The organism is Cupriavidus taiwanensis, from assembly GCF_900249755.1.
Taxonomy (GTDB): Bacteria; Pseudomonadota; Gammaproteobacteria; order Burkholderiales; family Burkholderiaceae; genus Cupriavidus; species Cupriavidus taiwanensis_D.
Window position 1 is genome coordinate 1,889,362 of sequence record NZ_LT976853.1, and the last position, 56,266, is coordinate 1,945,627.

At 67.0% G+C, this 56,266-nt stretch carries 50 protein-coding genes and 1 pseudogene; 24 read left to right on the forward strand and 27 right to left on the reverse strand.

Annotated features, from left to right (window positions below; all coding sequences use genetic code 11):
- Nucleotides 1-211 precede the first annotated feature (211 nt).
- Both CBM2594_RS08640 and CBM2594_RS08645 read left to right on the forward strand, forming a co-directional pair.
- Nucleotides 212-1,231 carry a hypothetical protein gene (locus CBM2594_RS08640; RefSeq protein ID WP_116356472.1) on the forward strand — a complete coding sequence of 340 codons (1,020 nt, stop codon included), beginning with the start codon at nt 212-214 and terminating at the stop codon, nt 1,229-1,231.
- Between the two features lie 221 nt (nt 1,232-1,452).
- Entirely contained in the window at nt 1,453-1,707 is a 255-nt protein-coding gene (locus tag CBM2594_RS08645; protein WP_116356473.1) for an RNA recognition motif domain-containing protein, read from the forward strand.
- 5 nt (nt 1,708-1,712) lie between these two features.
- Here the strand turns inward: CBM2594_RS08645 and CBM2594_RS08650 are convergent, their stop codons facing one another.
- The 3 genes from CBM2594_RS08650 to CBM2594_RS08660 form a co-directional block, all read right to left on the reverse strand.
- Nucleotides 1,713-2,390: an SOS response-associated peptidase family protein gene (locus CBM2594_RS08650; protein WP_116357743.1), complete on the reverse strand. Its 678-nt coding sequence runs from the start codon at nt 2,388-2,390 to the stop codon at nt 1,713-1,715.
- Between the two features lie 124 nt (nt 2,391-2,514).
- Entirely contained in the window at nt 2,515-3,054 is a 540-nt protein-coding gene (locus CBM2594_RS08655; RefSeq protein WP_116356474.1) for a DUF4142 domain-containing protein, read from the reverse strand.
- Nucleotides 3,055-3,126: 72 nt separating this feature from the next.
- Nucleotides 3,127-4,956 (reverse strand): galactose oxidase-like domain-containing protein, encoded by a 1,830-nt coding sequence (locus tag CBM2594_RS08660; protein WP_232346585.1) that lies wholly within the window; start codon nt 4,954-4,956, stop codon nt 3,127-3,129.
- 332 nt (nt 4,957-5,288) lie between these two features.
- Between CBM2594_RS08660 and CBM2594_RS08665 the strand changes: the two are divergent.
- Nucleotides 5,289-5,993: pseudogene (locus CBM2594_RS08665) on the forward strand (ISNCY family transposase); the annotation flags it as partial.
- Between the two features lie 108 nt (nt 5,994-6,101).
- Here CBM2594_RS08665 and CBM2594_RS08670 read toward each other — a convergent pair.
- The 3 genes from CBM2594_RS08670 to CBM2594_RS08680 all read right to left on the reverse strand — a co-directional run bounded on the left by CBM2594_RS08670 (nt 6,102) and on the right by CBM2594_RS08680 (nt 10,421).
- Nucleotides 6,102-7,505, reverse strand: coding sequence for a DUF1254 domain-containing protein (locus CBM2594_RS08670; RefSeq protein ID WP_174077254.1), 1,404 nt, complete (start codon nt 7,503-7,505; stop codon nt 6,102-6,104).
- 179 nt (nt 7,506-7,684) lie between these two features.
- Nucleotides 7,685-9,109: a DUF1254 domain-containing protein gene (locus CBM2594_RS08675; RefSeq protein WP_116356476.1), complete on the reverse strand. Its 1,425-nt coding sequence runs from the start codon at nt 9,107-9,109 to the stop codon at nt 7,685-7,687.
- A gap of 343 nt (nt 9,110-9,452) precedes the next feature.
- Complete coding sequence (locus CBM2594_RS08680) at nt 9,453-10,421, reverse strand: LysR family transcriptional regulator (RefSeq protein ID WP_174077255.1); 969 nt, start codon at nt 10,419-10,421, stop codon at nt 9,453-9,455.
- A 115-nt stretch (nt 10,422-10,536) separates the two neighbouring features.
- On the opposite strand from CBM2594_RS08680, the gene CBM2594_RS08685 reads away from it, so the two are divergent.
- Genes CBM2594_RS08685 through CBM2594_RS08700 form a run of 4 tightly spaced genes read left to right on the forward strand, consistent with a single transcriptional unit; the run spans nt 10,537 to nt 14,295 of the window.
- On the forward strand, nt 10,537-11,064 hold the full coding sequence (locus CBM2594_RS08685) for a thiamine pyrophosphate-binding protein (RefSeq protein ID WP_116356478.1): 528 nt from the start codon (nt 10,537-10,539) through the stop codon (nt 11,062-11,064).
- 2 nt (nt 11,065-11,066) lie between these two features.
- A complete protein-coding gene (locus CBM2594_RS08690; protein WP_232346586.1) occupies nt 11,067-11,672 on the forward strand; it encodes a thiamine pyrophosphate-dependent enzyme in 606 nt (201 codons plus the stop codon).
- Complete coding sequence (locus CBM2594_RS08695) at nt 11,669-13,294, forward strand: GMC family oxidoreductase (RefSeq protein WP_116356480.1); 1,626 nt, start codon at nt 11,669-11,671, stop codon at nt 13,292-13,294. Before CBM2594_RS08690 ends, CBM2594_RS08695 begins: the two co-directional genes overlap by 4 nt.
- A 23-nt stretch (nt 13,295-13,317) precedes the next feature.
- On the forward strand, nt 13,318-14,295 hold the full coding sequence (locus CBM2594_RS08700) for a tripartite tricarboxylate transporter substrate-binding protein (protein WP_116357745.1): 978 nt from the start codon (nt 13,318-13,320) through the stop codon (nt 14,293-14,295).
- A gap of 64 nt (nt 14,296-14,359) precedes the next feature.
- On the opposite strand, the gene CBM2594_RS08705 is transcribed toward CBM2594_RS08700, so the two are convergent.
- From CBM2594_RS08705 to CBM2594_RS08730, 6 genes are all read right to left on the reverse strand, one after another.
- On the reverse strand, nt 14,360-16,111 hold the full coding sequence (locus CBM2594_RS08705; RefSeq protein ID WP_116356481.1) for an alkyl sulfatase dimerization domain-containing protein: 1,752 nt from the start codon (nt 16,109-16,111) through the stop codon (nt 14,360-14,362).
- Nucleotides 16,108-17,844 (reverse strand): alkyl sulfatase dimerization domain-containing protein, encoded by a 1,737-nt coding sequence (locus CBM2594_RS08710; protein ID WP_198048115.1) that lies wholly within the window; start codon nt 17,842-17,844, stop codon nt 16,108-16,110. Before CBM2594_RS08710 ends, CBM2594_RS08705 begins: the two co-directional genes overlap by 4 nt.
- Before the next feature lie 43 nt (nt 17,845-17,887).
- Nucleotides 17,888-19,198, reverse strand: a complete 1,311-nt coding sequence (locus tag CBM2594_RS08715) for an MFS transporter (RefSeq protein ID WP_116356483.1) — start codon at nt 19,196-19,198, stop codon at nt 17,888-17,890.
- Between the two features lie 113 nt (nt 19,199-19,311).
- Nucleotides 19,312-20,943, reverse strand: coding sequence for a GMC family oxidoreductase (locus CBM2594_RS08720; protein ID WP_116356484.1), 1,632 nt, complete (start codon nt 20,941-20,943; stop codon nt 19,312-19,314).
- A gap of 12 nt (nt 20,944-20,955) precedes the next feature.
- A complete protein-coding gene (locus tag CBM2594_RS08725) occupies nt 20,956-21,549 on the reverse strand; it encodes a thiamine pyrophosphate-dependent enzyme (protein ID WP_116356485.1) in 594 nt (197 codons plus the stop codon).
- Nucleotides 21,550-21,560: 11 nt separating this feature from the next.
- Complete coding sequence (locus tag CBM2594_RS08730) at nt 21,561-22,088, reverse strand: thiamine pyrophosphate-binding protein (protein WP_116356486.1); 528 nt, start codon at nt 22,086-22,088, stop codon at nt 21,561-21,563.
- Nucleotides 22,089-22,155: 67 nt separating this feature from the next.
- Between CBM2594_RS08730 and CBM2594_RS08735 the strand changes: the two genes are divergently transcribed.
- From CBM2594_RS08735 to CBM2594_RS08760, 6 genes are all read left to right on the forward strand, one after another.
- Nucleotides 22,156-22,872 carry a Crp/Fnr family transcriptional regulator gene (locus tag CBM2594_RS08735; protein WP_116356487.1) on the forward strand — a complete coding sequence of 239 codons (717 nt, stop codon included), beginning with the start codon at nt 22,156-22,158 and terminating at the stop codon, nt 22,870-22,872.
- 252 nt (nt 22,873-23,124) lie between these two features.
- On the forward strand, nt 23,125-23,385 hold the full coding sequence (locus tag CBM2594_RS08740) for a YtcA family lipoprotein (protein WP_116356488.1): 261 nt from the start codon (nt 23,125-23,127) through the stop codon (nt 23,383-23,385).
- A complete protein-coding gene (gene mdtN, locus CBM2594_RS08745) occupies nt 23,382-24,431 on the forward strand; it encodes a multidrug transporter subunit MdtN (RefSeq protein WP_116356489.1) in 1,050 nt (349 codons plus the stop codon). Before CBM2594_RS08740 ends, mdtN begins: the two co-directional genes overlap by 4 nt.
- Nucleotides 24,412-26,427 (forward strand): FUSC family protein, encoded by a 2,016-nt coding sequence (locus tag CBM2594_RS08750; protein ID WP_116356490.1) that lies wholly within the window; start codon nt 24,412-24,414, stop codon nt 26,425-26,427. Before mdtN ends, CBM2594_RS08750 begins: the two co-directional genes overlap by 20 nt.
- A complete protein-coding gene (locus tag CBM2594_RS08755) occupies nt 26,414-27,955 on the forward strand; it encodes a TolC family protein (RefSeq protein WP_116356491.1) in 1,542 nt (513 codons plus the stop codon). Before CBM2594_RS08750 ends, CBM2594_RS08755 begins: the two co-directional genes overlap by 14 nt.
- 176 nt (nt 27,956-28,131) lie before the next feature.
- Nucleotides 28,132-29,184: a glycosyltransferase family 4 protein gene (locus CBM2594_RS08760; protein ID WP_116356492.1), complete on the forward strand. Its 1,053-nt coding sequence runs from the start codon at nt 28,132-28,134 to the stop codon at nt 29,182-29,184.
- Nucleotides 29,185-29,213: 29 nt separating this feature from the next.
- On the opposite strand, the gene CBM2594_RS08765 is transcribed toward CBM2594_RS08760, so the two are convergent.
- From CBM2594_RS08765 to CBM2594_RS08780, 4 genes are all read right to left on the reverse strand, one after another.
- Nucleotides 29,214-29,465: a hypothetical protein gene (locus CBM2594_RS08765; protein ID WP_116356493.1), complete on the reverse strand. Its 252-nt coding sequence runs from the start codon at nt 29,463-29,465 to the stop codon at nt 29,214-29,216.
- A 239-nt stretch (nt 29,466-29,704) separates the two neighbouring features.
- Nucleotides 29,705-30,952, reverse strand: coding sequence for an MgtC/SapB family protein (locus CBM2594_RS08770; RefSeq protein ID WP_116356494.1), 1,248 nt, complete (start codon nt 30,950-30,952; stop codon nt 29,705-29,707).
- A 123-nt stretch (nt 30,953-31,075) separates the two neighbouring features.
- Nucleotides 31,076-31,897 carry a class I SAM-dependent methyltransferase gene (locus tag CBM2594_RS08775; RefSeq protein ID WP_116356495.1) on the reverse strand — a complete coding sequence of 274 codons (822 nt, stop codon included), beginning with the start codon at nt 31,895-31,897 and terminating at the stop codon, nt 31,076-31,078.
- A gap of 94 nt (nt 31,898-31,991) precedes the next feature.
- Nucleotides 31,992-32,786 (reverse strand): TorF family putative porin, encoded by a 795-nt coding sequence (locus CBM2594_RS08780; protein ID WP_116356496.1) that lies wholly within the window; start codon nt 32,784-32,786, stop codon nt 31,992-31,994.
- A gap of 242 nt (nt 32,787-33,028) precedes the next feature.
- Here CBM2594_RS08780 and CBM2594_RS08785 point away from each other — a divergent pair, with 242 nt between their 5' ends.
- Nucleotides 33,029-33,898 carry a DUF72 domain-containing protein gene (locus CBM2594_RS08785; RefSeq protein WP_116356497.1) on the forward strand — a complete coding sequence of 290 codons (870 nt, stop codon included), beginning with the start codon at nt 33,029-33,031 and terminating at the stop codon, nt 33,896-33,898.
- Between the two features lie 31 nt (nt 33,899-33,929).
- Here CBM2594_RS08785 and CBM2594_RS08790 read toward each other — a convergent pair whose 3' ends face one another.
- The 7 genes from CBM2594_RS08790 to CBM2594_RS08820 all read right to left on the reverse strand — a co-directional run bounded on the left by CBM2594_RS08790 (nt 33,930) and on the right by CBM2594_RS08820 (nt 42,316).
- Nucleotides 33,930-34,274 (reverse strand): Na+/H+ antiporter subunit G, encoded by a 345-nt coding sequence (locus CBM2594_RS08790; RefSeq protein ID WP_116356498.1) that lies wholly within the window; start codon nt 34,272-34,274, stop codon nt 33,930-33,932.
- A gap of 11 nt (nt 34,275-34,285) precedes the next feature.
- Complete coding sequence (locus CBM2594_RS08795; protein ID WP_116356499.1) at nt 34,286-34,558, reverse strand: K+/H+ antiporter subunit F; 273 nt, start codon at nt 34,556-34,558, stop codon at nt 34,286-34,288.
- Nucleotides 34,543-35,046: a Na+/H+ antiporter subunit E gene (locus tag CBM2594_RS08800; RefSeq protein WP_116356500.1), complete on the reverse strand. Its 504-nt coding sequence runs from the start codon at nt 35,044-35,046 to the stop codon at nt 34,543-34,545. The genes CBM2594_RS08795 and CBM2594_RS08800 overlap by 16 nt, the downstream gene beginning before the upstream one ends.
- Nucleotides 35,047-35,049: 3 nt before the next feature.
- A complete protein-coding gene (locus tag CBM2594_RS08805) occupies nt 35,050-36,591 on the reverse strand; it encodes a monovalent cation/H+ antiporter subunit D (RefSeq protein ID WP_116356501.1) in 1,542 nt (513 codons plus the stop codon).
- Entirely contained in the window at nt 36,588-36,974 is a 387-nt protein-coding gene (locus tag CBM2594_RS08810) for a Na+/H+ antiporter subunit C (protein WP_116356502.1), read from the reverse strand. Before CBM2594_RS08810 ends, CBM2594_RS08805 begins: the two co-directional genes overlap by 4 nt.
- Complete coding sequence (locus tag CBM2594_RS08815) at nt 36,974-39,778, reverse strand: monovalent cation/H+ antiporter subunit A (RefSeq protein ID WP_116357746.1); 2,805 nt, start codon at nt 39,776-39,778, stop codon at nt 36,974-36,976. Before CBM2594_RS08815 ends, CBM2594_RS08810 begins: the two co-directional genes overlap by 1 nt.
- Before the next feature lie 345 nt (nt 39,779-40,123).
- Nucleotides 40,124-42,316: a PQQ-dependent dehydrogenase, methanol/ethanol family gene (locus CBM2594_RS08820; protein ID WP_198048116.1), complete on the reverse strand. Its 2,193-nt coding sequence runs from the start codon at nt 42,314-42,316 to the stop codon at nt 40,124-40,126.
- A gap of 293 nt (nt 42,317-42,609) precedes the next feature.
- Between CBM2594_RS08820 and CBM2594_RS08825 the strand changes: the two genes are divergently transcribed.
- On the forward strand, nt 42,610-43,407 hold the full coding sequence (locus tag CBM2594_RS08825) for a crotonase/enoyl-CoA hydratase family protein (protein WP_116356503.1): 798 nt from the start codon (nt 42,610-42,612) through the stop codon (nt 43,405-43,407).
- A 15-nt stretch (nt 43,408-43,422) separates the two neighbouring features.
- On the opposite strand, the gene CBM2594_RS08830 is transcribed toward CBM2594_RS08825, so the two are convergent.
- Nucleotides 43,423-44,238 (reverse strand): IclR family transcriptional regulator, encoded by an 816-nt coding sequence (locus CBM2594_RS08830; RefSeq protein WP_116356504.1) that lies wholly within the window; start codon nt 44,236-44,238, stop codon nt 43,423-43,425.
- 214 nt (nt 44,239-44,452) lie between these two features.
- On the opposite strand from CBM2594_RS08830, the gene CBM2594_RS08835 reads away from it, so the two are divergent.
- The 7 genes from CBM2594_RS08835 (at nt 44,453) to purT (ending at nt 51,675) form a co-directional block, all read left to right on the forward strand.
- Nucleotides 44,453-45,631 (forward strand): thiolase family protein, encoded by a 1,179-nt coding sequence (locus CBM2594_RS08835; RefSeq protein ID WP_116356505.1) that lies wholly within the window; start codon nt 44,453-44,455, stop codon nt 45,629-45,631.
- A 49-nt stretch (nt 45,632-45,680) separates the two neighbouring features.
- Nucleotides 45,681-46,445 (forward strand): SDR family NAD(P)-dependent oxidoreductase, encoded by a 765-nt coding sequence (locus CBM2594_RS08840; RefSeq protein WP_116356506.1) that lies wholly within the window; start codon nt 45,681-45,683, stop codon nt 46,443-46,445.
- Nucleotides 46,446-46,473: 28 nt separating this feature from the next.
- Nucleotides 46,474-47,238: a crotonase/enoyl-CoA hydratase family protein gene (locus tag CBM2594_RS08845; protein WP_116356507.1), complete on the forward strand. Its 765-nt coding sequence runs from the start codon at nt 46,474-46,476 to the stop codon at nt 47,236-47,238.
- Between the two features lie 91 nt (nt 47,239-47,329).
- Nucleotides 47,330-48,319, forward strand: a complete 990-nt coding sequence (locus CBM2594_RS08850) for a Bug family tripartite tricarboxylate transporter substrate binding protein (RefSeq protein WP_116356508.1) — start codon at nt 47,330-47,332, stop codon at nt 48,317-48,319.
- 288 nt (nt 48,320-48,607) lie between these two features.
- Entirely contained in the window at nt 48,608-49,777 is a 1,170-nt protein-coding gene (locus tag CBM2594_RS08855; protein WP_232346632.1) for an MFS transporter, read from the forward strand.
- Between the two features lie 141 nt (nt 49,778-49,918).
- Nucleotides 49,919-50,398 (forward strand): hypothetical protein, encoded by a 480-nt coding sequence (locus CBM2594_RS08860; protein WP_116356510.1) that lies wholly within the window; start codon nt 49,919-49,921, stop codon nt 50,396-50,398.
- A 71-nt stretch (nt 50,399-50,469) separates the two neighbouring features.
- Entirely contained in the window at nt 50,470-51,675 is a 1,206-nt protein-coding gene (gene purT, locus CBM2594_RS08865; RefSeq protein WP_116356511.1) for a formate-dependent phosphoribosylglycinamide formyltransferase, read from the forward strand.
- 51 nt (nt 51,676-51,726) lie between these two features.
- Here purT and CBM2594_RS08870 read toward each other — a convergent pair whose 3' ends face one another.
- Together CBM2594_RS08870 and CBM2594_RS08875 are read right to left on the reverse strand one after the other, a co-directional pair.
- Complete coding sequence (locus tag CBM2594_RS08870; RefSeq protein ID WP_116356512.1) at nt 51,727-53,055, reverse strand: mechanosensitive ion channel family protein; 1,329 nt, start codon at nt 53,053-53,055, stop codon at nt 51,727-51,729.
- 82 nt (nt 53,056-53,137) lie between these two features.
- Nucleotides 53,138-53,455: a DMT family transporter gene (locus tag CBM2594_RS08875; RefSeq protein WP_116357748.1), complete on the reverse strand. Its 318-nt coding sequence runs from the start codon at nt 53,453-53,455 to the stop codon at nt 53,138-53,140.
- A gap of 118 nt (nt 53,456-53,573) precedes the next feature.
- Here CBM2594_RS08875 and CBM2594_RS08880 point away from each other — a divergent pair, with 118 nt between their 5' ends.
- Nucleotides 53,574-54,482 carry a LysR family transcriptional regulator gene (locus CBM2594_RS08880; protein WP_116356513.1) on the forward strand — a complete coding sequence of 303 codons (909 nt, stop codon included), beginning with the start codon at nt 53,574-53,576 and terminating at the stop codon, nt 54,480-54,482.
- Nucleotides 54,483-54,501: 19 nt separating this feature from the next.
- Here CBM2594_RS08880 and CBM2594_RS08885 read toward each other — a convergent pair whose 3' ends face one another.
- Nucleotides 54,502-55,728, reverse strand: a complete 1,227-nt coding sequence (locus CBM2594_RS08885) for an HD-GYP domain-containing protein (protein ID WP_116356514.1) — start codon at nt 55,726-55,728, stop codon at nt 54,502-54,504.
- 226 nt (nt 55,729-55,954) lie between these two features.
- On the opposite strand from CBM2594_RS08885, the gene CBM2594_RS08890 reads away from it, so the two are divergent.
- Nucleotides 55,955-56,248 carry a putative quinol monooxygenase gene (locus CBM2594_RS08890; protein WP_062799507.1) on the forward strand — a complete coding sequence of 98 codons (294 nt, stop codon included), beginning with the start codon at nt 55,955-55,957 and terminating at the stop codon, nt 56,246-56,248.
- The last annotated feature ends 18 nt before the right edge of the window (nt 56,249-56,266 follow it).

Consider the following 56,266-nt stretch of genomic DNA (forward strand, 5'->3'; position numbering starts at 1 on the left):
ATTCGCTGCGAGGGGTTTTTGCTTTGGCGGGCCGCAAATCGGCGGTGTTGCACGGCGCTGACAACCCCACTTGTTGCCGGCTTGCCCGCCTTTGCCGCAATGCTAAGCTGACCCGCCGCGGATTCCTTCCAGCGCCATTGCGTCGCTGCAAGGGCACCGCGGGCTGGCGTCCGCCGGACGCAGGCATCATCCCATACGTAAAAAAACAAAAATGCCAAGGGTCGCTATTTCCAGATATATCCCCGCCATCGCCTGCATTGCCACGCTGGCGGGCTGTGCCACCTTCCACAATGCCGAGCCGTTCCCGAAGGAGCAGAAACAGGTTTCGGTCGACATCACCAAGGAGTTGCCTTCCACCTGGTCGGAAATGCCGACCGGCGTCCACGTCGTGCCCAATACACGCCTGTTTGTCAGCGGCCATCAGGCCGGGCAGGGCGCATCGATCCTGTTTGGCCCGCTCGGCGTGCTGGTCGGCAGCGCGATCAATGCGGAGCGCGGCAAGTCGTTGCTGGGCGACGACAAGGCGTTGGCCAATCACGACCTGCTTACCGCCACGGAGCAATTGGTCAAGGAAGGCATCGCCGATAGCGCCGGCAAGCTGAAGTACGGCCCCGCCGCCCCTGGTACGCCGCAGCTGACGCTGATGCCGTTCGGCGTACTGAGCTTTATCAACGATACCGACGTGCGGCCCTATGTGGTGGTACGCGCCACGCTGAAGGATGCCTCGGGCGCGCAGGTATGGAGCACCCGCTATATCTCGGCCAGTGCCGAGGCCAAGCCGTTCACCGGCGACAACGGCTGGTTCAAGGACGACGCCCGGCCGCTCAGGCTTGCCCTGGAGCAATCGCTGAAGCGAAGCATCGACGTGATGCTGCGCGATATTGCTGGCAAGACCCAGCGCGATACCGCCAAATGGACCTATGTCGGCGGGCAGTATGCCTTTGTCAAGCAGCCGCTGAAGGTCAAGGGCAACCTGGTCGTCGACGAACCCGACTATATTGCCTTCACTCCGCGCCTGGGCGACGTGATCGTATTCACGGGCGTCAACATCTTCGACCGCAGGATCGTGTCGATCACAGATGCTGCCGAGCAGGATCCGAACATGGCGCAGTTTGAACTGCCACCACCGGCCGCAAAGGATGATCCGGTCAAGGCCACCGATGTCCCTGCGGCACCGGCGGGCGTTGCCGCAACGACCGCTGCGGTGGCGGCCGCATCGCCGAACCGGTAAGCAGCCTACTGTATGGACAGTCCAGCCCTGGACTGACCGCAGGGATTGCCAGGGATTATTTGCAAAGCCGGCCGCTGTTGGCACGGGAATTCGTGCAATCGTGGCCGGCGGCCTGCTGCCCAGGCTTTGGGGCCGGTCCTGCAGCAACGGTGCCGAGGTGCTAACCTCAAAAGCGCACCCCCGCCTGCGTGCCGTCATCCTTTGCTAGATTGGGAGAGAATATGAGCCGCCTGCTGCTCACCAATATCGACCCCGACACCTCGGACGAAGAAATCCGGGCGTTCCTGGAAAAGTACGGTTTCCCGCCTTTCGACAGTCTTGAGCATGAGGACGGCGACGGCTCGCACCCGGCCGTGCTGCTGACTTATGGCGGCCTGGACCCTGCGGTGCTGGGCAAGCTGCAGCAGCGCATCGACCATATGTACTGGAAGAAGCGCCAGCTGAGCGCTTCCATCCTGCATGACCGCTTTGCGTAGGCGGCTTACCGTGATGGCGCGCCCAGGCTTGCCGCGCCGGCCTCCTCGGCCGGTTGAGGCGTAAGCGGGTCAGGGACAGCCATCATTTTCTCGGCCGGGTAGAGCGCCATGAAGCTTCGCGCCAGTTCAGGATCCCGGCACGCCAGCCACGCGCCCCATTGCAGGTGCGGAATCATGACGACCGACCGTTTTTCCTTGCCCGGGGCGTGCATCCGTTTCATCACCGCATGGCCCGGCGCGCTCACCGTGAACATGGCGAAAGAACAGGATCCGTCCGGCCATTGCTTCCACAGTCCGGCAATGCCGAGCGCCGGCTCGTCCGGCAGCCAGATCCGGTACCGGATCCAACCCTGGCCGGCGATATAGCACGGCTCGTAGATAGCCATCGCAGGCACCAGGCACAGCTGGGTGCGGTGCCACGCGCTGCATGAACCTCGCTTGTCGCCGACGCACTCGGCACGGACGTTCATGGTTTCGAAATCCCGGGCGCCGTGGACATGACGCGAGCGTGGCACCAGTCCGAAGGTTGCCAACAGGCACTCGCTTCGGCTGCTGGCATCCGCACGGACGATCGGCGCGGCATCGCCGGGCCAGACCTCCGGCTTCCATGTGCCGGGCGGTGGCTCGGCACCGAAAACATCGCGCAGCACCGGCGCTGGTACCGGGGCGTAATTGGTACACACGATCATGCCTCCCTGACGTCAAGCGCATTGCCGCAGGTACGGTCAGCCGCGATCCGCAATGCCTGTCCAGGCGGGGGCGAAGGGAAGGGTAGGCGTCGCGCCAGTTGACCGGAATGCCCGACGGCTATCGCGATACCTCCGAAGCCATTTTCCTGGCCGATTCCAGATGATGCTCAAGCGTCTGCAAGGTCTTCTTGGCGAAGTCCCTTACGTCGCTGTCGCGCGCGTCGCTTGCGGCCTTGCGGAACAGCGCCACGGCATCGTTGTGCGCCTTGACGCCGACTTCATTGGCGTACTGCTTGTCGAAGCTGGCGCCTTGCAGCGCGCCCAGGGCTTCCAGCTTCTTCTGATCATCGGGACCTGGCGTGGTTGGCAATTGCACGCCCTTGGTGTTGGCCAGCCGCTTGAGGTCTTCCGCCGCGGCGCGGTGATCCTGCAGCATCTGCCCGGCAAAGCGCTTGACCGTAGCGCTGGCGGCCTTGGTCTCGGCCAGCTTGCTGGCCTCGATCTCCATCTGGCCCGCCTGTGCGGCCTTGTTCATGAAGTCGACATCGCCGGCGGGCGGCGCGGCGTACAGGCCTGTTGTCAGGCAAAGCAGCATTGCCGCGAGGGCGGTTCTGGCGTGAAGCCGAGGGCGGCCGGGCTGGCGTGCGTTGAATGGCATGACTGTCTCCTGAACGGGCAACCATACCCCGCCTTGCAACAATCATGCCTCCATGCAAATGTGCCGATGGCCTCAGGAGACGCGGACGAATTTGGCGACGGACGGCACGCCCTGTCCATCGATGATGAACAGCATGTAGTAGCCCGGAGGCACCAGCGCGCTGGAGGCGGGCAGGGTGACCCGCAGGTTCTTGGAGCCCTGCTTGGTATGCCGCAACTTGATATAGCGCTGGTGCATGTCGTTGGCGTGGGTCACGGCCCCCGGTGCGACCAGCGCCACGCTGGAAACACTGGCCGTGCTGGAGCCGACGGTAAAAGTCTGCCCCAGGCTCACGGCACCGGGTGCACTGGTAATCCTGGGACGCCCGCCCTTGAACAGGTAGGGTGGCGAATACACCTGTGCCTGGTGCGTGCTGGCGGCGAGTGGGTTCATATCGTCCTGGGACAGCAGGACGGTGGCGTCGGGCAGAAGGATGGCACTCGAGTGGTAGCCCGCCTGAATCGTGTTCGGACTCATCGGAATCCAGCTGCCGGTCGGATCGCCGGCCGGCTTGTTGTAAAGCTCGCTGTCAAAATGCGGGTTGTCATAGCCGTTGCTTGCCGCATTGCCGCCTACCGTAAGCAGCGTGCCATCCGGCAGGATTACGGTATTGGCGTTATGCCGGGGCTGCAGCCATTGCGGAAACTGCCGCCACCCGGCGTTGGGGTTGCCGACATCAAACCACTCGTTGTTGCGGAAGGCGCTGTCGCCTTCGGCGCCGCCCGCAATCATCACGACCTGCTTGACCGGCGTGACCGAGGCATCGGTATAGAGAACGCCGTTGGCCCATTCATAGTGCGAGCTCAGCATGTTCGGAATGCTGCTCCATGACCAGGTGCCAGGCGTCAGCAGCGCGGTATTCCAGAAGGCTGGCCCGGCCTGCATCATCTGGCCCGAACCAAGCAGGTATTGGAACGGATACATGCCGGACGGGTTGCGGAAAGAAATCGTGCTCATCGTGCCGACGCTGTCCATGCCTGCGGCAGGGGTGAACAACTCGACCACCCCGGTGGTATTTCCCGATCCCGTTTCGTCGAGACCGCTGGTGATGACTACGCGGTTGTCTGCCAGCTTGGTAACGGTTGGATACCAGCGGCCGACCGACATATCCGGCTGCGCGGTCCAGGTCTCGGTAAGGGGATTGAAGGTATAGCTGCTCAGCGCGCCCTGGAAGTTTTGCTGTCCTTCCGGTGCGTTCCCGTCCGGGTAGCGCAGGTTGCCTCCGGCAATGAAAACCCTGCCGTCGCTCAATATCGTCTGCCCGGCACACCAGATATTCTCCGGCGGCGTAATGGCGTGTCCGGTGCGTGTCGCCGGATCCCACACATAGGCAACGCCGGTATTGGACGCAGCCGGATTATGGTATTGCGTCGGCTCGTACGACCAGAACAGCACCTTGCCAGTGTGCAGCAATACCGCCGTGATGCCGACCACGGGAATGACGAACGGCTCGCTCCATTGGCCGGCCGTATTGGTCGCCTGGGCCCTGGCCGCTGCCAGCACCTGTTCATCCGGCGCGGAAGGCTGTTCCAGTCCTCTTGCCACGCGGCACTGCTTGCCGCGTGCCCTGGCATGCGCCTCCGCATGGCTGGGTCCGAGCACAGCGGTTTCCCGCTGCTTCAGCCTGGCCTCGGCGGAAGGGTTGGTGCAGGCGTCATTATCAAAGCTGACGGGCGGGGCTGCGTGAATCGGCAGCGCCACCAGCGAAAAGCCCACCACGGATGCCCACACGGTTTTCCGGAAGATCGTGAGTCGACGCATTTGCATCACCTCCTGCGGTGACAGCGTTGCCATGGAATCGACGTGACGGCCATTCCCGGCAATCTCGGAAAGCCCGCGAGCAAGCATCGAGGCAAAGGTCATCCTTGCCGGCTGGACAGGCAAAGGCCTCGCCGCAAAAAATCCGCGCGGGGGAACTCGCGGTGGCATGCCGCGAGGGCATTCGCACCGGACTTTTCTAGCTTAGGGGGGCAAGCCGAGAGGCAATGTGGGCTTGCGCACAGAAGGCATGCGATTGCGGGCTTGTGTTTTGTTCGTGGGGCGTGGGGTGCGCTGGGCGGGTCGGAAGGCGGTGTCTATCCATCACTTAACATAAGATACATTATGCGAAACGTTGGTGTTGTATGTACGTTGGCCGTTTTTTTCTAATGCCGTACTTGAGATGAATTCAAATGTCGTACCCCGTCCCGGATCGCAAGCCGATGGCGTTCTATTCGGACAAGGCCGGCATCTTCCGCGTCAACGCCAGGGAGTTCGGGCGCGCACTGTTCGAACTCAACATCGACATCCTGTGCGCCAATTCGAGCCCGGCCAAGGGCCGCGTGGAGCGGATGAACGACACGCTGCAAGACCGGCTGGTCAAGGAGCTGCGGCTGCGCCGGATGAGCTCGATGGAAGCCGACAACGCCTTTGCCCCGCTGTTCATCGCGGACTTCAACGCGCGCTTTGCCAAGGTGCCCAAGCGCGATTTCGATGCGCACCGGCCGCTGCGTGGCGACGAAGACCTGGCGCGCATTTTCAGCTGGCGCGAATGGCGCAAGGTGTCGCAGAGCCTCACGCTGCAGTACGACAAAGTGATGTATCTGCTTGAGGACCGGCTCGAGCACTGGTGCCTGATCCATCGGTATATCGAGGTCGCCGAGTATCCGGACGGCCGGATCGAGTTGTGGGCCGATGGCGCTGCCCTGCCCTACACCACCTATGACCGGCTGGGCGAGATCGAGCAGGGCGCGGGGGTCGAGAACAAGCGGCTGGGAGCGGTGCTGGCGCTGGCTGCCAAGGTGCAGGCACGGCGCTACAGTCGCCAGCAAGCCGGGCCGTCGCGCACGCTGGTGGGCGCGACGCCGTGCCCGCGTCAGCCGGCGCCGAACACCAAAACCGGCTGGACAGCACAGGTATAAAAGCGGGCTGACAGCGCGCCAACGCTAGCCAGCCCCTAACCACAATGAAACTTTCAAGGAGTTTCACCAGTTCTTCGGAGCGGATGGCTTCATCTTCGCGCCACGCGGTCAGTCCACGCGCGTGACCTGCGGAAGTCTATAGGTTCCGTTCAGGATTTGCTCGGCAGGTTCGTAGAGACGCATCTGCAAAAAGAAGTCACCGTTGGGTGAGGGAAGCCAATTCGATTCCTTGTCAGGTCCAGGTGATTTGGCCTGGATGTACAGGGTTAGACTTCCATCTGAATCGGTTTTTAGACCCTTAGTCCGATCCCCGATTGAATAGCGCTTAATTGGATTCTCTACCATGAATAGCTCTTTGGCGTCATACATGGTCAAGGACCAGAACGCCTTGACAGGAACGTTGCCATCAAATCGGATCCTGTAGGCGTGCTTCCCGTTTAGTTGCTTTCCTTCAGCGTCGATGTACCGATTGGGGTAAAGTGCACGCAACGCCTTGTTCAATCCCAGTTGCTTATAAGCAATAGCCGAACGAAGCAGGTAATCGGTGCCATACTCACCCCCTTTGAACTCCATATTCCAGCCGTTGACGCGCGAACCAGAATCCATCGCGACGCGCTTCACCGCGGCTATTCCATCCTGCAGGGCTCGAACCAATCCACGCTTTGTCGGCTCCGGCAGCAACGCCGCGTCGAAGGGTTTATCGAGGCCAATGCCGATCCGCTTGAACTGGCCGGTAATCGGCGCGTCTTCTTGCAACGGATTCAGACGTATCGCGCGGTCAAGGACTGCGAAGAAATCCAGCCCTTCGGGAAAGCCCATTTTGGCACTGGCGCCTTTGTGACCCGACTCCAGCTTTTTGAACGGTTTTTTATAGTTGCTCAGCAGTGTCAGTCGATACTGATCCTGCTGAGTCCGCGCGGCGGGCAAGTCTTCCGTGCCATCTACCCCGGTTCTTCCAATCACGTAAACCTGCGGCGTTGGCGAAGTAATTCGTACCATCTCTGGAGGCAACGTTCCTTTCCAGTCGGAGCCCACGATGGCGAACGTTCCACCCTTGGCGCCGAGCGTACCGATACCGATGTCCTCGATCGAACGAGAATAGGCGTCAAGGAGTTGCATGATGTAGTAACGCCCTTTGGTATCGGGGACTGTTAATACCACTGGTTCTTTCGACAGGTCCAAGCCAGCAAAAGAATAGAGCGTGTCATTGTTGGCTGTAACGACGAACTTGTCGTTAGGCCCATAGAGGCGTCGGGCATGCCCCATCTGGTTCACGGGCGCTTGCCCATTGTCATACGGCTTGTCAGCCTCAGTCTGGCTTTGCAGACCAAGTTGCATCATGACAGGGGCAAAGCCGTAAAAAATTGCCTCCATGCCAATTGCATAGGCAATTTTCTCATCGGTCTGCGCGTTCGTCGCCGATTCTTCAGCGAATGTCGTTGTCGAGGCACCAGCCAAAAAAAGGATAGCGACAAAGGCCCATGAGACTGGCTTAAGAATAGAACGATTCATACTCCATCTCCGATTATTAATGAGCGCCCCGGAAAACCATTTTTGCTGCGGACATGAATTACGCGACATCCCACATCTGCTTATGACTTCGCCAAGCATGGCAATAGCGAGGGACCGTGCGGGTCGGAACGGATGTGTCGCCGCGACCGTTTCCCCTTGCGCGGACGCGGTTCGATACTCTAGGGAACCCTGGTCAATTGAGGCAACTTCCACTTGTTATCCAGGACTTCCTGCTTCGGCTGGTACATCCGGAGGATCACGTAAAACCCGCCCTTCGGCGCCGGCAGCCAGTTGGCGGCATTTTCGCCCTCGGGCTTGTTCGCCTGGATTGGAATCGTGATGGAACCATCCGACGCCACCTTCAGCCCTTGCGTATCCGAACCGACCTTGTAGCGGTTCAGTTCGTTAGGTACGAGCATCTTGTCGTCGGCGTTGTACATCGTCAGGGACCAGAAGGCATCCACGGGCGGCGCCGAATCGAGCTTCACCACATAGCGATTGGCGCCGCTCAGTGGCTTGCCCTCGCTGTCGGTGTATCGAAGCGGGTACATTGCCTCGCGCTCGCCCTGTCCGCCCAAGTACGGGCCGGATACCAGGGCTCTCAGGGGATAGTCGTAGCCGAAACTGTCAAGGCCTGTCACCCAGCTCCAACCGTTGCGCACACTGGAGGAGCCGACCATGGATGCCGCTGCGACGGCCGGACCGTCCTTCAACCCGCGTGACATGCCCTTGCGTGTGGCTTCGCTGAGCTTGCTTGGGTCAAATCCCTTCTTTGTGAGGCCGATGCGCTCGTATTGCGCGAACAGCGCCTCGTCCGCTGGCTTCACGCTGGTGGATTGCAATGCGAAGGCAAGGTGCTTGAAGAAACCGAATTCATCGTTGCCGATATCGGGCAGCGGGGGTAAAGCGGTGATGTTGCTGGTCTTGCCGCTCAAGGGCTTGACACTGAACTGCTTCTGCAGGGCGAGCACCGGCGCCGTATCTTCCCCCTGTTTGACCTGAAGTCGCCCCCACAGCCAGACTTTGTTGGTGCTGATATCGAGTCGCTTCATCCCCGCCGGGACCTTGCCCTTCCAGCCCGGCGGAGCGATCAGGAACTTGCCGGCTTTGGTGCCGGTCACGCGGCGGCCCACGTAGTGCTCCAGCTCCTGCCACATGTTGAACAGATCAACGACGTAGTAGCGGTCACGTGTATCGGGCACTGTCAGCACATACGGCTCGGTCAGGTTTAAAACCGCGCTCATGTAGTAGGTGTCGTTGTTCGCCGTTGGCATATCCTTGGCGTCGGGATTCGCCAACTTGGTCGCCCAGCCCATCTCGTTGAGCGGCGCGCGGTAGCTGGTTGGCGGCTTCGGCGACGGAACATCGACGTACTCGCGCATCACCCGCTCCATGCGGACCAGCGGGTAGCCCCATGTATACGCCGAGACGGCCAAGGCATAGCCATCAGCTTCCTGGCCCTTCGCGATTACCTCTGGTGTGCCCGCCGTGGTCAGCAATTCGTCGGGAAAGTCTCGCGTGGCGGCGGTGGACGGCAAGGGAGCCATTGCCGTTAGACCGGTTATCACGACGATACCTAGCAGGCGTGCGATTCGACTATTCATGCAGTTTCTCCTTGGGAAGCTCGGGCCAGCAAGCGGTGCGCAAGCACCGCTCGATGACAACTTTGCATTGCCGCCTTACCGATGGTCTGCGCGTTCTGCCCACCGGCGTTTGCAAAACCCTACTTGTTGGGGAACAGCAGAGTGACCGTAAAGCGTCCGCCGCGCCCTCTGGGCCCATTCTCGGGGGATTCCGGCCAATAACGCAAACCAATCCGAATATCGACGCCGAAGCCGAGCAAACTACTATCGGCAGTTTAAGAAGCCTGCCTCCGAACCGCAATTAACTTAAAACAACCAGCCTCCACGGTTTCCGGCGCGGCTCAGCTGGCGACTCAGTTCGCAATTACCCTGAAATGGTCGGCTTCGTTGCGTTGCCGCCGACTGAATCGACGAGGCAACTCTTTAGCGCTGTGACGAGCTCGCGCATACCGGTTGCAGCTCGCGTGATCATGGTCAGAGGGGGGATTGCGGCGCAGCGTTGCACATCCAGGATGACCAGACTCCTGTTGATCCTGACCTCCTCCTCTGCCTGCTGCACGCGCATCGGCCCGATGCAGCGCGGATCCATGCGGATGAGCGTCAGCACCGTGAGGGGTGACAGGCATTCGATGCACGGTTGCGGCGGTGTGATGCCCTCGGTCAGGCAGGCGGCGATGACGGCACGGCGCAGCAGAGAGCCGCGGGGTGGCAGGATCCATTGCTGCCCGGCAAGCTGAGTCCAGTTGATTTTTTTCCGCCTGGCCAGCGGATGGGTTCGAGACGCGACCACGCACATGCGGTCTTCGGCCAGCACCTCGACACGCAGCTGGTCCAGCCGCTCGTTGTTGAGTTCATCGGGCGCCAGCGCACCGACGATGCAGTCAATCTCGCCCTGCAGCAGGTCGGCGATAAGCTGGCTCACCTGCCCTTCGCGGATCTGCACGAACACGTTCGGCATGCGCCGTCGCAGCTCGACCACCCCCTGCGGCAACGAGGTCGAGCCGGAAAAGGTGCCAATGCGCAGCAGCCCGCTTGCGCCCGCACGCATCACGGTGGCTTCCTGCTGGGCAGCCGCCAGTTCCGCCACCAGCATGCCGCACCGACGCATCAACGCGAGTCCGATGTGGTTGGGAGAAATCCCGCGCGCGGTGCGGTCGAACAGGGGGCCGCCAAAGATCTCCTCGATCTCCTGGATCATGCGCGACACGGCTGGCTGGGTAAGGTGCATGCGCTTGGCGGCCGCGTGCACGGTACCCACTTCCCCCAAGTGGCCCAGCAGCTCGAAATGCCGCAGCCGCAGCTTGCGCAGCAGGTGGTGGTAGAGGTCGTCCATGGTGCCGGCGCCAAGTTTCATCGATACGTTTTTGGCATCAATGTATCAGATTATATGAATAGTCGATTATGGCCGCGCTTCGTAGACTACCTCCATCATTTTGAGAAGCGAGCCCATGACAGCCATACCTTCATCAGTTGCCGCCAGTGCCATCGTCGACCGGCTCGACGTCTGCGGCGTGCACCACATCGTCACCGTGCCTGACTTCGTACAGCTCTCGGTCCACGCCCTGCTCGACCGTCGGCCGGAGTTCAAAGTCATTCATTGCTCGGATGAGAACCAGGCCATCCATGTGGCTGGCGGTTTGCATATCGGTGGCAAGCGGGCGGCCGTATTGATTCAAAACCAGGGCCTGCTCAACTGCATCAACAGCTTGCGCGCCGTCGGCCTGGACGCTGGCCTGCCGATGCTGCTGCTGGTCGGCCAGTTCGGGCGCGAGTTCGACAACGTCGGACGCAACCCGGTCGAGTCACGTCGGCGCGTGGTGAACCTCGTAGAACCGATGCTGGACGTGATGGGCATTGCGCACTGGCGCCTGGATGGACCGCGCGACATCGGCTGTATCGAGGAAGCAACGCGCAGCAGCGCTGCGCGCCAGATGCCCGCTGCTGTGCTGGTGGGTCACTACACCGGATGGAACTGAGCATGACGCTGAATACACAAGAAGCCTGCGAGATCATTCGCGACGCGCGGTCAGAAGCCATCGTGGTCAGCACGATGTCCGCCATGACCTGCATGGATCAGATCGATCCTGACTATGCGCTGGGCCTGTCCTCCGTGCCGTTGATGGGCGGAGCAGCCGGCCTCGCGTTGGGACTGTCCCTCGCGTTGCCGCAACGCAAGGTTATCGTGCTGGACGGCGATGCCAGCCTCTTGATGGAGCTTGGCGTGCTGGCGACGGTCGCGGGCGCACGCCCGGCGAATCTCTACCACTTCGTGTTTGCCAATGGGGTTCAGTTCAACGGCGGCGCCAACCTGCCGGTCGCGGGTTCGGCGCCGGTCGACTTCTGTGCCATGGCAAAAGCCGCAGGCTATGCCAGCGCGACCCGTTTTGACCGGGCCGAGACCTTGCGGGAAGGCATTGCTTCCTGCCTGGCCCTGCCAGCTCCGGCACTCATCGAGCTGGCCATTGCACCGACGGCGCCGCGCTTCGGCCCGGATCTGCTGCAGCCGGAACAGCCGGACGCTCGCTTCGCGCGCATGGGCATGGAGGCGCGGCGCCTGATGCGTAACCTGGGAACCTCCGCATGAAAGCGACGCAGACAACAGCGGACTATGTCGTGGTCGGGGCGGGGTCGGCCGGGTGCGCCCTGGCCGCGGGCCTGGCACGCTCTGGCCGGTACAGCGTGACACTACTCGAGGCAGGCACGGACTCGCGCCAGGTGTGGATCCGGGTACCGGCCGGCGTCGCGTACCTGATCCGCGATGAGCGGGTCGTCCGGCGCTTCTTCACGCAGCCCGAAGCGCAGTTGAACCACCGGGAAATCTATTGGCCGCGCGGCCGCGTGCTCGGTGGCTCATCGGCGGTCAACGGCATGATCTGGGTCCATGGCGACCCACAGGAATACAACCGCTGGCGCGACGAGCATGGACTGGCCGGCTGGGACAGTGACGGGTTCAAGCCCTACCTGAAGCGGGCCGAGTGCTACCCGCCGGGCGACCCGGAAGTACGCGGGCACGCAGGCCCGGTACGGGTGAGCGAGTACGGTCCGCGTCAGCCGCTGATGGATGGCTTTGTGCAGGCTTGCGTGCAGGCCGGCATACCAGCCAATCCGGATTACAACGGCGCCAGCTATGAAGGGGTCGGTTACCTCCAGCTCAACACCCGGCGTGGCCTGCGTGTCAGTGCACGGGATGCGTACCTGAAGTCGCTGCCTGCGCGCAGCACGCTGCGCGTGCAGACGGGCGCCATGGCGCAACGCATCCTGTTCGATGGCACGCGTGCGTGCGGTGTCGAATACCGGGTCGACGGTGAACTGCGCCAGGTCCTCGCCGCCAAGGAGGTCATCCTCTCGGCCGGCGCACTGCAGTCCCCGCAACTGCTGGAACTTTCCGGGATTGGCGATGCGGAACGCCTGCGTGGCTTCGGTATCGACGTGCGGCATCACGCACCGGCCGTTGGCGAAGGCCTGCGCGACCATCTGCACGTGCGCCTGACCTTTGAATCCCGCGACGCCGTGACGCTGAATCAGATCATGCCGAACCTGTGGCGCAAGGCGCAGATGGCCGCACGCCTGGCCGTGCATGGCAACGGCCTCATGAGCAGCGGCAGCGCGATCGCCCATGCCCTGGTGCGCACCGCGCCGCACTTGAGGCAGGCGGACGCAAAGCTGCAGCTGCATTACCTCTCGAGCGCCGATGCGCGCACGGCCGGCAAGCTGGTCCTCGACGAGTTCTCGGGTTTCTCCATCGGCACCTTTGCGCTCACGCCGAAGTCGCAGGGGTCGGTGCACATCGTATCGCCGGATCCGGCGCAGGCACCCGCGATGAACGCCAACTACCTGCAACACCCCGATGACGTCGCATCCATGCTGGGCGCGTTGCGGCTGGCGCGCAAGGTATCCCGGCAGCCGGCCCTGGCGCGTTTCGTGGTGCGGGAAACCCGGCCCGGTCCTGCCGGAAACTCTGACGAGGCGCTGCTGGACTATGCGCGCGCCGTTGGACAGACCTCTTACCACCCTATCGGCTCCTGCCGCATGGGCAGCGATGCGGGGTCGGTGGTGGACGAGCGCCTGCGCGTGCGCGGCGTGTCGTGCCTGCGCGTCGCCGATGCCTCCATCATGCCGACGATGCCTTCCGCCAACACCAACGCCCCCTCGATTGCCATCGGTGAAAAGGCAGTCGACCTGATCCTTGAAGACGCCAGCCGCTGATCCACATCCCGCAGATGACCATCATGAAAAAGCACGTTGCCCGTTTGATCTCCCTTGCGGCGCTTTGCTGCGTCTCCCTGAGTCCCGCGGCACACGCGGAACCTGGTTTTCCCGCCCATCCCATCAAGCTCGTGGTACCCGCCAGCCCCGGCGGCGAGCCTGACATCCTGGCGCGCCTCGTGGCCCGCCACATGAGCGCGGACCTGCGCCAGCCGATCGTCGTCGAGAACAAGGTCGGCGCCAGTGGATTGATCGGCGTGGCCTCTGTCGCAAGCGCCAAAGCTGACGGCTACACCATCGGCATCGTCTACCAGGCAGTGCTCGCCCTGTCGCCTCACCTCATCGCCAGGAAGCTCTTTGATCCGCTGACCGACATCGCTCCGATCGGTCTGATTTCTGTTTCAGGGAATGCGCTGATGGTACCGGCAAATTCGCCGATCACCTCATACGCCGACCTGGTCGCCCGCGCCAGATCCAGTCCGGGCAAGCTTAGCTTTGGCTCATGGGGCGAAGGCAGCGCAGGCCATATCAGCGGCGAGGTCATGAAGAAGGCCGCCGGTGTCGATATCGTGCACATCCCTTACAAGGGCTCCAACGAATCCGTGTTGGCCATGCTTGGTGGCGAAATCGACGCGGTCTTTGGCGGATGGGGCCTGACGTCGACCCAGGTCAACGCTGGTAAGGTGCGTGTTCTGGCCGTTACGTCGCCGCAGCGCTCTCCGATGCTCCCCACGGTGCCGACATTCAGAGAACTGGGGATTCCGTTCGGCCTCAACTCCTGGTACGGCTTGGTGGCGCCTTCGGGGGTCGCGCCAGACACCATGAAGCGGCTGGAGGAATCCTTGCGCAAAGCTGTCGGCCAGCCCGAGATCGCCAATCGGCTCCGCAACATGGGCATGCAGCCACAAAGCTCGACGTCGGCCGAGTTGCGCGACCGTATCCGCAGCGACTACGACATCTGGGGAAAGAAGATTGCCGAGACAGGCGTGCAGAAGCGCTGAGAGCAACATCTGGAATCAACGCCGATGCCGCATGGCGCGTCGGCGTTGCTCCAAGTCAACTTGCTCACTTGCCTTGTGCCGCGTCGAGGACTGCCCGGCCTAGCCTCGCGTCACCGGTCAGCCGAACGGCCTCGCTTCCGGCGGCCTCGTGCGCCGTGGCTTCGCCGCCCACCAGGCTTGCCCACAAGGAAAACGACATATCGATCCCGGCATCAGGCGATGCATCATCGACCGGTGCCAGCACTACGACGCCATTGCGCAGCAGCAGGCGACAGGCGAAGCCGACATCGGTGAAGCGCAGGTCCACACTAGATGCGCCCGCGCCGCTCAGCGCCGGATCGAGCCGGAAGCGCAGCGCGTTGACATAGGTCTGTGGCGGAAATTGCGCCACCAGGGCCGCGTTGACGAAGTTGACCGGAATCCGGCTTGTGTCGGCGCTACCTTCAAGCTCACGCGCCTGTGTCAGATACCAGGCCCTGGAGTTCGCCGCTGACGTGGCCTGCCCCATCGCCCGCAGCCCCCTGGCCTTGAGCTGGCGGTAGTGTGCGCATTCGGGATAAGCACGCACCAGATAGCCTGCCAGTTCTGCCGCCCAGGCGTATTCCTGCCGCTCCAGCGCCTGCTCGACACTGGCTTGCATGCATTGCGGCCCTCCGGCCAACGCCACCATCCGCACCGCCCTATCGTCCGACGGCACGCGGTGCAGTTCGACCGTATCGTTGCCGAACCACCCCATCAGGCCGTTGTAGATCTGGCGCACATGGAACGAGGCCTCGCCGTAAAATTCGCGCGTCAGCCGGCTCTGCGCCAACGCCTCGGGAAGCCGGACGTAATCCACCAGCTCGTCCGCCGACATGCCCAGATTGATGCCGCGCACCGTCTGGTCGTAGAGGTACTGGATGGCGTCGCGATAGTCCGTGACGCAACGGCGGATCTCTTTCTCCCCGTTGATGGGCAGGCCATGCACGCCCACCAGATGCCTGGGCCGCATTGCGAGCAACTGGTCCAGGCCGCGCAGCAGATCCGCTGGATTGCGGAAAGTCTCCCCACGCAGGGTATAGATGTTGAACAGCGCCGGCCATGCGACGTTATTGACCGCTATGCCCTCTTCAGGAAGCCAGATCAGCAGGCTGTCATACGTGTCGCCGGGAGCGTCGAAGAACTGGAAGCGAACGCCGTCGATTTCGGCTTCGTCGCCGTCGCCGACCAGGTTCGTGGGGCGGACAAAGCCGGTGGTTGGCTGATACTTGTCGAGTTCGAACAGGAACGGCCCGATACCGTGGCTCGGCATCGCGTCCTCGCCCTGGTCGGGCAGGTAGAGGCCGAACTGGATACTGGCACGCCGTGTCAGCGCCGCCTGTACGTCGCTCAGCGTACGCGCCAGCGTGCGCATCATGTCCTTATGCGCCCAGACCGGGACCTGTCCCTCGCGCTCCTGCGGCACGTAGGTGCGCGATCCCATCGCATAGTGACTGTGGGTATAGATCAGCGCACTGACGGGCCGGTCGCTGACAGCGCGGAAATCCTGCTGTTGCATGGCCGACTGCTCGACGCAGTCACCCGTATCGATCACGATGTTCCCGGTGCGGCCCAGCACCATGGTGGAATTGCCGAGGCAACTGCCAACATGGCAATGGACCCGATCGGTCACGCGATGCAGAGCGCGCGCGAACTGACGCGAGTGGGAGATCAGCGCGGCATTGGCGACCTCGCCGCGGACGCCGCGCGCGATGTCGGCAGGCGCGCCCATGTAAATGGAGCGGAACTTAGTCATCCGATTCAGCCTTTGATTTCGTTTGCTGGTGGCATCAATCATTCACTATCAAGAACCGGCGCGTCGAAGCAGGCAAAGAATGCCTCCACCGCGGCGCGGTCACCGGTACTGGCAGCGCCGCTGTCCAGTGCCTGGGCCAGGGTCGTCTTGCCGACATAGAACTCGGCCCAGGTCCGGTGCGAGAGCCTGAGTTCCGCATGCGCCGGCACCCGTTCCGCTGCCGCGTCGGCAAGGAATTCCGCTACCCCGTGGCGGATGGCGAGTGCGAACCAGCGTGCGCGGTCCTCGATATGCAGGCGCAGCGTCATCTGCGCATTGCAAGCCTTGTCCGGGTCCAGCCGTATGCGCTGAAATGAAACGTAGCGGGCAGGATCGGCGGCAACGATGTCATCCACAGTCGGCAACACAGCGATGGGTCGCCTGACCTTCCCTTCCAGAGCCAACGCTTCGGTCAGGCAGAAGTGCCGGGCGATCGTGCCCGGCGAACGGTAGGCCATCTCGCGCAGCGCGTCGGCCTTCAGCTGGCGCCTCGCAGCGTCCGCCGGCTGCGCGCACAACAGGTAGTCGGCCAGTTGCAACGCCCACAGCGCTTCGCCGGCTTCCGCCGCGGCGCGGCATTGAGCGGCTACGGCATCTGCGCCGCCAAAGCCGGCAATGATGCGCCGCGCTTCCTCGGCCGGCGGCAGGCGGTGAATGTGCGCCGCATTGCCGTCGAACCAGCCGAACACATGGTGGTAAAGGTGAGGCGGGAAGAAGCTGAACTCGCTGTAGGTTTCCCCGTTGTGGGGACACTGCGCCAGCGCCTTGGGCAGGCGGACGAACTCGCGCAACTCGGCCGGCCCCATGCCACGGTTGATGCCGCGCAGCGTCTGGTCGATCAGGAAGCTGATTGCGCCGATATAGCCGTCGAGCGCCTCACGCACGGATTCCGCGCCGCTGATCGGCAAGGCATGCGTGTTGACAAGGTGGGCCGGCGCCAGGTCGCGAATGACGCGCAGGCCATCGCGCCATGATGCTGGATTGCGCCACACGTCGCCGCGCAATGTGTAGAAGTTGAACAGCGATGGCCAGAGGAAGTTGTTCAGTACCAGGCCCAACTCGGGAACCCATGCCGTCAGCGTGTCTTCGGAGTCCGAGAAATGCTCCGTGAAGAACTGCATCCGCAATCCGGCCACCTCCAGTACTTCGCCATCCGTCACCAGCCGGTTCGCCGGAACCGTTCCGCGTCTCTTGCCCATGGGAATCGTTCCCGCGAAGCCGGAATCCGGCCCGCTCTCCGGCAGCACGGAGCCAAACTGGGCAAGGAAGCGCGCGGTAAGCGCAGGCATGGCCTCGGGAAAATCGCCTCCGGTCGCAAAGCCCGTGGCCAGTTCCTTGAAATGCTCGTTGACCAGCGCATGACCAATGATCGTGACGTCGTCCTGGCCTGCCAGGAAGGGGACGGTGCCGTGCGCATAGTGATTGTGGCTGTAAATGATCGCCCGCACCGGCTTGTCGCTGAGCGTGCGGAAAGCCGCCAATGCCCGCTCGCCATCCTCGATGTCGTCGCCGGTATCGAAGATGACGAGGCCTTCCGGTGCATCGATCATCGTGCGGATAGAGATACTGCCCCCGGCGTAGCAATACACGCCCTTCGTGACCTCGATCAGGCGAGGCTCGACCGCGAACGTGTTGCTGATGCCCTCCACCATCTCACGGGCGACGATACTGCCACGTGGTGTGGAAATCCTGTCGCGTGCGGCGCCCATGTAGCGCGCAACGGTGCTGTCGCTCAAGTTCATATCATGCCCCTGCCAGTAGCTTTAAGTGTCGGCCCATTTAGCCGGCCAACGTCTGAGATCCGGACGGCTTGCCAGTCATTGGCGAATCGAGATGACGTGCCATGGCGCGCGCGGATTTCTCAGGGTCGATCAGCAGCGCACCGAGCACGCCGCCGCAAACCATGATCGCCCCGCAGAGCGCAAAGCCGGCCTGATAGCCATCCGCGCCGCCGATGCCGGCGATGAAGTAGGCCGACACCAGCGGCGCCAGCACGCCGGCGAGCGAGGCAATGGAGTTATCGAACGCCAGGACGGCGCCGCGTTGCGAGGCCGGGGTGACCTCGGCCAGCATGGCGGGGCCAAGCGAGTACACCGTGGGCGAGACGCCGAGTGCCAGGCCGATCAGTGCAACGCGGATCAGCGGTGGCAGTTCTCCTGTCCACACACCGACGAAGGCCGCACCGGCAAGCATCAGCATTGCCGCGGAAAACCGGCCTCGGGCGTTGCGCGAAGACATGCCGCGCGCGAGCATCCGCTGTGCCAGCCAGGCCGTGCCAATGGCCACGGGAATATTGATGGCAACAACCATTGCGAAGAGTCTTCCCGACTCGATGCCACTGAAGCCGAGGCCTCGCTGGAGATAGGCGGGCAACCACGTCAACGTCAGCGCAAGCCCCCAATAGGCGACGAAATGCAGCAGGAAGCAGGCGAGGACCGTCGGGTCGCTCAACAGCCGGCGATACGGCACGCGATCGCCTCCTGTCTCCGGTGTTCCGCGCGCCGGCCGCGATCCAATCGCGCCTTCCCTGCCCAGCGCTATCCACAGCAGTACCCAGGCCAGGCCCACGGCTGACAGCACGTAGAAGTTGGCGCGCCAGCCCCAGTGCGCCGTGATCAGCGGAATGGCGATGCCTGCGAGCAGCAGGCCGATGCTCCCGCCCTGCGAAAAGAACGCCACCGGCACTGCGCGCTTGTCGTCGGGAAACCACTTGTAGCAGGCATGGACAGCAACCGGGAAAGCAGGCCCTTCGGCAACGCCCAGCAGCACGCGCGCCAGCACGAGCACCGCCAGGCTGGAAGACAGCGCCATCGGGATCTGGAACAGCGACCAGCCCAGCGCCATCACCATCAACATGCCAGTGGTGGCTACGCGATTGGAAATGAAGCCGCCCACGACGCCTGATATCGCGAACAGCCAGAAGAAGCTGCTGGCGACCAGCCCGAACTGTGCGGGAGTGAGATTCAGGTCCTCCATCATCGGCACGGCCAGCAGGCCGACGACGATCTTGTCGAGGAAGTTCACCGCCATGAAGAGGAACAGCAGGATCGCGATGCGCCATGCCGTCGCGGGTCGGTAGGTGGTGCTCATGTTGTCTCCGGATTATTGGTCTCTTTGATGCGTACCGGCTCGTCCTGGCGCGCCCTGCTCGATTCGATTCCCTGCGCCAGACGTCCGCGAGAGAATTCCATTGCCCAGGTGGCTCAGGTGTATGCCGCTGGCAGGATCATGTCGGCCGCCTTCTCGCCGATCATGATCGATGCAGCATTCGTGTTCGACGAGCACATGGTCGGCATGATCGAAGAATCCACCACGCGCAGCTGAGCCATCCCATGCACGCGCAACTGGCTGTCCACCACCGCCATCGGGTCGTTGCCCATCTTGCAGGTCCCGACGGGATGCCATGAGGTCTGTCCGGACGCCTTGATGTACGAAAGCAGGCCGGCTTCATCGCGCACATCGGCGCCGGGCCGCGTCTCGCGCGCGACGTATTCGGCCAGCCCTTTTTGCTGCGCAACTTCGCGAGAGAGCCGCAATGCTTCCAGCATCGCATGCCGGTCGCCCTCGGTATCGAGATAGCGCGGTTCGATCACCGGCGCCTCGTTCGGATCGGTGCTGCGGATATGCAGATGTCCGCGCGAGGCGGGCCGCAACTGGAAGAAGCCCACTGCGAAGCCGGGGAACGGATCCAGGCCGAAGCCCTTGCCGGCATAGCGGTCGGCGCCGGTCAGGTGGTGAAGCTGGATCTTGACCGCCGGCCGGTCAGACAGTCCGGGAGTACGCGCCAGCGCGTGGACCGTCGCCGACGGGGTAGCCATGATGCCGCGACGGGTCAACAGGTAACGCATCCCCATCCAGCCCTGCCGCAGCGGGCTGCGCACGATCTCATTGAGCGTGACCGGCTTCGTGCATTCGAACGTGATGCGCGACTGCAGATGGTCGATCAGGTTTTCCCCCACACCGGGCAGGTGATGGCGTACGGAAATTCCCAGTGCCTGCAGCCGCGTCGCATCGCCAATGCCGGAAAGCTCGAGCAGTTGCGGGGACTTGATCGGGCCGGCGCTGAGGATGACCTCGCGTGCCGCGAGCGCGCGACGGATGGTACCGCCCTGCGAGTACTCCACGCCAACAGCGCGCTGTCCATCGCACACCACACGGGTGCAGACCGCTTCCGTCGCCAGCACGAGGTTGGCTTGCGGCCTGCCGCGCAGATAGCCAACGGCGGTACTGCAGCGACGCCCGCCGCCGGTCGACAACTGAAGATAGCTCACGCCCTCGTAGCGGCCGCCGTTATAGTCGCTTGTCGCCGGTATGCCGGCCTGCTGGCAAGCCTGCAGGAAGGCATCACTTAGCGGATTCGGATGGACCTTCGACACCGACGACACGCTGATCGGTCCGCTGCGGCCGCGCGCCTCATCGTCGCCGCACGCTGTGTTCTCGAGCCGCTTGAAGTACGGCAACAGCGAGGCATAGTCCCAGCCCTGGTTGCCGAGTGCCGCCCAGTGGTCGAACTCCGCAGGCTCTCCGCGCACGAAGATCATGCCGTTGACCGAGCTGGAACCGCCGGGCAGGCGTCCGCGCGGCCAGTAGATCTGCTGCCCGGCAAGCTGAGGCTGGGGCTCGGTCTTGAACGGCCAGACATAATCGGGATTGAGCAGCAGCTTGGCCACGCCAAGCGGCACCGTCACCCAGAAGTCCTTGTCGCGCGGGGCGCCGGCTTCGAGAAGCAGCACCCTGCCCTTTCCGCGCTCGGCCAGGCGGGTCGCCAAGGTAGCGCCTGACGAGCCGGCGCCCACCACGATGTAGTCGAAAGTCTCTGCAGCCTGCGAATTCAACTCATGCTCCCTTCAATGTGAGGCGTACCAGGCGCCCAGTTGTTCGGCTTCGACACCCATTCGGTGGAACTGCCGGTCCGGGATTTCCGGCTGGGGCTTCCCTGGGCCGAATTGCGCGGCCTCCGGCTCAACCTCCAACGCGACAAACACAGGGCCCCGAGCGTTGAACAGCGCGGGTAACGCCAGACCAAGCGCGTCGGCGCTGTCAAAGCGATGTGCGCTCGCATAGCCGGCGCCCAGCGCCATCGCACAGAAATCCACGTCTCGGCCGCCCGGCACCGGCAGATTGGCGGCGCCGGCGAACTGGGCCCGGTTCTGCACGACGAAGTGAATCAGGTTCGCCGGCCGGCGATCGGCTACCGTAACGAGACCACCGAGTTGCATCAGCAGGCTCGCATCGCCATCGACCACAATCACGCCGTGCTCAGGCCGCGCCAATGCGAGGCCGAGGCCCAGGCTGGCGGCACCGCCCATCAGCGGCACCGAGCTAAGCCGGCACTCAGTCACGCCGAGGGCATCGAAGGCGAACATCGCTCCCATCGTCGCCACGAGCACGCGCTCGCCGCGCGCCTCCGAGATTTGCTTGCAAGCTTCCAGGATTCGCATGCGGCTCTCCTTCAATGCCATGCCACAGGGCGGCCGACGATCAACGCGGCAGCGCCGCGGCGCGACCGTGCCGTGTCGAAAGCGGTTGGCACCGCGTCCAGGTCATCCGCTTGCTCGAGCCGCCAGTACGGCACTGCCAGCGTTTCCAGCATGGGCTCGAGCAGGCTCACCACGCGGCGCCGCGACTGCTTGCTCGGTTTCTCGAAGTTCTCGGTTTCGCGGCCGAACTGTCCGATCAGGAATACCGTTGGAATATGCGCATCGAGCGCGACGGCACGAACGGTGTTGATACAGGCATACAGTCCCTGGTTCTGTATCACCACGAGCGGCCGCTTGCCGGCCACCGTCAGACCCGCGGCGACGCAAACGGCCTGGTCTTCGTTACAGGTGCGAACCACGTCCATGCCGCCCTCGCCACGCTCTACCGCCTGATGCAGCGCGAGCTGGACGAAATCCGGCACAGTGACAATGTGGCTGACTGCCGCGCGCCGCAACGCAGCAATATAGGTAGAAGCGCCGATGCTATGATCGTCGGTCATTGCTGTCTCCTGATTCTTGATGTGCCGGCGATTCTAGGTAGACGTCTCCCAGAAATCTGTAAAAAACATGACAGAATCCGTCCAGCCGTCCCACCGCAACCTGGCCTCAGCAGTACTGAGGCGCGCGGGCTGGTTCAGCACCTGCAAGGCAGAAACATTGCAAACGCTTCTCGACGAGGGGCAGCTGCGGCTGATCAAGCGCGGTGAGATCCTGACGCGGCGGGGGGAGCCGGTCGACCATCTTTGTCTTATCATCGATGGCGTGCTCGAAGTGAGCGCCACCACGGCGGTCGGCAAGCGGCACGTGGTGCGATATCTGGAACCCGGGCAATTGATGAACCTGATCCCGGTGCTGGATGAACAGGGTGCGATCCATGACGCGGTGGCACACATGGACACCCTCGTCCTGCTGCTCGGCAGCGCACTGGTGCAACGTACGCTGGCCAACGAACCCGAGCTTGCGTTATCCCTCATGCGGCTGCTGTGCCTGCGATCGCGCCTCACCTACGCGAATCTCACAGAAAGCTCGCTGGCAACGCTGAGGACGCGCTGCGCGCGCACACTATTGCATCTGTTGGATCCCTACGGCATGCCTCGCAACGAGGGGGTGGCGATCTCACTGAAGCTGTCGCAGGATGAATTTGCGGACATGGTGGGCCGGTCACGCCCCACTGTGAACCGCGAACTCAAGCAGCTTGAGCGAGACGGGATCATCCGCATCACCTACTCGCATTTCCTGATTCTCGATGTAGCAGCCTTGAACGCTGTTGCCGCAGACTTGTAACAGGGATATGCCGCGGGCCTGGTCCAATGTGTCCCCCGCGCCCATGAGTAAAGGTCTGGCGGTGCAGGCAAGCCAGAGCGATGGCGAGCTTCACTTTCCGTCGGGCCTGAGCACGGCGTCGAAGGTATCGACCGGGTCCAGGACCAGCATGGCTGGCAGAACGACCAACCCGGACGGCCTCTTGGACAACCCCGCTCCCGCGCTGCTATATTCCGGGATACTCCAAGTGTGCCTCACTGACCACCCCGACCCATGGCTCGCTGGCTACCGCTCGCAGCATTGGCTGTTCTCCTTCATGGCTGTGCCGGTGCACCTTCCTTTGCCGTGTTCGGCGCCTATTTCCCGCTCTGGCTGTTGAGCGCGCTGGTCGGCATCCTGGGCGCCGTGGTCGCCTGGCGTGTCTTCGTTGCAACCGGCTGGGCGGAGACGGTCCGCTTCCAGCTGCTCGTCAATACGGCGATCGGCCTCATCGTTGCCGAGATCGTCTGGCTGATCGGTACGGGGCATCTATGAAAATGGCTGGCATGCGCCGCGGCCCGTGGCGCGGGAAAGTGATTGCGCTGGTGATCGTGGCGCTGGCCGTGGCGCTTTCGGTTTATGCCTATCAGCGGACGGTGCGCTACCCATCGACCGACGATGCCACGCTGGACGCGGACCTGATCCACGTCGCCTCGCCTGTCGGTGGCCGCATTGCCCGGATCCTGGTGACGGAAAACCAGCACGTGGCCAAGGGCGATGTGCTGTTCGAAATCGACCCGGTGCCGTACCAGCTCACCCTGGCCCAGGCGCAGGCCGACCTGGAACTGGCCCGGGCCATGCTGGGCACGCGGCGCCGGACCATCGGCACGGAGCGCGGCACCGCTTCCGTCGCCGCCGAGCAGATTGCCCGCGCCGAGCAGAACTACGCGCTGACGCAACGGACCGTGGAGCGCTTGCGCCCGCTGGCCGCCGATGGCTACGTGCCGAAGCAGCAGCTGGACCAGGCTGAAGTTGCCAGGCGCGACGCGGCGGTGACGCTGAAGCAGGCGCAGCTGCAGCAAGCGACCACGGCGCAGGCGGTGGGCAGCGAGGACGATGCCATGGCCACGGTGCGCGCACGCGAGGCGGCGCTGGCCATCGCGCAGCGGGCGCTGGACGATACCGTGGTGCGCGCCCCGTTCGCCGGCCGTGTCAGCGGCCTGCGGGTGCTGGCCGGCGAAGTCGTGCTGCCGAACCAGTCGCTGTTCCTGCTGGTGCATACCGGAGAGTGGTTTGCCATGGCGAATTTCCGCGAGACCCAGCTGGCGGATATCCGTCCCGGCGACTGCGCCACGGTCTATTCGATGATCGACCGGCGCACTGCCCTGCGCGGCACCGTGGCAGGCATTGGCGTCGGCATCGGCGATACCGATCGCATCAACCTGCCGCGGTCCCTGCCCTATGTGCAGCCGTCGGTGAACTGGGTGCGCGTGGCACACCGGTTCCCGGTGCGCATCAGGCTGGAGGAGCCGCCGGAAGCCCTGGCCCGGGTCGGTGCGAGCGCAATCGTCGAGGTGCGGCATGGCGCGGCCTGCCGCTGACAAGCCGCGCCTGGCCGTTGCCGATCTCGGCGCCCTGCTGGCGCCGTTGCCGGGCCGCGCCGAAGCCACCACGCGCATTGCGGTGGCGAGCACGCTGACGGTGCTGGTCGCGGCGATGTACGGCACCCCGGAGGCCGCCCTCTCCGCGTACGTCATCTTTTTCATCAACCGCGCGGACCGCGCCAGCAGCATCGCACTGAGCCTGGCCATGCTGGTCCTGGTCAGCCTGATCGTCGGGCTGGTGATCGTGCTGGCCGGCCTCACGCTGGACAACCCCATGTTGCGCGTGGCGTGCATGGCGGTGTTGTCGGCCGGGCTGCTGTTCCTGACCTCGGCCAGCAAATTGCGCCCGGTCGGCGCGATCGTGGCCATGGTCGTCGGTTTCGGGCTGGATGAACTGGGGCTGGTGCCAGCCGGCGAGCTGGCCACCCGCGGCCTGCTGTATGCCTGGCTGATGGTAGCCATCCCGGTCGGCGCCAACGTGGCGGTCAACCTGCTGATGGGGCCATCGCCGCGCCGGCTCGCAGGCGAGCGCCTGGCGCATTGCCTGCGCGTGGCGGCACGCAGCCTGCGCGATCCGGCAGCGCAGGACGCCGCGCTTGCCTCGGCATTGCGCGATGGCGTCCAGCCCGTGCCCGGCTGGCTGACGCTGGCCCGGCTGGAAGGCAGCGCGAATGCGGCTGACGTGCTGGCGCTGCGGCAAGCGACGGCGTCGACCATGGCCATCCCGATGGCCGTCGAGGTCGCGCGGCAGCCCGATGCGCGCTTGCCCGCCGCCTGCGCGGGAGCCATCGCCGATACGCTCGATGCCATGGCGGAGATGCTCGCCGCCGGTGGCTATCCGGTCGACATCGCATTGGCGCTGCCCGATGCCGCCGCGCTGCCGCCGCTGCAGCAGGCGGTGGCGAAGTCGCTGCGCGATGCCATCGAACTCTATGCCGAACACGACACAGCCGCCACACCACCGGCAACGGACGCAGCGCGCAATGCCCGCGCCGGCAAGTCCGGCGGCTTCCTGGATCCCGACGCCTTTACCAACCCTGCCCACGTCCACTACGCGCTGAAGACCACCGGCGCCGCCATGTTCTGCTACCTGCTCTACCAGCAGCTGAACTGGCCCGGCATCCATACCTGCTTTATCACCTGCTACCTGGTGGCGCTCGGCACGGTGGCGGAGTCCGTTGAAAAACTCACGCTGCGGCTGGCAGGGTGCCTGGTCGGCGCGGCGGCGGGCACCGCGGCGCTGGTCTATATCGTGCCGCTGCTCGATTCCGTGACCGGGCTGCTGGCGCTGGTGTTTGCGGGCACATGGCTGTCGGCGTGGGTGGCATCGGGCTCGCCGCGCATCGCGTACGCGGGCTTCCAGGTCGCGTTTGCGTTCTATCTGTGCGTGATCCAGGGTCCGGGACCGGCGTTCGACCTGACCGTCGCCCGGGATCGGGTCATCGGCATCCTGATCGGCAACCTGGTGGTGTACCTGGTGTTCACCAGGATCTGGCCGGTCAGCATCGCCGGTCGCATCGAGGCGGCGCTGGCGGCATTGGCGAGCCAGTGGCAGCAGCTGATTGACGCGCACCAGTCCGCTCTGCGCCGCCAGCATGCCGCCAGCGCCATGGCACTGCAGGAATCTATCGCGCAGGACCTGGTGCTGGCCCGGTACGAGCCTGCGTCGGTCGGGGCTTCGCCGGCATGGATCGCGCAGCAGCGGCAGCGCCTGAGGGTGCTCGGCGCGGTGGCCGGCCACCTGTTCCTGCTGGCGGAACGGTTCCCCGGCGATCCTGCGATCGCCGCGCGGCTGCATGCGTTGCGAACCGGCGAGGCCCCGGCCGCTACCGCTGAACCGTCCACTGAACGGCCCGATGAACCGCCGTCAGCCGCTGCCGATGTTGCCGATGGCGACCAGGCCCGCGCCACCCTGCTGGCGCTGGTCGATCGACACTTGTCCGAAACGCGCCAGGCCGCGGCCAATGCCCCCTCCTCCCATGCGCAAACCTGATTCGCTCGCGCTGCTGCCGCTGGTTGCGGTGCTGGCCCTGAGCGCCTGTGCCACCTCGTCGCTCGACCTGGCGCCACCGCGGCCCGACCGGCCGTGGCAGGCGCCCACCAGCGCGACCGGAGAAATCGTCGCCGGTACGCCCGCCGCATCCGCCCCCGCGGACAAGCCACCGGCCTACGCGCTGCCCGCGAATACCGCGCTGGCGACGATCGCTCCGCCCGCTCCCCTCGATCCCGCGCATGCCTATACGCTGCCCGAGCTGATCGACCTGGCGCAATCGCACAACCCGCTGACCCGGGTGGCGTGGAACGACGCCCGCAACGCCGCGCTGGCCACCGGCATCGCGCGCAGCACTTACCTGCCGCAGCTGTCGGTGGCGGCCATGGGCGGCTGGCAGAACGGCCGCCTGACCGGTTCCACCGTGCTGGGCCAGGCCGGGACCGACACATCGCGCCACGGCGCGATCTCGGTGGTATCGCTGCAGTGGCTGCTGTTCGATTTCGGCGAGCGCGCGGGCGTGGTCGAAGCCGCCGAACAGGCCACGGTGGCGGCGAACATCGCCTTCACCGCGCTGCACCAGCGCCTCATCCACGAGGTCAGCGTCGCCTTCTACCGCTACCAGGCCGCGCGCTCGCGCATGGCCACGGTCGACCAGGCCACGGCCAATGCCGATGCGGTGCTGACGGCGGCCAGGTCACGCTACCAGCGCGGCATCGGCACGGTGGTGGAGGTGGCGCAGGCCACGCAGAACCAGGCCCAGACCCGGTTGGCGCAAGTGCAGGCGCAAGGCGCGCAGACCGATGCCTACCTGGGTCTCATCAACGCCATCGGCATTTCCCCGCTGTCGAAGCCGCGCATCGCCGAGATGCCCGTGCGGCCGCTGTCGCCGGCGCTGCGCCGCCCGGTCGAGCAGATCGTCGAGCAGGCCATCGCGCAACGGCCGGATGTGCTGGGCGCCTACGCGGTGGAGCGCGCCAGCCAGGCGCGCGTCAAGGCGGCCGAAGCGGCGTTCCTGCCGAAGGTGTTCATGTCGGCGGCGGCCTCGTATGCGTCGGGCGGGTCCGCCATCACGGCGATCCCTCCGGTGGGACAGCAGCCGCCGACGGTCAATCTCAACGGCTATCGCTACGGCAGCAGCGTGTTCCTGGGCGTGACGCTGCCGCTCTACGATGGCGGCATGCGCTCGGCCGCGCTGGCGCAGGCGCGCAACGATGCCGACAGCGCATCGGCAAAGCTGACGCGCGCCAAGGAGGAATCGGTGCGCCAGGTGGTGGTCAGCCAGAGCGCGCTGGAATCGAGCCTGGCCGCCTATGACGCCGCCAGGGCGCTGGCCGACGCTGCGCAGATCACCTATGACGCGGCGTACAACGCCTATCGGCGTGGCGTGGGCACGGTCACCGAGGCCAACCTCGCGCAGAACCAGTTGCTGCTGGCGCGCAATGCGTCGGCCGACGCGTACAGCGCCGCCTTGACCGCCGCAGCCATGCTGGCGTTGGCCACCGGCGAAATCGGCCGAAGCGCCAACTAGCCGGACCCGCGTCCTGCCGGGCGCACGCGCCCGTCGCTGCCGCGACAGACAGCCTGCCGCGCCTGGCGCGGCCTGCGTGCGCCAGCGCACCGAAGACCGCACCGGCTGCCGGCATGATTGAAAGCCGCCTCCCCTCAGCGGGGCCTGTGCTGTGCAAGCCATGGAGCGCAACGAGGATGAGCCAGCCTGAGCCCCCGGACACCGCGCCGCCGCTGCCCGATATCCTGATATTCAGCGTGCCGTTCCACCCGTCCGTGGGCGGCATGGAGCGCTTTGCCGAAGACCTTGCGTTCGGACTGACCGAGCTTGGCTATCGGATCGAACTGGCGACGCGCACGCCGGCGGCGGCGGACGACAACGCGCCGTTCCCCTATCCGGTCACGCGCGTGGCGGGCCTGGTCGAACTGGCGCGCGCCATGCTGCGGCACCCGCTGGTGGTGTTCGTCGGCCTGACCTTCTACGACGTGCTGCTGGCCACCATGCTGCGGCGCCGGATCGTGCTGACGCATCACGGCCCGTACAGCCACTATGGCGAGGCGCGGCGTTTCACGGCGGGAAACATCAAGCGCTGGATGTCGCGCTTCTATGACAACATCTGCGTCAGCCGGTACCTGGCCGGCTGGCTGCCGGGACAGCCGCTGGTGATCCACAACGGCTATCGCGACGACGTGTTCGTCCCCTCCTGCGCGCCGCGCCCGCCCGGCAGCTTCGTGTTTGTCGGGCGGCTGGTGACCGAGAAAGGGGTCGACCTGCTGCTGCGCAGCTTCGCCAGACTGCGTGGAATGCGGCCCGACGTCCGCCTGACGGTGATCGGCGACGGGCCGCAGTACGCGGTGCTGGTGGCTTTGGCGTCAGCGCTGGGGTGCGCCGGCGCCGTGACCTTTGCCGGCGCGCAGGGGCCCGCGGTGGTCGCCACGCTGCTGGCGCAGCATGCCTGCCTGGTGGTGCCATCGATCGGCTACGAGCCCTTCGGCATCGTCGCACTGGAAGGCCTGGCGGCAGGCTGCGAGGTCATCGTGACGCGCCGCGGCGGGCTGCCCGAGGCTGTCGACGGCTTCGGCTGGGTAGTGGAGCCGGCCGTGGACCCGTTGTGCGAAACGATGCTCGCCGTCTGCGCGGGCGAGTCGCACCGCAGCGAGCCGGGCCTGAGCCTGTTCCTGGCCGACCACCAGCGCAACACCGTTGTGCGCCGCTACGCGGAGGCCATCGCGGCCTTCGTGCGGCAGTAGTGCGGCACTAGCGTGGCATTAGTGCGGCATCAGCGCGCGGGCTTTTTCGGCTTGCCGGTGTCAGCCTGGTGCTGCCTGCGCGGATCCTCGTTGCGGAAGCCGCCATAGCTGCTCTGTCCGGGGTCGGCGCTGCGGCTCTTGATCTGGCTGGCATCCCGGTCCATGCGCGCGCCCGGGTTCTTCTTGTCCGCGCCGGTCTTGCCGGAGGTCTTGCCGGAGGTCTTGCTTGCAGTCTTGCTTGCAGTCTTGCTTGCGGTCTTTCCGCTGGAACCTGGTTTCATTTCCAACTCCTTGTCATGACACACTGGTCGGTCTGAGGACTTGTTCCCGTGCCGGCCGGCTCCGCTTTGTCGGCGCTGCCTGCCGGGAAGCGAAAATCACGCAACTTTCGTTCCACGATAAAACGCCAGGCACGGCGCCAAAGGCTGCGGGCGCGGCGGTGGCCTGCTGCAAGCGCTGCTGCAGCGTTGCAGAATTTGCAAGCCGGCGCCGCGGTCTTATACGAGGGACGAGGCCCGCTTCAGGCCAGCCGCAGCAGCCATGCCGCCGCCCAGGCCGCACCGGTCGACAGCACCAGCCCCAGCGCCACCGGCACCGCAAAGCGCGCGCCGCCCGCCGTCGACGCGACGATCTTGCTGACGGTATTGGCGGTCAACGCCCCGAGCACCGGCCAGACCGCGGCCGGTGGCTCAAGCTTGCCGGCGCCGACCATGGCGCCGATCGAGGTGGCCGCGGCATGCGCGTCGGCAAAGCCGGCGCCCACCGACAGCGCCAGCAGCCCTTCGTTGCCGGCCCATGCCTGCGTGGCCGCACCCACCAGTTGCAGCACCGCAAACAGCAGCGCGAACACCGCCGCGCCGCGCCAGTCGAAGATGCCGCCGCCAGGCAGGCCCTCGGTGCCGCCGCGGGCCTCATGCCAGGAGCGCCACAGCCAGATGCCGCCGAAGGCCGCGATCACTGCCAGCCCCACGGCCAGCGGCAGCGCCAGCGCCGCCAGCGCAGGCACGCTGGTGGCGCCCAGCAACACCATCATCTGCACGTAGGTGGCGACGCTCGACAGCAAGGCCGCCGCCACCGGACCGTGGATGCGCGCCTCGCTCTGGCGCGACAGCACCGCCATCGCGGCAACGGTGGCGGTGCTGGAGACGAAGCCGCCGAACAGGCCCGAGATCGGCAGCCCCAGGCGCTCGCCGAACAGGCGCGCGCAGACGTGCCCGACCGCGCCGGCCAGCAGCACCAGCAGCACCACCAGCCAGATCGCATGCGGGTTCCACGCGTCGAGCGGGCCCAGGTAGCGGTCCGGCAGCAGCGGCCAGACGACCAGCGCGGCGGTGGCGAGGATCAGCGCCTCGCTCAGTTCCTCGCGCGTGACCACGCGGCGGGCCAGGTGGTGCAGGAAGGACTTGCCATGCAGCAGCAGCACCACCACCGTCGCCAGCGCCGCCGCCAGCGCCGGATGGCTGGCCGCCAGCGCCCCCAGCAGCAAGGTCAGCAGCAGCGCGAATTCGGTGGTCAGGCCGCTGTCGCGGCCGGCCGAGCGGTGGTAGCTCACCGCCGTCAGCAGGGCCGCGCCCAGCAGCATCACCGGCAGCACCAGCGCCGACGACAGCATCGCGCTGGCCACGCCGGACAGGCTCGCCAGCGCGAAGGTGCGCAGCCCGGCCGGCGCTTCGCTGCCGCCGTCGGCCGCCTGGCTGCGTTCGCGCTCCAGCCCGATCGCCAGTCCGATGCCCAATGCCACCGATGCGGAAATGATCAAGGGGTCCATGCCATATGCCCGAGTTTGCGGTCGTCGTGAAGCGCGGCGGATGTCGGTGACGACAGTATCGGCGCAGGCGGCGATTTGCGCACCCCCGCCGGCGGGCGGCTGGTGCAGGGCCAGGACCCGGCTTCAGGGCGCGGCGACCATGACCACGTGCGCCTGCATCGGGCCGGCCACCGGCCCGGTACCGTAGGCCTGGATCAAGGCCTGCTCGCAGTGCGCGGTCGCGCGCGACAAGGCGTCGGGCCCGCGCGCCTCCAGCTCGGTGCGCAGCGGCGTGCCCTGGCAGAACGCGGTGGCGGGGATGCGCGCGGCGGCGGCGCGGCTGGTTTCGGCAACGGTCTCGAACACCGCGCCGGCGGTGAATCCGGCCGCGCGCAGGTCTTGCTCGATGGCCGCCTGGCTGTGGTAACCGTGCGGGATGCGGACCATGAAATCGGGCGGCGCGTCGGGGAACAGCGCGGCCAGCGCCGCGTTGATATCGCGCGCAAAGGCGTTGAACGCGATCCGGTCCCAGACGTTGAACACCAGCGTGCCGCCCGGCACCAGCACGCGGCGGGCCTCGGCGAAGGCCCTGCCCTTGTCGGGGAAGAACATCGCGCCGAACTGGCAGGCCACCAGGTCGAAGCTGGCGTCGTCGAACGGCAGTTGCATGGCGTCGGCCTCGCGCCATTGCACCGGGCGCGCCGTGCCCGCGGCTTGCGCGCGCGCCAGCATGGGGGCGTTGAGGTCGGTGGCGACCACCAGGGTGTCCGCCGGCAGGCGCCCGGCCAGCTCGCGGGTCAGCGCGCCGGTGCCGGCGGCCAGTTCCAGCACCCGGCGCGGCCGCAGCGCGGCGATGCGCCGCGCCAGGTCGGCGGCATAGGGCGCAAAGATCATCGGCACCATCAGGGCCTCATAGATCTCGGGGATCGCCCCCGCAAAGACTTTGTCCTGGTGTTGCGTGCCCATGGCGCCCTCCTCCCCGTGCCCGGCCCGGCCGCAAAGTCGCCGGGCTCGCCTGACTGGGTGTAGGACACATCGCGACCGATGTAAACCGCGCCCGCTAGAACGTCTTGCTCAGCGATCCCCAGACGGTGGCGCGGCCAAGGTAGCGTCCTTTCGCGCTGGTGTACACCGCGCGCTCGGCATTGGTATCGATATACGCCAGCGCCAGCGCGAAACCGTGGCCCAGGTCTTTGGTCAGGCCAAGCTTCCAGTCGGCGTACGAGGCATCGGCCACCTGCACTTTCTGGTAGCCGACATGCGCGTTGAGCGTCAGGCCCCAGAACCCGAGCGGAACGTTGGCCGACAGGTCGGCATACCAGCTGTGGCGGCTGTCGGCGAGCCCGAACAGGTTGGTCGGCGCGTAGGAATATTTCAGCGTCACCGGCCCGTAGCCGACCCCCGCGTACAGCTCGGTGGTGTCCGGGCTGGTGTAGCGGTCGGGATAGCTGCCCGGATAGTAGTACTGCAGCACGCCGATGTCGGTGCTCCAGCCGCTGTCGCCAAATGCATGGCGGTAGCCGCCGTAGAAGTCCATCTCGATGGGCGCGGACACGTCCGGGTGGCTGTCGCCCAGCCAGCTGATGCTGGAATTCCAGTTGCCCAGGTAGAAGCCGCTGGCATGGCTGTAGTCGAAGCCGCCCTGGATCGCGGGGCGGCCGTTGCTTTGCGCCAGGCCGCGGTAGCGGTAGTCGCTGGCCAGTGCGAGGTTGGCGCTGAAGGTGTGGGCCGGGTTGGCGGCCGCGCTGTCGGAGGTGGCTTGAGCCAGGGCCGGCGTGGTGTTGGCCAGCCACAGGGTAGCGCCAAGCGCGGCCAGCGTTGCGTGGCGGCCGGCGCGGATGTGAAGCAGGTTCATGGTCGAAGTTGGCGGATTGAGAGAACGTCCGGATCCGGACGGCCCCGCCACGATATGGACTTCGACATAAAAACGGCGTCAAGAGACGCCGGGCCGGTATTGAAATGCGGTAAAGGCGGGATGTCTGCGCAAGGCCCGAATCTTGCGGAAATGGCCTCGACAGGCTCCTGCGACGAAACTTTGGTGTCAATGGCATGAACCGCGGGGCCGCCGGTTGCAAAAAGTACAGACCAGGGCAGGCGATGATCCGGATCGGCATCTCAGGCTGGCGCTATGCCGGCTGGCGCGGCGTGTTCTATCCCGACGGGCTGGCGCAGCGGCGCGAGCTCGAATACGCGTCGCGCGCGGTCGAGACCATCGAGATCAACGGCTCGCACTACGCGCTGCAGACGCCGAAAAGCTATCGCGCCTGGCACGCGGCCACACCGCCGGGCTTCGTCTTCAGCGTCAAGGGGCCGCGCTATCTGACCCACATGCTGCGCTTTCGCGACGACTCGTCACTGCCTGCGATGGCCAATTTCTTTGCGTCCGGCGTGCTGGCGCTGGAGGAAAAACTGGGGCCGGTGCTGTGGCAGTTTCCGCCCAACTTTGCCTTCGACCCGGAGCGCATGGAACGTTTCCTGTCGCTGATCCCGCACGATACGCACAGTGCCCGCGAGCTGGCGCGGCAGCACAACCGCAAGGTCGGCGAGCCGTGGCTCGAGACCCGGCGCCGGCGCCCGATCCGGCATGCGGTGGAAATCCGCCACGCCAGCTTCTGCACGCCGGAGTTCCCTGCCCTGTTGCGCCGGCACCGGGTAGCGCTGGTGATCTCCGACGCCGTCGCCGACTGGCCTTATGCGGAGGATGTCACCAGCAACTTCCTGTACCTGCGCCTGCATGGTACGCAGACGCTGTATGGCGGCGCCTATTCCGATGCCGCGCTGGACCGCTGGGCCGCGCGGCTGGTCAGGTGGGCCAACGGACAGGAGCCGGCCGATGCGCAGCGGATCTCGCCGAAGCGGCCCCGCGCCGCCGCGCATCGGGACATCTACTGTTATTTCGATAACGACAAGAAGGTCAAGGCGCCCTTCGACGCGCAACGGCTGCGCGCGCGCATCGAGGAGAAATAGGCGGCCGGACCGCGCCAGCGCCGGCTTGCCCTTAATCCCGGATGCGCGGCATCCAGCCGCTGCCGCGCGTGCGCGGATCCACCGGCAACTGCCGCTGCAGCGCGGCCTTGGCCAGCATGTGGGCGCTGATCGGCGCGGTCAGGAACAGGAAGGCGGTCACCAGCAGTTCATGCAGGCTGGCGTCGCCGCGGAAGCTGAAGTACGCCACCGACGCGAGCACCACGCCGCCCACGCCGAGCGTGGTCGACTTGGTCGGCCCATGCAGGCGCATAAAGAAATCCGGCAGCCGGAACAGGCCGATGGCCCCGACCAGCATGAACGCGCTGCCCACCAGCAGCAGCGCGCAGACGATGAATTCGGCAACAGGGTGCAGCATGGGCCGGGCTCCTAGTATTCGATGATATCGCCGCGCTGCAGGTACTTCGACAGCGCCACGGTGGCGACGAAGCCCATCACCGCGATCAGCAGCGCGGCCTCGAAGAACACCGCCGAGTCCAGGCTGATGCCGATCACCACGATCAGCGCGATGGCGTTGATGTTGAGCGTGTCGAGCGCGACGATGCGGTCGGGCAGGCTGGGCCCGCGCAGCAGCCGGCCCAGCGTCAGCAGGAAGGCCAGGCCCAGGATTGCCAGGCAGACCGGAATCACGATGGCAAGCATTGGAAGATCTCCTTGAGCGGGGTTTCATAGCGCGACTTGATCAGCGCGACCAGCGCGGCCTCTTCCTCCAGGTCCAGCACATGGACCAGCAAGGCGCGGCGGTCGTCGCTCAGTTCGGCGCACAGCGTGCCCGGACTGAGCGAGACGATGCTGATCAGCGCGGTGGTCGCCAGTTCATGCTCGACATCGAGCGGGACCACGATAAACGCCGGGCGCAGCCGCGCGGTGCGCCCCAGCACCATCACGGCCACCTGCAGGTTGGCGCGGACGATGTCGATCAGCACATGGAAGCTCAGGCGCAAGATCAGGTCCGGCCGCGACAGGCGGAAGGCGCCCAGCACCAGCCAGCGGTCGGCCAGCCGGCCGATGGCCCAGCCCAGCAACGCACCCAGCAGCCAGTGCCCGGGCGCGATGCTCTGGGCCAGCATCAGCCACATCAGCATCAGGATCAGGCTCAGCCAGGGATGGGGCAGCAGACGACGCAACATGGCCTACCCCCGCTCGCCGGGCAGCACCGCCCGCAGGTAGGCGGCGCGGTCCAGCAGTTGCGCGGCGGCATCCGCGACGTAGTCGCTGACCGGGCGCGCGCCGACGGTCAGCGCCAGGTTGCCCGCCAGCAGCAGCAGGCAGCAGGCCAGTTTGCGCGCATCCGGGCGCACCCGCAGGCGCGCCGCGCCGGGGTGGTCCTCATCCAGGTATTCGGCGCCTTCGGCCACGCGCTGCGCTTCATGCGGCAGGCGCCACAGCAGCCGCGTGCCGGTGCGCGAGACGGCGATCAGCAGCAGCAGGCTGGAGCCCAGCACCGCGGGCCACAGCACCGGCATCCACGGCGCCGGCGTGGCGCGCAGGATCATAAGCTTGCCGAGGAAGCCCGACAGCGGCGGCAAGCCCACCGCCGCGATCACGCCGACCAGGTACAGCAGCCCCGCCAGCCGCGAGGCGATCACCGGCGTACCGTCGGTGCGCGCGGCTTCGGGCTCGAGCGCATCGGCCAGCAGGAACAGCGCGGCGGTGCACAGCGTGGTGCTGAGCAGGTAGTACAGCGCCGCGGCCCAGCCGGCCTGGCTTTGCATCGACACGCACGCCGCCAGCAGCCCCACCGACGCCACCACCAGGTAGCTGGTCATGCTGCGCAGCGCGGTGGCGGCCAGCGCGCCCAGCGCGCCGACCGCCAGCGTGGCCAGCGCCAGCGCGAACACCCAGTCATGCAGGAACGGCCCCAGCAGCCCCTGCGCGCCGCCGAAGATCAGCGCGTCGCAACGCAGCATCGCGTAGATGCCGACCTTGGTCATGATGGCGAACAGCGCCGCCACCGGTCCCGCCGCGCTGGCGTAGGCGCGCGGCAGCCAGAAGTACAGCGGGAACAGCGCAGCCTTGAGCGCGAACACCAGCATCAGCATCGCGCCCGCGGCCACCGCCAGCGGCAGGTCCTGCGCCGGCAGCCCGGCCAGCCGCAGGCCCAGGTGCGCCATGTTGAGCGTGCCCGACAGCCCGTACAGCACGCCGATCGCGACCAGGAAGAACGACGACGCCACCAGGTTCAGGATCACGTAGTGCAGGCCGGCGCCGACGCGCGCGCGCCCCGCCCCGTGCACCAGCAGCGCATAGGAAGCGATCAGTAGGATCTCGAAGAAGACGAAGAGGTTGAACAGGTCGCCCGCCAGGAACGCCCCATTCAGCCCCATCAGCTGGAACTGGAACAGCGCGTGGAAGTGCCGCCCCTGCCGGGGCGTGCTGTCGCCCGCCGCGGCCAGCGCGGCCACCGCAAGCACCGCGGTCAGCGCCAGCATCATCGCGCCGGTGCGGTCCAGCTGCAGCACGATGCCGAACGGCGCGCTCCAGTTGCCCATGGCGTAGACCGTGATGTCGCCGCCGGCCGCATGGCGCAGTAGCAGCACGGCCACCGGCACCAGCAGCAGCGTCGCCACCGCGCCGGCCACGCGCTGTGCCTGCAGCCGATGGGCCGGCATCGCCGTCAGCAGCGCGCCGGCGAACATGGGAATCAGGATGGGCAGCAGCACGGCGTGGTTCATGGGTGCGGCTCCCTGACGCCAGCGCTGCCGCCCTCGGCAGCATGGGTCTCGCGCACCTCGGGCTTGCCGGCGGCATCGACATGGTCGCTGCCGGTCAGTCCCAGCGAGCGCAGCGCCAGCACCACCGCGAAAGCGGTCATGCCGAAGGCAATGACGATGGCGGTCAGCACCAGCGCCTGCGGCAGCGGGTCGGCATAGCTGGCCCCGGGCGCAATCACCGGCGGCCGGCCGATCGACAGCCGCCCCATGCCGAGCAGGAACAGGCTGACCGCATACGACAGCAGGGTCAGCCCCAGCACCACCGTGAACACGCGCTCGCGCAGCAGCAGGTAGATGCCGGCGGCGGTCAGGATGCCGATGGCGATGGCGTAGAGCGCGGCCATCAGTCCTCCTCCGCGGCTTGTGCGGGCGGCAGGTTGCGCACGCCCAGGTGAGACACGATCACCAGCGTGGTTCCGGTCACGGTGCAGAACACTCCCAGGTCAAAGATCATGGCCGTGGCCAGCTCCACCTCGCCGATGCCCGGCAGGTGGAAGTGCCCGAAGGCGGTGGTCAGGAACGGGTAGCCGAAGGCCAGGCTGCCCAGCCCGGTCAGCCCGGCGACCAGGATGCCGACGCCGGCGATGGCGCGGTAATCCGGAGCGATGCGCGCCTCGGTCCAGCGCACGCCGTTGGCGACGTATTGCAGCAGCAGCGCCACCGACGTGATCAGCGCCGCGATAAAGCCCCCGCCCGGCTGGTTGTGGCCGCGCAGCAGGATAAAGGCGGCCACCAGCAGCGTCAGCGGCAGCATCAGCCGCGCCAGCATCGCCAGCAGCAGCGGATGCGGCTGGGTGGTCCAGGGCAGCCCGTCCGGCGCCGCCGACGGCGTCGGCAGGCGCATCCCCTTCAGCAGCGCCTGCACCGCCAGGCCGGCAACCAGCAGCACGCAGATCTCGCCCAGCGTGTCGAAGCCGCGGAAGTCCACCAGCAGCACGTTGACCACGTTGTGCCCGCCGCCGCCCGGCACCGACTGCTCGATGTAGAAGGTCGACACCGGGTCGTACGGCCGCGTCATCACCGCGTAGGCCGCCACCGCCAGCAGCGTGCCGCCGCCCAGCGCCAGCACGGCATCGCGCACGCGGCGGCCGGCGCGCGGGCGGTCGTGGGTTTCGCGCGGCAGGTAGAACAGCGCCAGCACCAGCAGCAGGATCGTCACCACCTCGACCGAGATCTGCGTCAACGCCAGGTCCGGCGCCGAAAAGCGCAGGAACGCCAGCGACACCATCAGCCCGCAGCCGCTCAGCAGCACCAGCGCCAGCAGCCGCTGCCGGTGCGCCACCACCACCGCGATCGCGCACAGCGCCAGCAGCGCCAGCGCGGCGGCGCCGATCGGATCGATGGCGCCGCCGGGCACGCTGCCCGCCAGCGTGCCCAGGTCGGCCAGGAAATACGCCGGCACCGCCAGCATCGCCAGCAGCATCCAGGCGATATAGGTCGGCAGCGAGCCGTCTTCGAGCCAGCGCGTGACCGCCGCGGCAAAGCGCTCCAGCGCGCGCATGCCATGCTCGAACGAGCGCCGCGCGCTGATATGCTCGATCGCCTGCTGCCAGCGCCGCAGCGCGTCGCGGCGCAGGAAGAACAGGGTCGCGCCGCCCGCCATCGACACCAGGCTCATCATCAGCGGCAGGTTGACCCCGTGCCACAGGTTCAGGCTGTATTCGGGCAGCGGCGCGCGCAGCGTTGCCAGCGACGCCGCCGCCAGCAGGTCGCCGACGGTGTAGGCCGGCACCAGCCCGACCACCAGGCAGATCACCACCAGGAATTCCACCGGCACCTTCATGAAGCGCGGCGGCTCGTGCGGCGGGTAGTTGGGCAAATCGGGCCGGCCCCCGCCGAAGAACACGCCGTAGATAAAGCGCAGCGAATAGGCCATGGTCAGCGCCCCGGCCATGGTCGCCGCGGCAGGGATGACCCAGTTGAAATCGCCCAGCAGCCCCTGCGCCAGGGTCTCGCCGAAGAACATTTCCTTGCTGAGGAAGCCGTTGAACAGCGGCACCCCCGCCATCGACAGCGACGCCACGATGGCCAGCACCGCGGTGTGCGGCATATAGCGGGCGAGACCGCGCAGCCGGTCCAGGTCGCGCGTGCCGGTTTCATGGTCGATGATGCCGGCGGCCATGAACAGCGACGCCTTGAACACCGCGTGGTTGATGATGTGGAAGATCGCCGCCACCGTGCTGAGCTGGGTGTCGAGGCCGAACAGCAGCGTGATCAGGCCCAGGTGGCTGATGGTCGAATACGCCAGCAGGCCTTTCAGGTCGCGCTGCAGCAGCGCCAGGCCGGCGCCGACGATCAGCGTGGTCAGCCCGGTCATGCTGACCAGGTAGAACCAGCTGTTGGTGCCGTCCAGCACCGGATAGAGCCGCGCCAGCAGGAACACGCCGGCCTTGACCATGGTGGCCGAGTGCAGGTAGGCCGAGACCGGCGTGGGCGCGGCCATGGCGTGCGGCAGCCAGAAGCTGAACGGAAACTGCGCCGACTTGGTGAACACCGCCAGCAGCACCAGCACCAGCATCGGCAGGTACAGCGGGTGGTGCTGGACCTTGCCGGCCTGCGCCAGCACCACCGACAGCTCGAAGCTGCCGCAGATATGGCCCAGCAGCAGCACCCCCGCCAGCAGCGCCAGCCCGCCGCCGCCGGTCACCGCCAGCGCCATGCGCGCGCCCTGGCGCGCATCGGTGCGCCAGGACCAGAAGCCGATCAGCAGGAACGACAGGATGCTGGTCAGCTCCCAGAACACCACCAGCAACAGCAGGTTGCCGGCCAGCACCACGCCCAGCATCGCCGCCATGAACAGCAGCAGCAGGCAGAAGAAGCGCACCGCCGATTCATTGCGCGCCAGGTAGTAGCGCGCGTACAGGATCACCAGCAGCCCCACGCCCAGCACCAGCAGCGCGAACAGGAAGGCCAGGCCGTCGAGCCGCAGCGAAAGGTCCAGCCCGAGCGCGGGCAGCCACGCCACGCGCCAGCCGAGTGCGTGCCCGGGCTGTGCGAAGACCTCGCCGCGCAGGCTCAGCAGCAGCAACAGCGCGGCCAGCGGCAGGCCGATGATGGCCGGCGCCAGCAGCCGCGGCGCGCGCATGCCGACCAACCACGTCAGCGCCGCGGCCAGCAGCGGCAGCGCAATCAGCAGCGGCAGCGCCATGCCCGCCCCCATCAACCGTTGCCCGGGCTCGCGGCCGGCAGGTGCCAGCCGGCCTGGCGGCGCATGGCGGGCCGGGTTTCAGGGACGGAGGTGGGTCGGAGCTGGAGAGTCGGGGCGGTGGTCATGGTCGGGAATCCTTCAGCGGACAATACCGGGCAACATCGCACGATAGCGGCCGCTACTGTCCGGATTCTGCCGGCATTGCGCCGGCTGTGCCAGTCAGTTGGCGCGATTTGCAAAAAAATCATCGCCACGCCCAGGAAACTGAATGCGCGGTGCGTGGAAGCCGATCGTCGAGGCGACTGGCTTCCACGCCGAGGACCGAGCCCCGGCCCTGCGCTGTGCTCAGGGCTTGGGCCGCACCGCGTCCGCGGTGCCCTGGATAAAGGCCTTGATCTTCTCGACGTCCTGCGGCGTCAGCTTGCCGGTGAAGTCCGGCATGCCGCGCGCCATCGCCGGACCCTTGAACACCACCTTGTCCAGGTTCTCGATAAAGGCGGCGTCGATATAGCCCAGGTTGGGGATATTGCCGCCGCGGTCCACGCCGGGCACGCCGTGGCACAGCACGCAGTTGCTGACGTACAGCGCGGTGCCGTCCTTGACCAGCGCCGGGTCATACTTGACGCCCTGCAGCAGCTTGCCCGCGCGGTACTCGGCAAACGCCGGCAGCGGCGCCTTGCCGCCGAGCGCGAAGGTGTAGACCGTGCCCGGGCCCTGCCGGTTGGTGGCGCGCTGCGCCTGCCCGTAGACGCCGCCCCAGCCCACCGCCACCGAGACATACTGCCTGCCGTCGAGCTCGAAGCTGACCGGCGCCGCCACCACGCCGGTGCCGGTCGGCGATTCCCACAGCTTGTCGCCATTGCGCGCGTCATAGGCGACGAAGCGGCCGTCCGCGGTGCCCTGGAACACCAGGTTGCCGGCCGTGGTCAGCGTGCCGCCGTTCCACGGCGACACCAGCTCCTGCGTCCACGCGGCCTTCTGCTGCACCGGGTCCCAGGCAATCAGCCGGCCGAAGGGCTTGCTCTTCGGCGGCTCGGCGTTGAGGAACTTGGCCGTGTTCCAGCCGACGTTGCCATGCGGCGTGCCGGGCTTGCCTTCATTGAACTGCCAGGTCTTGTCGTCCATCAGGTTGATCGGCACGTTCTGCGCCGGCAGGTAGACCAGCCCGGTCTGCGGGTTGAACGACATCGGATGCCAGTTGTGCGCGCCGTACGGACCGGGGACCGAGTCATAAGGCTTGTCGGTGGCGCGCGCCTCGGGCCGCTCGATGGGGCGGCCATCGGCGTCATAGCCGGTGGCCCAGTTCACGTCGACAAAGTTCTTTGCCGAGATGAACTTGCCGTTGGTGCGGTCGATGACGAAGAAGAAGCCGTTCTTGGGCGCGTGCAGGATGACCTTGCGCATCTGCCCGTCGAGCTTCAGGTCGGCCAGGATCATCGGCTGGGTCGAGGTGTAGTCCCAGTTGTCGCCCGGGGTCTCCTGGTAGTGCCAGACGTATTTGCCGGTGTCGGGATCGAGCGCGACGATCGACGCCAGGTAGAGGTTGTCGCCGCCGGCCGGGCTGCGCTTGCTGCGCGACCACGGCGCGCCGTTGCCGGTGCCCACGTACATCAGGTTCAGCTCGGGGTCGAAGGCCAGCGTGTCCCAGGCCGTGCCGCCGCCGCCCGCCTCCCAGTACTTGCCGCTGGGGTCCCAGGTCTTGGCCGCCGCGGCCATCGACTCATCCTCGAACGGCCTGGAGGGGTCGCCCGGCACCGTGAACCAGCGCCACTTCTGCTCGCCGGTGCCGGCGTCATAGGCGGTGATGTAGCCGCGCACGCCATATTCGGCGCCGCCGTTGCCGATGATGACCTTGCCCTTGAACACGCGCGGCGCGCCGGTGATGGTGTACGAATACTTGCGGTCGACGATGGTGTCCTTCTCCCACAGCTTGCGGCCGCTGGCGGCATCCAGCGCGATCAGCCGGCCATCGTAGGCGGCGACGAACACCTTGCCCTGGTACAGCGCCACGCCGCGGTTGACCACGTCGCAGCAGCCGCGATAGCCGAGCGAGCGGTCCACCTTGGGGTCGAAGCTCCAGAGCCGCTTGCCGGTGCGCGCATCGAGCGCATGCACCACGCTCCACGACGCGGTCACGTACATCACGCCGTCGACCACCAGCGGCGTGGCTTCGACGCCGCGGGTCGACTCCAGGTCATAGCTCCACACCAGCCCCAGGTTGCGCACATTGGCGGCATCGATCTGCCTGAGCCGGCTGAAGCGGGTTTCGGCATAGTCCAGGCCATGGCTGGGCCAGTCGCGGCTGGTGCTGGCATTGGCGCTGATAAAGGCGCCGTCGACGCGCGCCGCCGCATTGCGCGGCGCCGCGGCGCTGGCGGGCAGCAGCTGCGTTGCCAGCGCCAGCGCGGCGGCCAGCCAGGCGGCGGCGCGGGTCCGGGTACGGCGTCTGGTGACGGGGGATCGGGAGGCAGCAGTTGCAACGGCGGTCGCAACTTCGGCGGCAACGGGATCCGTTGCCGGCTTCAACGCATGGCTCATATCGTCTCCTGGAGGGCATTCTTGTTGGAATTCGGGACTGCAGGATTACGGAACTGCGCGATGCCGGGCGGTGGCCGGGGCCCATCGATCATCGGCGAGCGCCCGCGTTATGGGTACAGGGATAACCCGGATCGCGTCGCGCGACGCGCACGGCCGGAGCGGCGGCCGGGCCCGCGACCAATATCCAGCGGATATCGCCGGACAAGAAATGAATATTGGACGCTGCCCGCCGCCGTCGCTTAGCCTTGGCAGCCAAGACAGAGCCCCCGCATCCCATATCCGGAGACACCGACATGAGCCAGTTCCTTCTCTACGAACAGCAGGACCACATCGTCACGCTGACCATGAACGAGCCGGAGCGGCGCAACCCGCTCACCGGCAACACCGCGGTGGCGGAATTCCTGGCCGCAATCGAGCGCATCCACGGCGACCGCAGCGTGCGCGCGGTGGTGATCACCGGCGCCGGCACGGCGTTCTCGTCGGGCGGCAATATCAAGGACATGGAGCGCCAGGCTTCCGGCACGGTGCCGGGCATGGAGATCCGCCAGGACTACCGCTGCGGCATCCAGCGGCTGCCGCTGGCGCTGTTCAACCTGGAGGTGCCGGTGATCGCCGCGGTCAACGGCGCGGCCATGGGCGCGGGGCTGGACCTGGCCTGCATGTGCGACATCCGCATCGCGTCGGAGCGCGCGCAGTTCGCCGAGTCCTTCGTCAAGCTCGGCATCATCCCCGGCGATGGCGGCGCGTGGCTGCTGCCGCGCGTGATCGGGCTGTCGCGGGCGGCAGAGATGACCTTCACCGGCCAGCCGATCGACGCCCGACTGGCGCTCGAATGGAACCTGGTATCGCGCGTGGTCGCGCCCGAGGCGCTGCTGCCCACCGCCTATGAGCTGGCCGGCCGCATCGCCGCCAATCCGCCGCACGCGGTGCGGCTGGCCAAGCGCCTGATGCGCGAAGCCATGCATACCCGGCTGGATACGCTGCTGGAACTGTCGGCCGGCTTCCAGGCGCTGTCGCACCAGACCGCCGACCACCGCGAGGCGGTGCAGGCCTTCCTGGACAAGCGCACGCCGGTGTTTACAGGCAACTGAAAAGTCGCTGCGACCCTAGCCCGCGACGCCCAGCGCGCCTTCGACATTGCGCACCAGGCTGACCAGGCGCGGGCCGATGTCCGTTTCCAGCTGCTTGCTCTGCTGGCTGAACACCGGCACCGACGCGGCGAAGATCCAGGCCTCGCCGTCGCGGCGCGTGCGCAACGGCACGGCGACCGATTCCACCTCGCGGTGCAGGTCGCGATGGCCGCGGCAGAAGCCATGCTCCTGCAGGTCCCCGGCGGCATCGGCCAGGCGCGCCTGCAGCCAGTCGGCGCGCGGCGGATCGGTGGCGCGCAGCTGGGCGAGGTAAGCCTCACGCTCGGCCGGGTCCAGCCGCAGCAGGTAGGCGCGGCCAGAGCCGGTGCGGGACATCGACACGCGCGTGCCGACCTCGGGCCGGAATACATGGCTGCCGGTGCCCTGCGCGATCTCGACGTAGGTCAGCGCCTGGCCGCTGCCGACGATCAGCTCGACCTGCCCGGCGATGTGGTCGGCCAGTTCCTGCATCGCCGGCCGCGCCAGCTGGCGGATCGTCATGCGCGCCAGTGCCGGGGCGGCCAGGTTGATCAGCCCGACGCCCGGCACATAGCGCGACAGCCGCTCCGAGTAATGCAGCAGGCCCAGTTCGCACAGCGTGTCGAGCAGCCGGAACAGCGTGGGCTTGGCCAGGCCGGTGCGCTCCATCAGCTCGCGGCTGCTCAGCTCCTGCACCGTCGGCGAGAAGCAGTTGAGGATGGAAACGCCGCGTGCCAGCGCGCTGACAAGGCGTGCCTCGCCGTCGGCATCGGCGGCAGGCGGGGGCACGGAGGCATGTGGAGCATTCGTCATCGGCGGGCCTGAATCTGGAGTTTTTTGATACGCGCGTCTCAAAACCCGGATGTTGCCCTTCGCGTTTTGCAAAGTCAAACCATGGATTTTGCGTTTACATGATTATTTTCTGACGCCAGAATCCCAATTCATCGTATCGGACGAGCACTTTTCGGTACAGACGTCTCAATATTCCAGCCACGACCCGCATCACTCAGTTCTCAGGAGACTCCGCATGCAACAAGCCGTCATCGTCGACGCCATCCGCAGCCCGATGGGCCGCTCCAAGCCGGGCTCGGCCTTCACCGAACTCCATGCCACCGAACTGCTGGCGCAGGTGCTCAAGGGCCTGGTCGAGCGCAACAAACTGGACCCGGGGCTGGTCGACGACGTCATCACCGGCTGCGTGACGCAGGCGGGCGAGCAATCCGCCGGCCCGGGCCGCGTCGCGTGGCTGGCGGCGGGGTTCCCCGAGCACGTGCCGGCGACCACCATCGACCGCAAGTGCGGCTCGAGCCAGCAGGCGGTGCACTTTGCCGCGCAGGGCATCATGGCCGGCGCCTATGACATCGTCATCGCCTGCGGCATCGAGTCGATGAGCCGGGTGCCGATGGGCTCGGCGCGCATCGGCCAGAACCCGTATGGCCCGTCGATGGAAGCGCGCTACGCGCCGGGGCTGGTATCGCAGGGCGTCGCGGCCGAGCTGGTGGCGGCCAAATACGAACTGTCGCGCGGGCAGATGGACGCCTACTCGGCCCGCTCGCACGAACTGGCCGCCGCGGCGCGCGAAAGCGGCGCGTTCCGTCGCGAGATCCTGGGCATCAGCACGCCCAACGGCGTGGTCGAGCATGACGAGACCATCCGCCCCGGCACCTCGGTGGAGAAGCTGGGCACGCTGCAGGCATCGTTCCGCAACGACGAGCTCAGCACGCGCTTCCCGCAGATCGGCTGGAACGTGACCGCAGGCAATGCCTCGCAGATCAGCGACGGCGCCGCCGCCATGCTGCTGATGAGCGAAGCGATGGCGCAGCGCCTGGGTTTGAAGCCGCGCGCGCGCTTCGTCGCGTTCGATGTCTGCGGCGACGATCCGATCGCGATGCTGACCGCCCCCATCCCCGCCAGCCAGCGCGCCATCAAGAAGAGCGGCCTGAAGCTGGAGCAGATCGACCATTACGAAATCAACGAAGCCTTTGCCTGCGTGCCGCTGGCCTGGCAGCGCGCGCTCGGCGCCGACCCGGCAAAGCTGAACCCGCGCGGCGGCGCGATTGCGCTGGGCCATCCGCTGGGCGCCTCGGGCGTGCGGCTGATGACCACCATGCTGCATGCGCTGGAAGACAGCGGCCAGCGCTACGGCCTGCAGTCGATGTGCGAAGCCGGCGGCATGGCCAACGCCACCATCATCGAGCGCCTGTAAGCAGCCCATCCCGATCCTCCATCCCGATCCCCAAGCAAGGAGACACAACATGAAACTGACCAATATGTCCGCCGTCGTCACCGGCGGCGCTTCCGGGCTGGGCCTGGCCTGCGTGCGGCGCCTGGTGGAGCGCGGCGTCGACGTGGTCATCGCCGACCTGTCGGAAGAGCGCGGCAACGCCGTGGTCGACGAGTTCGGCGGCAAGGTCCGCTTCCTCAAGGCCGACGTCACCGACACCGACCAGATGAACGCGGTCTACGACGCCGCCGAGGCCATCGCCCCGCTGCGCGCGCTGATCCACTGCGCCGGCCTGGGCGGCCCGGTGCGCGTGGTCGAGAAAGACGGCTCGCCCGGTTCGCTGGAAAAGTACGAGTCGATCGTGCGCATCAACCTGATCGGTACCTTCAACGCGCTGCGCCTGGGCGCCGCGCGCATGGCGAAGAACGAGCTGGTCGACGGCGAGCGCGGCGCCTGCGTGCTGACCGCGTCGGTGGCCGCCTATGAAGGCCAGATCGGCCAGATTCCCTATGCCTCGGCCAAGGCCGGCATCGTCGGCATGACACTGGTGGCCGCGCGCGACCTGGCGCAGCGCGCGATCCGCGTCTGCACCATCGCCCCGGGGCTGTTCGACACGCCGCTGCTGGCCAAGTTGCCCGAGAACGTGCGCGCCTCGCTCGGCGCCATGGTGCCGCACCCGGCGCGCCTGGGTGCGCCGGACGAATACGCGTCGACCGCGCTGCACATCCTGGAGAACCCCATGCTCAACGGCGAAACCATCCGCCTGGACGGCGCCATCCGCATGGCCCCGCGCTGAACCGGCCCCACCACACAGGAGACAACCGATGAGCGATACGCTGCTGAAGGAAATCCGCGGCAACGTGATGGTGCTGACCATCAACCGTCCCGAGGCCCGCAATGCGATGGACTTCGAGACCGCCACGGCGATCGCCGCCGCGCTGGATGAGCTGGACGCGCGCGATGACCTGAGCCTGGCGGTGCTGACGGGCGCCGGCGGCACCTTCTGCTCCGGCATGGACCTGAAGGGCTTCCTGGCCGGCAAGCGCCCCAGCATTCCCGGCCGCGGCTTTGGCGGCGTGACCGAGCAGCCGCCGCGCAAGGTGCTGATTGCCGCGGTCGAGGGCTATGCGCTGGCCGGCGGCTTCGAGCTGGTGCTGGCGTGCGACCTGGTGGTGGCGTCGCGCGCGGCCAAGTTCGGCCTGCCCGAAGTCAAGCGCGGCCTGGCCGCCGCCGCCGGCGGCCTGATCCGCCTGCCGCGCCGCGTGCCGTACCACGTGGCGATGGAATACGCGCTGACCGGCGACATGCTGCCGGCCGAGCGTGCCTACGACCTGGGCCTGGTCAACCGCCTGACCGATGCCGGCGGCGCGCTCGACGCCGCGCTGCAGCTGGCCGATGCGGTCGGCGCCAACGGGCCGCTGGCGATTGCCGCCAGCAAGCAGGTGGTGGCGCAGTCCGGCGACTGGACCCGCGAGGAAATGTTCGTGCGGCAAAAGCCCCTGATCGACCCCGTCTTCACTTCCGCCGACGCGCGCGAAGGCGCGGCCGCCTTCGCCGAGAAGCGCAAGCCGGTGTGGACGGGCAAGTGAAAGCGCCCGCCCTGCCCTGAGAACGGCCGGCCGCAAGCCGGCCGTTCTTGCTTCGCCCTGCAGCACACAGACCACAATATGGAGGAGACCCATGACACCCAAGCTGCCCGCATCGCTGCCCCAGACCAGCGCAGCCCTGCTCTTGGCCACGGCCGCGGCGCTGCCCTGCATCGCCCATGCCGCACCCTGGCCCGAGCGGCCCATCACCATCATCGTGCCCGGCGCGCCCGGCGGCACCACCGATATCCCGACGCGGCTGGTCGCGCAAAAGCTGTCGGCCATGCTGGGCCAGCCCGTGGTGGTCGACAACAAGCCCGGCAGCGGCGGCATCATCGGCACGCAGGCCTTCATGCGCGCGGCGCCGGACGGCTACACGCTGCTGGTCGGCAATACCGGCTCGCATGCGATCAACTACAGCGCCTACAAGCAGCTGTCCTACCAGCCGCAGGACTTCCTGCCGCTGACCGATCTGATCTCGTTCGCCAACGTGCTGGTGGTCGGCGCGCAGTCGCCGGTGCGCAGCGTGGCCGAGCTGGTGGCGCAGCTCAAGCAGTCGCCGGGCAAGTATTCCTATGCCTCGGCCGGCATCGGCCAGACCACGCAGCTGACCGCGGAACTGTTCCGGCTGCGCACCGGCACCGAGGTCATCCACGTGCCGTACAAGGGCTCGACGCCGGCCACCACTTCCGTGCTGGCGGGTGAGACCACCTTCATGTTCGACAACCTGACGCAGGCGCTGCCGCAGATCCGCGCCGGCAAGCTGCGCGCGCTGGCGGTGACCAGCGCCGAGCGCCTGCCGGCGCTGCCTGATGTGCCCACCATGGCGCAGGCCGGCGTGAAAGACTTCGTGGTGATGGGCTGGCTGGGCTTCTTTGCCCCGGCCAAGACCCCGCCCGCGGTTGCCGCGGCGCTGCAGGAGGCGCTGGGCAAGGCCCTGCGCGACCCCGAGGTGGTGGCGCGCTTCCGCGACATGGGCGGCGTCGCCGGCGGCGAGCCGCAGCCGAAGTTCGCCGCGCTGGTGCGCGGCGAGATCCAGCGCTGGGGCGAGACCATCCGGGCGTCGAAGGTCAGCCTGGACTGACACCGCAGGCGCCTCACCGTGCCGCCTTCGCCAAAACGGAAGGCGGCCCGCCCCAATGCCAAATTGACACGGCCGGGCGCCGCGGCATACGCTCGCCTTACCCTGCGGTATATTCAGTGCCCGCTTAAATTCCAGACATTGCAGACATGGAACGCGCCCGGGGCTCACAACGATAACGACAACGCCGCGACGAGACGCACCGTGCCCCCCTCCTCCGTCCCTTCCCCTTCTGTTTCCCGCTACGCCGCCCTGCGCCCGGCCCTGCCGATCCTGCTCGGCGCTTCGGTGATGCTCAGCCTGGCCATGGGCCTGCGCCAGAGCCTTGGCATCTTCATGCCGCCGCTGACGCGCGACCTCGGCATCTCGGTGTCGGACTTCACCGTTGCCATCGCCGTGCAGAACCTGGCGTGGGGGCTGCTGCAGCCGCTCGCCGGCGCCTGGGCCACGCGCATCGGCTTCCGCCCGCTGATGATGGCGGGCTCGCTGCTGTACGTGATCGGGCTGGTGCTGCTGGCGACTGCGCACAGCATGGTCGGGGTCACGCTGGGAGCGGGCGTGGCCATCGGCGCGTCGATGGCCTGCACCGGCAGCGCGCTGGCGATGGCGGTGGCGGCGCGGCCGGTGCCGGCGGCGCTGCGCAGCACGGTGCTGGGGCTGGTGTCGGGCGCGGGCTCGCTGGGCGCCTTGCTGGCGGCGCCGATCGGGCAGATGGTGACGCAGACCTATGGCTGGCGCACCGGCCTGGCGGCATTCGTGCTGCTGGCGCTGGTGATGCTGCCGGCGGCGTGGTCGGCCGGGCGTGTCGACCGGCTGCCGCTGGCGATGCCGGCGGGGATCGGCCAGGACAACGCGCGCCAGGCGCTGGGCACCGCGCTGCGCCACGCACCCTTCGTGGTGATGGCGCTGGCGTATTTTGTCTGCGGCATGCAGCTGGTCTTCCTGACCACGCACCTGCCGTCGTACCTCGACGTCTGCGGCATGGACCCGATGCTCAGCGCCGAGGCGCTGGGCGTGATCGGCGGCTTCAACGTGCTGGGCAGCATCTTCTTCGGCTGGGCCGGCGGACGCTACAACAAGCTGATGCTGCTGGGCGGCATCTATACGCTGCGCTCGCTGGCGCTGGTCTGGTACTTCTCGTCGGCGCCGACGCCGCAGAGCACGCTGGTGTTCGCCGCGGTGATGGGCTTCCTGTGGCTGGGCGTGGCGCCGCTGGTGTCGGGCTGGATCGCCGAAACCTTCGGCCTGCGCTGGCAGGCGATGCTGGGCGGCGTGGCGTTCTTCAGCCACCAGATCGGCAGCTTTGTCGGCGCCTTCGGCGGCGGGCTGGTCTATGACGCGCTGGGTTCCTATACCGTGGCCTGGCAGGCCGGGGTGGCGCTCGGGCTCGCGGCGGGGCTGGCGCAGATCGCTTTCGCGGTGGCGACGCGGCCGCGGCCGCCGTTGATGGCGACGTCCTGAGCGCGGCGGCGGTAAGAACGGGCGCGCATTGTAAATCTGGCGTCACGCGGCGCTCGCCCAGGCCGATACGGCGGGGCCGCGCAGCTGGAACGGTTCATGCCTGTCTGCGCAGAGATGCAACGCAGACCCAAGGAGGCCCCCATGACCTCGACCGAACAGGAAATCCTGGTGTGCGGCCCGGAACAAGGCCGCTGGCATCTGGAAATGCGCACCGGCAACGGCGCGCCCGAGCGGCTCGACGGCGAGTTCGATTCGCCCGAGATGGCGATCGCCGGCGCCCAGCAGGTCTATCCGTCGATTCCGGTACGCGTGACCGATATCTCTGGCGCGCCGGCACCGTCGGCCCCGGCGCATGAAGGATCGCTGACCGACTACCACTACGGCGGCCACAGCGTCACGCAGGACGAGAAGCTGACCGGCCGCGCGCATCCGTCCAGCGACACCTCGCAGCCGCCGCCGGGCCCGCATCCCTACCAGCCCACCGATCTCGGCAACCTGCCGCCGGGCACGCCGCGCCACGGCATGTACGGCGTCGCGTCGAGCCCGGAACAGGCCGAGGCGGCCGACCGCAAGGACGAGGCGGCGCGGCGCCACACCGGTTCGCGCGACGCCGAAGACTAGGGTTGCGGCGGCGCCGGCGCGGGCGGCAGCACGTACAATCGCGGTTTTCCCTTCGCCTTTGCGCCGCCGCCATGACCACCCTCGGAACGCCCCTGTCCCCCTCCGCCACCAAAGTGATGCTGCTCGGCTCCGGCGAGCTCGGCAAGGAGGTGCTGATCGCGCTGCAGCGACTGGGCGTGGAGACCATCGCGGTGGACCGCTATGACAACGCGCCCGGCCAGCAGGTCGCGCACCACGCGCGCACCATCGCGATGAGCGACCCGGACCAGCTCAAGGCCCTGATCGAGGCCGAACGGCCGCACCTGGTGGTGCCGGAGATCGAGGCCATCGCCACCCCCATGCTGGAAACGCTGGAAGCCGCCGGCACCGTGCGCGTGATCCCGACCGCCCGCGCCGCGCGCCTGACCATGGACCGCGAAGGCATCCGCCGCCTCGCCGCCGAATCGCTCGGCCTGCCGACCAGCCCCTACAAGTTCTGCGATTCGCTCGAGGAGCTGCAGGCCGCGATCGACGGCGGCATCGGCTACCCGTGCGTGGTCAAGCCGGTGATGAGCAGCTCGGGCAAGGGCCAGAGCAAGATCGACGGCCCCGAGGGCGTCAAGGCGGCGTGGGACTACGCGATGGCCGGCGGCCGCGTCAGCCACGGCCGCGTGATCGTCGAGGGCTTTATCGATTTCGACTACGAGATCACGCTGCTGACGGTGCGCGCGGTCGGCGCCAGCGGCCAGGTGGAAACGCAGTTCTGCGCGCCGATCGGCCACGTGCAGGTCAGCGGCGACTATGTCGAGAGCTGGCAGCCGCAGCCGATGCACCCGGCGGCGCTGGCCAGCGCCCAGCGCATCGCGCAGGCGGTCACGGCGGACCTGGGCGGCATGGGCCTGTTCGGCGTGGAGCTGTTCGTCAAGGGCGAGCAGGTCTGGTTCAGCGAGGTCAGCCCGCGCCCGCACGACACCGGCATGGTCACCATGGCCACGCAATGGCAGAACGAGTTCGAGCTGCATGCGCGCGCCATCCTCGGCCTGCCGGTCGACACCAGCCTGCGCAGCCCCGGCGCCAGCGCCGTGATCTACGGCGGCGTGGAGGCGCAGGGCGTGGTCTTCGACGGCGTCGACCAGGCCTTGCGCGTGCCGCAGACCGAGCTGCGGCTGTTCGGCAAGCCGGAGAGCTTCGCCAGGCGCCGCATGGGCGTGGCGCTGGCGTATGCCGACGACATCGACACCGCGCGCACGCGCGCCAAGGAAGCCGCCAGCCGCGTGCGGCCGCGCGCGGTGGGCTGAGCCACCGAAACGCTAAAACGCCGGATCACTAAAACGCCGGAACGCGGCCCGCTACATCGGATGGCTGCCCGCGGCGGCGCCGTGGGCCGGGGCATGCTGCACCGCCTGCGCCGCCGCCACCTGCGCCGCGGCCAGCACCGGCGCGATGCGCACGCCGTTCAGGTCGGCGCCCGACGGCGCCTGGTACAGCCGCAGGCCCAGTTCCGGCAGGATCGCCAGCAGGTGGTCGAACACATCGCCCTGGATGCGCTCGTAGTCCATCCACGCGGTCAGCGCGGTGAAGCAGTAGATCTCGACCGGAATGCCCTGCGAATCGGGCTCCATCATGCGCACGTTCAGCAGCAGGTCGTGGTGGATCTCGGGGTGCGCCTTCAGGTAGGCGATGCCATAGGCGCGGAAGGTGCCGATATTGGTCAGCCGGCGCCGGTTGACCGGGTCGTTGCCCGCGGCGATCAGCAGCCGGTTGGCCTCGTCGACCTCGGCCTGCTTTTCTTCCAGGTAGTCGTGCAGCAGGCGGAAGCGCATCAGCGCGTGCACCTCGCGGTCCTCCAGGAAGCGCACGCTGCCCGCGTCCAGCCGCAAGGTGCGCTTGATCCGGCGCGCGCCGGACTCGAACATCTGCCGGTAGTTGCGGTAGCTCTCCGAAAACAGCTTGTAGGTCGGCACCGTGGTCACGGTGTTGTCCCAGTTCTGCACCTTGACCGTATGCAGCGCGATGTCCTTGACGTAGCCGTCGGCATTGCACTGGGGCATCTCGATCCAGTCGCCGATGCGCAGCATGTCGTTGGAGGTCAGCTGCGTGCTCGCCACCAGCGACAGCAGCGTGTCCTTGAACACCAGCAGCAGCACCGCCGACAGCGCGCCCAGGCCCGACAGCATCCATAGCGGCGAGCGGTTGATCAGGATCGACAGCACCAGCACCGCGCACACCAGCCCCAGCCCCAGCCGTCCCACCTGGATATAGCCCTTGATCGAACGCGTCTGGGCGCGGCGGCTGCTGGCATACACGTCCTGCCAGGCACCCAGCACGCCGCCCAGCATCAGGAAGAAGCACACCCACAGCCCGGCATGCGCCAGGCGCTCGATCGCCACCGCGTAGCGGCCCATGTGCGGGACCTCGCCAATGCCGACGGTGATCACGGCAAAGCCCACCGCGTAGCCGAAGCGGCGGTAGGCGCGATGGCGCGTCAGCGCCGTGCTCCACGGCGCCTTGCCCCATACTTTCAGCAACCGGTGGGCGATGCGCGACATCACGCGGCCGAACAGCCACTGCGCCAGCGCGGCGATCAGCACCAGCGCGACCAGGTACAGCGCGATCTGCGCCCACGGATGGGCAGGAATACGTTGCTGGAACAGCTCCAGCAGGGCATCGAAATTCATGGCGGGGCGACTCTGGCCTTGGGTTTTGGCCAGTAGTGTACCGAACGCGTCCGCCACCGCTGCGCACCGCGACCGATGCAGGCTACGCCGGCAGCAGTTTCAGCCCGCCGATGCCGACGAAGATCAGCCCGATCAGCGTGAGCCGCAGCGGCGACGCGCTCTCGCCCAGGAACAGGATGCCGATCAGCGTCACGCCGATCGCGCCGATCCCGGTCCAGATTGCATAGGCCGTCCCCACCGGCAGGTGCCGCAAGGCCGCGCTGAGCAGGTAAATGCTGGCCAGCGCGGCGCCGATGCCCAGCGCCGTCGGGCCAAGGCGGGTCCAGCCATCGGTATGCCTGAGCGCCAGCGCCATCACGATCTCGATCAGTCCGGCCAGCACCAGCAGCGTCCACGCCATTGCCATGTTGTTCTCCTCATTGCGCCGCCCCGGCACCCGTTGCCGGCGGCGTCCAGCCACTGTAGGCTGTGCGGATCCGCACGCAAACTGGCGAAATCTGCAAAAGGGCTATGCAAACATGCAGGAAGCAGACTGGGACGACCTGAAGTACTTCCTTGCCGTGGGCCAGTCCGGCTCGCTGGCCGGCGCCGCGCGCGCGCTGCACGTCAACCACTCGACGGTGCTGCGCCGCCTGGCCCGGCTGGAAGAGACCCTGGGCACCCTGCTGTTCGAGCGCCACGCCACCGGCTACGCCATGACCCCGGCCGGCGAGGCGCTGGCGCAACGGCTGGCCGGCGTGGGCGAACAGATCGACGCGGCGCAGCGCCAGCTCTCCGGCCTCGACAGCCAGCTAAGCGGCCCGTTGCGCGTGACCACCACCGACACGCTGCTGGGCGCGCTGCTGATGCCGCTGTTCGCCGAATTCCGCGCGCTGCATCCGCGCATCCAGCTGCAGCTGGTAGTCAACAACAGCTTCCTCAGCCTGAGCCGGCGCGAGGCCGACGTGGCGATCCGCCCGGCCAACGCGCCGCCGGAGTACCTGGTGGGCCGCCGCATCGGCCGGCTGCAGACGGCGCCATACGCGGCGCGAAGCTACCTGCAGCAGCTGGGCCTGCCGGCGCAAGCCGACAGCCCCGCGCTGGCGGACTGGGCCGCCTATGACTGGGTGGTGCCGGACGATGCCCTGTCACACCTGGCGCAGGCGCGCTGGATCCGCGACCACGTGACCGAGCCGCGCCGCGTGGTCAGCGCCGACAGCCTGGTGGCGATGGCCGATGCGGTCCGGCACGGCATGGGCGCCGGCATGCTGCTGTGCCTGCTGGCCGGGGACGACCCGGCGCTGGTGCGGCTGGCGCCGCCGGATGCCGCCATGGATACCGACCTGTGGGTGCTGACCCATCCGGACCTGCGCCACAGCGCGCGCGTGCGGGCGCTGGGGGATTTCCTGCATGGGCGGCTCGGCCAGGGCCAATGGCTGGCGGGATAATGCCGCGCGTCGTGTGCGCTCAGACCGCCGGGGCGTACAGCTCCAGCAACTGCTCATCCGTAAAGCCCCACTCCGCCGCATTCTCGAACGCCACCACCGTTTCATCGCTGTGCCGCAGGTCGATCAGTTCGTGCGGCACCGGCCGCGACTGCGCCACCGAGTAGAACGCCATCACCCTGGGCCGCAGCGGGTCGGCATCGTTCTGCGCGCACACCACCGCCAGCCGGTTGGAGCGCAGGCGCAGCACGGTGCCGAGCGGATAGATGCCGACGGTGCGCGAGAAGGCCTTGAACACGCGGCGGTCGAACAGCGTGTCGACGCGCACCGCCATGTATTCCATCGCGCGCGCCGGCGACCACGGCTGGTGGCCGGGATGGCCGGCGGTCAGCGCATCGTAGGTATCGCAGACCGCGCCGATCCTGGCGTGCACGCTCAGCTCCCGCCCGATCAGGCCGAAGGGGAAGCCGCGCCCGTCGACGCGCTCATGATGGTGGACGCAGACATCGAGCGGGATATTGGAGTAAAGCCGGGCCTCGTTGAGGATGCGGTAGCCCGCCGACGGATGGCGGCGGTAGGCCTCGTCCTGCTCGGGCGTGCGTTCGCCGGCGCGGAGGTTGGCGGCGCCGGGCACGGTGAGCTTGCCGATGTCGTGCACCAGGCCGGCCAGTCCCAGCTCGCGCACCTCGTCGTCGGGCAGGCCCAGCGTGCGGCCGACCGCGATCATCAGCGCGCAGACGGCGAAGGCATGCAGGTAGTTGTCGTCGCCACGCGCCTTGAGCCGCGCCAGCGCCAGCAGCGCCTGCCCATGGCGCGACAGCGAGCGCGAGGCCGCGTCGACCAGCAGCAGCGCGCCGCTGACCTCGAGCGCCCGCCCCATGCGCACGTCGGCAAACATCGAGCCGATCACGGCCTTGCCGGACTGGAGCAGTTCGCGCGCATGCATGATCTCGGCTTCGAGCGTGGCGGGCGGCGGCACGGCAGCCGGGCCATCCGGTCCGGACGCAGGTTTCGGTGCCGGGACGGCCGGGGCCGCGGCGGCTTCCGCCTCTTCCGGCGCCGGCACATTGCGGCCCTTCAGGAGATCGATCCAGACTTCCTTTACGCCCGCGGACCGGATCTGCCGCACCTGCTCGTCGCTGGCGACCAGGAACTTCGCGCGCCAGAACGGGTGGTTGATCCAGGGCCCGCCCAGCCGGGCGACGAACATCCCGACCTGCAATTGCTCCGTGCCAATGCGTCTCAGCATGCGCCACCCCCTCGGATGATGGTTTTCTTGTTGTCGTCCCGGCTATCGGCACGGGCGGGCATAACTTGAGCGCCGGCCGCAGCCGCAGGAACCGTGCCGCGCACCCTTGTCAAGCGCCGCCCGAATGCCCGGACGGCGCCGTCGGGCATTGCCGGCGCGGCCATGGCCGCCGCTACAATGGCTGGCCCAGTGCTCACAGACGCCAGCCAGTCGCCCCCGTTCACCCATGTCCGGAACGTACACGCTAGTCGGCATCGCCCGTGCCAAGACCCACCGCCGCGACGCGCTGGTCTCCCAGCTCGCTGCGCTGCGCTCGCGCGGGCTGACCGAGCCCGGCTGCCTGGACTACCACGTCGGGCAGGACGCCGAGGATGCGCGGGTGTTCGTCATCTACATGGTCTGGGACTCCAAGCGCGCGCTCGAATCGCACCTGAACCGGCCCTATATGCGCGATTTCCACGCCGCGCGCGCCGACTTCGTCGAAGGCGATTTCAGCTTCCGCTGGCTTAATGCCGCCTGAGCGCAGCCTGAGCGCCGC

Bases quoted from the DNA above. Each gene is read 5' to 3' on its own strand.
- CBM2594_RS08815 (WP_116357746.1), bottom strand. From the start codon at position 39,778: ATGGCGCTGCCGCTGCTGATTGCGCTGCCGCTGCTGGCCGCGGCGCTG.
- CBM2594_RS08725 (WP_116356485.1), bottom strand. From the start codon at position 21,549: ATGCGAATCCTGGAAGCTTGCAAGCAAATCTCGGAGGCGCGCGGCGAG.
- CBM2594_RS08735 (WP_116356487.1), top strand. From the start codon at position 22,156: ATGACAGAATCCGTCCAGCCGTCCCACCGCAACCTGGCCTCAGCAGTA.
- CBM2594_RS08755 (WP_116356491.1), top strand. From the start codon at position 26,414: ATGCGCAAACCTGATTCGCTCGCGCTGCTGCCGCTGGTTGCGGTGCTG.
- CBM2594_RS08785 (WP_116356497.1), top strand. From the start codon at position 33,029: ATGATCCGGATCGGCATCTCAGGCTGGCGCTATGCCGGCTGGCGCGGC.
- CBM2594_RS08870 (WP_116356512.1), bottom strand. From the start codon at position 53,055: ATGAATTTCGATGCCCTGCTGGAGCTGTTCCAGCAACGTATTCCTGCC.
- CBM2594_RS08705 (WP_116356481.1), bottom strand. From the start codon at position 16,111: ATGATTGATGCCACCAGCAAACGAAATCAAAGGCTGAATCGGATGACT.
- CBM2594_RS08715 (WP_116356483.1), bottom strand. From the start codon at position 19,198: ATGAGCACCACCTACCGACCCGCGACGGCATGGCGCATCGCGATCCTG.
- CBM2594_RS08660 (WP_232346585.1), bottom strand. From the start codon at position 4,956: ATGACCTTTGCCTCGATGCTTGCTCGCGGGCTTTCCGAGATTGCCGGG.
- CBM2594_RS08800 (WP_116356500.1), bottom strand. From the start codon at position 35,046: ATGTTGCGTCGTCTGCTGCCCCATCCCTGGCTGAGCCTGATCCTGATG.
- CBM2594_RS08840 (WP_116356506.1), top strand. From the start codon at position 45,681: ATGAAACTGACCAATATGTCCGCCGTCGTCACCGGCGGCGCTTCCGGG.
- CBM2594_RS08765 (WP_116356493.1), bottom strand. From the start codon at position 29,465: ATGAAACCAGGTTCCAGCGGAAAGACCGCAAGCAAGACTGCAAGCAAG.
- CBM2594_RS08655 (WP_116356474.1), bottom strand. From the start codon at position 3,054: ATGCCATTCAACGCACGCCAGCCCGGCCGCCCTCGGCTTCACGCCAGA.
- CBM2594_RS08700 (WP_116357745.1), top strand. From the start codon at position 13,318: ATGAAAAAGCACGTTGCCCGTTTGATCTCCCTTGCGGCGCTTTGCTGC.
- CBM2594_RS08825 (WP_116356503.1), top strand. From the start codon at position 42,610: ATGAGCCAGTTCCTTCTCTACGAACAGCAGGACCACATCGTCACGCTG.
- CBM2594_RS08795 (WP_116356499.1), bottom strand. From the start codon at position 34,558: ATGCTTGCCATCGTGATTCCGGTCTGCCTGGCAATCCTGGGCCTGGCC.
- CBM2594_RS08770 (WP_116356494.1), bottom strand. From the start codon at position 30,952: ATGGACCCCTTGATCATTTCCGCATCGGTGGCATTGGGCATCGGACTG.
- purT (WP_116356511.1), top strand. From the start codon at position 50,470: ATGACCACCCTCGGAACGCCCCTGTCCCCCTCCGCCACCAAAGTGATG.
- CBM2594_RS08780 (WP_116356496.1), bottom strand. From the start codon at position 32,786: ATGAACCTGCTTCACATCCGCGCCGGCCGCCACGCAACGCTGGCCGCG.
- CBM2594_RS08775 (WP_116356495.1), bottom strand. From the start codon at position 31,897: ATGGGCACGCAACACCAGGACAAAGTCTTTGCGGGGGCGATCCCCGAG.
- CBM2594_RS08675 (WP_116356476.1), bottom strand. From the start codon at position 9,109: ATGAATAGTCGAATCGCACGCCTGCTAGGTATCGTCGTGATAACCGGT.
- CBM2594_RS08860 (WP_116356510.1), top strand. From the start codon at position 49,919: ATGACCTCGACCGAACAGGAAATCCTGGTGTGCGGCCCGGAACAAGGC.
- CBM2594_RS08695 (WP_116356480.1), top strand. From the start codon at position 11,669: ATGAAAGCGACGCAGACAACAGCGGACTATGTCGTGGTCGGGGCGGGG.
- CBM2594_RS08890 (WP_062799507.1), top strand. From the start codon at position 55,955: ATGTCCGGAACGTACACGCTAGTCGGCATCGCCCGTGCCAAGACCCAC.
- CBM2594_RS08810 (WP_116356502.1), bottom strand. From the start codon at position 36,974: ATGGCCGCGCTCTACGCCATCGCCATCGGCATCCTGACCGCCGCCGGC.
- CBM2594_RS08820 (WP_198048116.1), bottom strand. From the start codon at position 42,316: ATGAGCCATGCGTTGAAGCCGGCAACGGATCCCGTTGCCGCCGAAGTT.
- CBM2594_RS08805 (WP_116356501.1), bottom strand. From the start codon at position 36,591: ATGAACCACGCCGTGCTGCTGCCCATCCTGATTCCCATGTTCGCCGGC.
- CBM2594_RS08835 (WP_116356505.1), top strand. From the start codon at position 44,453: ATGCAACAAGCCGTCATCGTCGACGCCATCCGCAGCCCGATGGGCCGC.
- CBM2594_RS08855 (WP_232346632.1), top strand. From the start codon at position 48,608: ATGCTCAGCCTGGCCATGGGCCTGCGCCAGAGCCTTGGCATCTTCATG.
- CBM2594_RS08885 (WP_116356514.1), bottom strand. From the start codon at position 55,728: ATGCTGAGACGCATTGGCACGGAGCAATTGCAGGTCGGGATGTTCGTC.
- CBM2594_RS08670 (WP_174077254.1), bottom strand. From the start codon at position 7,505: ATGAATCGTTCTATTCTTAAGCCAGTCTCATGGGCCTTTGTCGCTATC.
- CBM2594_RS08740 (WP_116356488.1), top strand. From the start codon at position 23,125: ATGGCTCGCTGGCTACCGCTCGCAGCATTGGCTGTTCTCCTTCATGGC.
- CBM2594_RS08730 (WP_116356486.1), bottom strand. From the start codon at position 22,088: ATGACCGACGATCATAGCATCGGCGCTTCTACCTATATTGCTGCGTTG.
- CBM2594_RS08685 (WP_116356478.1), top strand. From the start codon at position 10,537: ATGACAGCCATACCTTCATCAGTTGCCGCCAGTGCCATCGTCGACCGG.
- CBM2594_RS08750 (WP_116356490.1), top strand. From the start codon at position 24,412: ATGGCGCGGCCTGCCGCTGACAAGCCGCGCCTGGCCGTTGCCGATCTC.
- mdtN (WP_116356489.1), top strand. From the start codon at position 23,382: ATGAAAATGGCTGGCATGCGCCGCGGCCCGTGGCGCGGGAAAGTGATT.
- CBM2594_RS08640 (WP_116356472.1), top strand. From the start codon at position 212: ATGCCAAGGGTCGCTATTTCCAGATATATCCCCGCCATCGCCTGCATT.
- CBM2594_RS08690 (WP_232346586.1), top strand. From the start codon at position 11,067: ATGACGCTGAATACACAAGAAGCCTGCGAGATCATTCGCGACGCGCGG.
- CBM2594_RS08760 (WP_116356492.1), top strand. From the start codon at position 28,132: ATGAGCCAGCCTGAGCCCCCGGACACCGCGCCGCCGCTGCCCGATATC.
- CBM2594_RS08830 (WP_116356504.1), bottom strand. From the start codon at position 44,238: ATGACGAATGCTCCACATGCCTCCGTGCCCCCGCCTGCCGCCGATGCC.
- CBM2594_RS08880 (WP_116356513.1), top strand. From the start codon at position 53,574: ATGCAGGAAGCAGACTGGGACGACCTGAAGTACTTCCTTGCCGTGGGC.
- CBM2594_RS08645 (WP_116356473.1), top strand. From the start codon at position 1,453: ATGAGCCGCCTGCTGCTCACCAATATCGACCCCGACACCTCGGACGAA.
- CBM2594_RS08680 (WP_174077255.1), bottom strand. From the start codon at position 10,421: ATGGACGACCTCTACCACCACCTGCTGCGCAAGCTGCGGCTGCGGCAT.
- CBM2594_RS08850 (WP_116356508.1), top strand. From the start codon at position 47,330: ATGACACCCAAGCTGCCCGCATCGCTGCCCCAGACCAGCGCAGCCCTG.
- CBM2594_RS08845 (WP_116356507.1), top strand. From the start codon at position 46,474: ATGAGCGATACGCTGCTGAAGGAAATCCGCGGCAACGTGATGGTGCTG.
- CBM2594_RS08875 (WP_116357748.1), bottom strand. From the start codon at position 53,455: ATGGCGTGGACGCTGCTGGTGCTGGCCGGACTGATCGAGATCGTGATG.
- CBM2594_RS08790 (WP_116356498.1), bottom strand. From the start codon at position 34,274: ATGCTGCACCCTGTTGCCGAATTCATCGTCTGCGCGCTGCTGCTGGTG.